Source organism: Lawsonibacter asaccharolyticus (genome assembly GCF_022453915.1).
GTDB lineage: Bacteria > Bacillota > Clostridia > Oscillospirales > Oscillospiraceae > Lawsonibacter > Lawsonibacter asaccharolyticus.
The window spans coordinates 1,424,384-1,480,811 of record NZ_CP091870.1 but is presented as its reverse complement, the minus strand read 5'-3'; the positions used below and the strand labels follow the sequence as shown (position 1 = coordinate 1,480,811).

Below are 56,428 nucleotides of genomic sequence, written 5' to 3'. Positions count from 1 at the left end.
CCTGCCGGTCCTCAGCAGTTCAGCCCTGCGAAATTGCGCAGGATGGTCAGCCCCACCTCGCCGCTCTTCTCCGGGTGGAACTGGGTCCCGTAGAAGTTCCCGCTGGACACCGCCGCTGTCACCGCCGGCCCGTAATCGGTGACAGCGATCACCTGAGCAGGATCGGTGTCTTGGGCGCTGAAGGAGTGGACGAAGTAGACATACGCCCCCTCGTCCAGCCCCCGGAACAGGGGCGAGTGGTGAAAAAACCGCAGGCTGTTCCATCCAATGTGGGGCAGCTTGCTTTGGGTGGGTATCCGGTCCACTGTGCCGCGGATCACCCCCAGACCGGGACAGGGGCGCACCTCCCGCCCCTGCTCCAGCAGCAGCTGCATCCCCAGGCAGATGCCCAGCACCGGCTTCTTCTGACCCTGGGCCAGCACATGCTGGTCCAGCCCTCCGCTCCGCAGCCGGTCCGCCGCGTCCGGGAAGGCCCCCACTCCAGGCAGGATAATGGCGTCAGCCCGTTCCAGCTCCGCCGGGTCGGCGGTGATGCAGCTGCTGCAGCCGAGATAGCTCAGGGCGTTGGCCACACTCTTCAGATTGCCCACCCCGTAGTCCACGATGGCAACTGTGCCCATCACAGCACCCCCTTGGTGGAAGTGACGCCGGTACCGGTGATTTGAACGGCCTCCTTCACCGCCGCTCCCAGGGACTTGAAGAGGGCCTCTGTGATGTGGTGGGCATTTTTTCCATAAAGGCACTTCATATGCAGAGTGAGGCCGCTGTTCACTGCAAGGGCCCGCAGAAACTCTTCGGTGAGGCAGGGATCATAAGTCCCGATCATAGGCTGAGGCATATCAGCGTCAAAGACCAGGAAGGGCCGGTTAGAAAAGTCCAGAACCGTGAAGCACAGGGCCTCGTCCATTGGGATACAGGCGGAGGCGAAGCGGCGGAGCCCCTTCCGATCCCCCAGGGCCCGGTTCAGAGCCTGGCCAAGGACGATGCCCGTGTCCTCCACCGTGTGGTGGCCGTCTACCTCCAGATCTCCCTCGGCCTCTATTTTCAGCCCCAGTCCGCCGTAAAAAGCGAAGGCTGTGAGCATGTGGTCAAAAAAGCCTATGCCGGTGGATATGCGGATCTCGCCGCCTTCCAGGCACAGGTCCACGCTGATCCGGGTCTCCTTGGTCCTGCGCTGGATGACATAGGCCCGGCAAGGGCTCTCCTCCGCCTCATATACTGGGATTTCCATTATTTTTCCTCCTCTTCCCGCCCCCCGTCGGGAGCATTGTCCTCCAAAAACGGGGTGTACATCATCATCGCGTGGTTCTCCACCACCAGCCGGTCCTCCAGCAGCTCTCCCTCCAGATCAAAGACCTGGAGATACAGCTCATTGTGGCGGCTGCATCCGCCCCACCACTCATGGCGCATCTCATGATGACGCTCCACGATCTGATACCGGAACTGGGGCGGCCGGTCGGAGCGCCACTCCCCCTCCAGGTCCGTCTCTCCCACCCGGAGGCACAGCTGGAAGGGCCGGTCCGTGGGATTATAGATCATCAGGTCTCCGTAGGGATAGAAGCAGGTGGCTCCGCTCCCAAAAGGTTGGGTCCGGTTGGAGTCGGGAAAGACGTCGTAGCCATGGCGGTGACGCTCCTTCACCTCCAGCGGGGTGTGCAGGGTTATCCAAAAGATGAGATTGGACAGCTGACACAGCCCTCCGCCGCATCCGTACTGCACGGTCCCGTTTTTCAGCAGCACGCCGTCCAGATACCCCTTCCGGTAGGTGGGGCGGCCGATAAGCTTCCAATAGCTCAGCGTCTCCCCCGGCTGGACCACGATCCCGTCCAGCCGGGCCACCGCCAGCTTCAAATTGGTGATCTTATTGTGCTGATACTGCATCTCCACATCCTTCAGCTTTCGGAGCAGAGGGGTGTGGTGGGCCATATGGACGCAGGGCAGCCTGTCCTTCTGCCGCTGGGAGGCGAACCGATACTTGCCGGACATCCACAGCAGGTACCGCCGCGCCGAGTAGTAGGCGGTCCCCAGGCACAGGCGCAGGGCGGAGCGGTGCTTGGACCGCAGGCCGTGGGGATCTGCCCGCTTGGACATTCTCATCCCGATCTCCTTTCCCGTTCCCCCTCCGGGGGCTGTCAGCCGTCCATCCGCACCCGGATGGAGTTGGCGTGGGCAGTCAGATGCTCGGTCTCTGCCAGTGTGATGATCTCCCCGGCAATGGGCGCCAGGGCGGCTCGGTCGAATTCCAGCACGCTCATGGTCTTCAAAAAGCTGTCCACGCTCAGGGGCGAGAAGAAGCGGGCGGTGCCGCTGGTGGGCAGCACATGGTCCGGGCCGGCCAGATAGTCCCCCAGGGGTTCCGGCGTATAGGCCCCCAGGAAGACCGCTCCGGCGTTCTTCACCAGAGGCAGCAGGGCCCTGGGCTCCTCCGTCATGATCTCAAGGTGCTCCGGGGCGATCTCGTTTGCCAGCTCCACACAGCGCTCCAGGCTGTCACAGACGATGGCGCACCCGAAGTCCCGCAGGGATTCCTCCATGATCTCCGAGCGCTCCAGATACCCGGTCTGCCGGACCACCTCCCGGTCCACCGCCTGGGCCAGCTCCCAGCTGTCGGTGAGCAGCACGGCGGAGGCCAGCCGGTCGTGCTCCGCCTGGCTGAGCAGGTCCGCGGCCACGTACTTCGGGTCCGCCGGCCTGTCGGCAATGACCAGCACCTCCGAGGGGCCGGCCACCATGTCGATGTCCAGACTGCCGTAGGCCAGGCGTTTGGCGGCGGCCACATAGGCGTTGCCAGGCCCCACCAGTTTGTCCACCCGGGGGATGAAGCCCGCCCCGTAGGTCAGAGCGGCCACCGCCTGGGCGCCGCCCACTGCAATGCACCGGTCCACGCCGGCGATGCGGGCCGCCGCCAGCACGGCGGCGTTCAGATTCTCGGTGGGCGGTGTCACCATGACGATCTCCTCCACCCCCGCCACCTTGGCGGGGACGGCGTTCATCAGCACGCTGCTGGGATAGGCGGCGGTCCCGCCTGGGACGTAGATGCCCACCCGGCTCAGCCCCCGGACGATCCGGCCCACCCGGCCTCCGTCCGGTGAGGTCCACTCCATGGTCCGGGAGAGCAGCTTCTCGTTGTAGTCCCGGATATTGGCCGCGGCGTGCTCCAGGGCGGCGATCAGCTCCGCCGGACAGCTGCGGTAGGCCTCCTCCAGCTGCGCCCTGGTGAGCTCATAGGGCTCCCTATGGTCGAACTGCCGGGAGTAGTCCCGGACAGCCGAAAGGCCATTTTCCTTTACATTCTGCATGACTGCTGAGACAGCCAGCTCGATATCTGCGTTTTTCTGTGCGGCGCGGGCGCGCATGGCCTCCAGCTGCCGCACCTCGGAAGTGCCATCCGCTTTGATGATGGAAATCATATGTCTCTCTCCAATTCCGCCTCACAGCGGTCGATAAAATCGTTGATCTGGCTCTTGTGCAGCTTCATGCTGGCGGTGTTGACGATCAGCCGTGCGGACACCGGGGCCACTGTCTCGATGGGCACCAGGCCGTTGGCCTTCAGGGTAGCCCCGGTCTCCACGATATCCACAATGGCATCCGTCAGAGAGAGGATGGGGGCCAGCTCCACGCTGCCCTCGATCTTGATGATGTCCACATCCATCCCCTTCTCCGCGAAAAAGGCCCGGGTCACCGCCGGATACTTGGAGGCCACTCGCCGGGTCTTATAAGTCCCATAGAAGTCGGTCCCCTCCTTCACTGCCAGAGCGAAGCGGCAGCGGCCGAAGCCCAGGTCCAGCACCTCATAGAAGGCGCCCCCCTTCTCCAGGATGGTATCCTTGCCCACCACCCCCAGGTCACATACCCCGTGCTCCACATAGGTGATGACGTCGGGCGCCTTGGCCAGCACAGCGTCCAGGGGATAGTTGGGGATGGCGTGGACCAGCCGCCGCCCCGGGTCCCGGACGGGGGTGCAGTCCAGCCCCATCCTCTCAAACAGCTCCACCGACTTGTCCTGGAGCCGCCCCTTGGTCAGGGCGATACGCAGACGGCCGCTCATACCTTCACCACCCTTTCTCCGGTCACATCAAAGACCAGCACAGTCTTGGCGCCCTTCTTCCTGGCCAGGCTGCAGCTGGATTCCAGCGTGCGGCAGGGGGAGAGCTCACAGGTCCCCGCCGGCCGGCTGTCCACCGCCTCCAGCGCCTTGGCCAAGTAGCCGGGGGCGTAGTGGACCACAGTGTCCAGCGCGGATGGGGCAGCCTCGGGCAGGGTGCGGGCCATAGCGTCCACATCTACGGCAAAGCCGGTGGCCTGGGCCTCCCGGCCGAATACCCCCACCAGCGAGTCGTAGCGTCCGCCAGACAGCACCGCGTCCCCTGCTCCCTCCACATAGCCCCGGAAGACCACGCCAGTATAGTAGTCGATCTGGTGGACCATCCCCAGGTCAAAGCGGACCAGCGCGCCGTATCCCGCCGCAGACAGTTCCCCGTAAAGGGCTCGGAGGTACTCCACCGCCTCCGTCTCCCCGGCCAGCGCCTCCGCCTCATCCAGCACCTCCGGCCCGCCGAACAGCCGGGAGAGGCGCAGCAGGGCCGCGCTGGCGGGGTTCTCCCGGAAGGGGGCGAGCATATCCCGCAGGGCGGCGAAGTTTTTGCCCTCGATCAGGGCCCGCATCCGCTCCATCTCCCCCTCCTCCAGCTCCATCCGGGCGGCCACATCCCGGAAGAAGCCGGCGTGGCCCAGCTCCACATGGAACCGTGAGGCCCCGCACACCCGCAGGGCGTCCACTGCTGTGGCCACCATCTCCAGATCCGCTTTCATCCCGGCGGCTCCGATCAGCTCCACCCCGCACTGGGGGAGCTCCCGGTTCCCGCCGCTGTGGGCCGGCCCGGCCCGGTACACGGTCTGGTCGTAGTACAGCCGCTGGGGCAGGGGCAGGGCCCGAAGCTTTGTGGCCGCCACCCGGGCGATGGGGGTGGTGGAATCCGGCCGCATGACGCAGAGCTTCCCACTTTGGTCGAACACCTGTACCATTTGTTCCTGGGGGATGGCACTGCCCGAGCGGGCAAATAGGTCGTAAAACTCCGTCTCCGGGGTGGAGACCTCCCGATAGCCCCGCTGGCGGAAGAGACGGATCAGCCGCTCCTGCACCTGTCGGCGGCCCATGCACTCGGCAAACAGACGGTCGCGGGTGCCCTCCGGGGTATTGACACTCAATTTCATGGCCTGGCTCCTTGTCAACTGCGGGACAGCGCGCTGTCTCCGCTTTCATTCTTTACTACGCTAATATACTACTACAAGAAAGTGCTGTCAAGAAAAATCTTGCGCCCCGGAAAAAGCGGCGCGGAGCAGGACCCGTTCCGGTCCTGCTCCGCGCAAAGCAAATTGGGGTCACAGCACGAGAGAGGGGGCGGTGTAGACCCGGGCGGCCATCTCGCTGTTGAGCATATACAGCCCCTTGGCGTCCTCGCCGTAGAGCTTCATCTTTTTGATCAGGTCCTCGGCGTTCTTCTCCTCCTCCCCCTGCTCCTTGACGAACCAGTCCAGGAACTGCATCGTCCGAAAGTCCTTGGCGCTGTAAGCGGCTTCATACAGCGTGTGGATCAGGCCGGTGACATACCGCTCGTGCTCCAGCCCCAGCTCCAGCACCCGCAGGCGGCTGGTCAGCTCCCTGTCGGGCTTGGCGATGGCCTCCAGCGTCACCTTTCCGCCGTTGTTCTGGAGATACTGCACCATCAGCATGGCGTGATCCCGCTCTTCCTGCGCCTGGATCTTGTACCAGTTGGCAAAGCCATCCAGGCCCTCCTCCTCATAGTAGATGGAGAAATCCAGGTACAGATAGGCGGAATAAAACTCCTTGTTGACCTGCTCGTTGAGCAGCTGCGCGACCTTTGCGTCCAGCATAAAAAACAACTCCTTTTTCTTTTTTCTGAAACTCTTTCTGAGTCAAGATCCTCCCCCTCTGTTCCCCGCTCTGGTGCGGGACAGACAGACGGATCAGGACCCCGACCTCTCCACGATCTGCCTCTATCCTAACACAGAACCGGGCATCCGGCAACCTCGATCCCATCCATCTGTGCAGACCGTTCCATCGGTCACCCCAGCATGGCGAACAGGTCCAGCTGGCTGGTGGCCGGCATATCTCCGAAAGCCCCCGCCTCCGTCAGCTTGTCGATGTGGGTCTTGGAGACCTTGGGGCAGGCAGCGGAGACCTCCTCTACAGAGATGAACCTCCGTCCCTTAGCCTGCTCCGCCAGAGACAGGGCCGCCGTTTCCCCCAGCCCCGCCACCGAGATGAAGGGCGGGATCAGCGCCTTGTGTTCCTCGTCCACCCGGAAGTGGAGGGCGTCCGACAGGTACAGGTCCATCCGCCGGAAGGTGAATCCACGCAGATAGAACTCATAGCACACCTCCAAGGTAGTGAGCATGTCCTGCTCCACCGCGGAGGCATCCTTGTCCTTGGCGATGATCTCCCTCATCTTCTTCTGGCACACATCCATCCCCTGGCACATGAACTCCTGGTCAAATGCCTTGGCCCGGATGGAGAAGTAGGCGGCGTAAAAGGCCAGAGGCCGGTGGACCTTGAACCAGGCGATGCGGAAGGCCATCATCACATAGGCCACCGCATGGGCCTTGGGGAACAGATAGGCGATCTTCTTGCAGGAGCCGATGTACCAGTCAGGCACCCCGTGCTCCTTCATCTCCTCCTCCGCCCCCTCCGGCAGGCCGCGGCCCTTCCGCACCGCCTCCATGATCTTGAAGGAGCGCTTGGGGTCCATCCCCTTGGAGATCAGGAACAGCATGATGTCGTCCCGGCAGCCGATGGCCTCGCTGACCTTGGCGGTGCCCGAGGTGATCAGGTCCTTGGCGTTGCCCAGCCACACGTCGGTTCCGTGGGAGAAGCCGGACAGGCGGACCAGGATATCGAACTGGTTGGGCTGGGTGTCCTCCAGCATCCCCCGGACGAAGGAGGTGCCGAACTCCGGGATGGCAGTGCCGCCGGTGGGCCCCAGGATCTTGTCGTTCTCATAGCCCAGCACCTTGGAGGACTGGAAGATAGACATGGTCCCCGGGTCATCCAGTGGGATCTTCTGGGGGTCCACCCCAGTCAGGTCCTGAAGCATTCGGATCATAGTGGGGTCATCGTGTCCCAGCATGTCCAGCTTCAGCAGGTTGGACTCCATGGAGTGATATTCGAAGTGGGTGGTGACGATATCGGTATTGGGGTCGTCCGCCGGGTGCTGTACGGGACAGAAGTCATAGATCTCCTTGTCCTGGGGGATGACCACCATGCCGCCGGGGTGCTGGCCGGTGGTGCGCTTGACGCCGGTGCAGCCGATAGCCAGGCGGTTCTCCTCCGCCTTGGAGGCCGTCCTCCCCCGCTCCTCCAGGTACTTCTTCACATAGCCGAAAGCCGTCTTTTCCGCCACCGTACCAATGGTCCCGGCTCGGAACACGTGGGTCTGTCCAAACAGCTCAAAGGTGTACCGGTGGGCGCTGGACTGGTACTCGCCGGAGAAGTTCAGGTCGATATCGGGCACCTTGTCTCCCCCGAAGCCCAGAAAGGTCTCGAAGGGGATGTTGAAGCCGTCCTTCACATAGGGCGTGCCGCAGACGGGACAGTTCATATCGGGCATATCCGCCCCGCACCCGTAGGGGTGGGCGGGGTCCTGGGCGTAGTCAAAGTCCGAGTGCTTGCACTTGGGGCAGCGGTAGTGGGCGGGCAGGGAGTTGACCTCAGTGATGCCCGACATGAATGCCACCAGAGAGGAGCCCACCGATCCACGGGAGCCCACCAGATAACCGTGCTCCAGGGAGTTCTGCACCAGCTTCTGGGCGGACATGTAGATCACGTCGTACTTGCAGCGGATGATATCCCCCAGCTCCACGTTGATGCGGTCCACCACGATCTGGGGCGGCTCCTCGCCGTAGAGCTCATGGGCCTTGCCCCATACCAGCCGCTTCAGCTCCCCGTCGGAGTCCTCAAGCTTGGGGGCAAACAGTCCTTTGGGCAGGGGCTCAATGGGCTCGCACCAGTCCGCGATGAGATTGGTATTCCTCACCACCACGTCGTAGGCGGTCTCCTTCCCCAGATAGGAAAATTCCTCCAGCATCTCGGTGGTGGTCTTGAAGTAGATGGGCAGGGGCTCGTCCGCGTCCTCAAAGCCCTTGGAGGCCAGAAGGATGTGGCGGTAGATCTCGTCCTCCGGGTCCAGGAAGTGGACGTCGCCGGTGGCGCACACCGGCTTGCCCAGCTCCTTCCCCAGGGCCACGATGGCCCGGTTGAAGTCCCGCAGCTCCTCCTCTGTGCGGACCATCCCCTTGCGGAGCATGAACATATTGTTGCACAGGGGCTGGATCTCCAGATAATCGTACCAGGAGGCGATGCGCTTGAGCTCCTCCCAGTCCTTGCCGTCCGCCACCGCCCGGAAGAGCTCGCCCGCCTCGCAGGCGGAGCCCAGGATCAGCCCCTCCCGGTTCTCGTTGATGACGCTTTTGAGCATGATGGGGTAACGCTTGAAGTAGTCCAGATGTCCCAGGGAGATGAGCTTGTACAGGTTACGCAGACCGGTCTGGTTCCGCGCCAGCACGATCAGGTGCTTGGGCTGGCGCTTGGCCTTTCCTCCCTTGCGCAGGTGGACCATGGCCCCGTTGATCTCCCCCAGGTGGCGCAGGCCCATCTCCTCCAGCATCTTAAAGAACGGGGGCAGCATGTAGCCCACCGTGGCCGCGTCGTCGCTGGCCCGGTGGTGATTGAAGGCGGGCAGGTGCAGGTGCTCCGCCACGATGTCCAGCTTGTACTTGCCCAGGTCAGGCAGCAGGTTCTGGGCCAGGATCAGGCTGTCGATGGAGGGATTGTGGAAGGGAATGCCGTATTTCCGGCAGCCGGCGGCGATAAAGCCCATGTCGAAGTCGGCGTTGTGGGCCGCCAGGGGCCGGTCCCCGGCAAAAGCCAGGAAAGCCCGCAGGGCCTCCTCCTGGGAGGGGGCCCCCACCAGCATCTCATCGGTGATACCGGTCAGGCGGATGATCTCCGGACTCAGGATGCGGCCGGGGGAGACAAAGGTGTTGAACCGGTCGGTGATCTCCCCGTTTTTCAGCACTACGGCGCCGATCTCGATGATGACCTCGTACTTCCGGTTCAGCCCTGTGGTCTCGATGTCGAAGCAGACGATCTCCTGGTCAAAGGGCTGTTCTGTTTCCCCGTGGACCACTACTCTGTCATCCACGTCGTTGATGTAGTACGCCTCCACGCCGTACAGGATCTTGATATTTTTGGCGGAGTGCCACGCATCCGGGAAGGACTGGGCCACCCCGTGATCGGTGATGGCGATGGCCCGGTGGCCCCAGGCCTCCGCCCGCTTGACCACGTTTTTGTCCGGCCCCAGCTTGGGACCGACCGAGGTGAGGGCGTCCATAGCGGACATGGTGGTGTGCAGGTGGAGCTCCACCCGCTTTTCCGGCGCGTCATCCATCTTCATGGGCTTGGGCACCGCCATGATGGACATGGGCTCCAGCACCATGTCGCCGTAGAACCGGTCCATGTTCAGCCGGCCCTGGATCTGGAGGTGCATCCCCTTCTTGACCCCGTCCACGATGGGCTTGCCCTCGTCTCCGGGGAAGAATTTGTTCACCCGAATGGAGCCGGTGTAGTCAGTCAGATCGAAGGCCACCACCCAGGCGCCCCGCTTTTTCAGCTCCCGGTTGTCCACGGCAAAGACATCGCCCTCGATGACCACCATGCCCATGTCCAGCTCCAGCTCCCCGATGGGGGTGGGCCGCTTCTTGATGACATGCCCGAAAATCGTCTTGCCGGAGGGCTTGCCCTCCCCTTTTCCCTTGGGTCTGGCCGCCGGCGCGCTCCCCCGGGCCTTCCGCAGCGCCTCCCGCCGAATGGCCTCCGTCCGCGCGAAGGCGTCCATCTCCGGTGCCGTGCTCTCCCCCTGCCGAGGATGGGCCGGGCGGGTCTGGGGTGCGGAGGCAGGCACAGAAGGAGCCGCCGGTGCCGGCGCTTCGGCGGGGGTCTCCGGCTCCGGGGCCGCCATCTGAAACTTCACTGAGGCGAGCCCGTAGCACCGGGCCACGGCCTCCTCTGCCTGGCGGATCAGATTGGCCCCGGCTCCCCTGGCCCCATCCAGGGTCACCAGGGCGCTCCGGCTGGCCTTGTCAATGGCCGCGGCCACAATGACCCAGCCCTCTACGGCCTCCGCCAACTCCTGCCACTGGCACAGGGCAGCAAACATTTGTAAAAATGGGATCTTCTTGGACATGATGCAGATGCTCCTTGCGCTTGATTCTCAGTCAGTGGGATGGTGGAGCGCCCCCTGTGTTACAGTTCCTCGATCAGGGCAAACAGCTCGTCCACCAGCCGGTCCTGGGGGACCTTTTTCACGATCTCCCCTTTTCGGAACAGGAGGCCTTCGCCGATGCCGCCCGCGATCCCGCAGTCGGCGGCAGACGCCTCCCCCGGCCCGTTGACGGCACAGCCCATCACCGCCACCGTGATGGGCTTGTCCACCCCCTTCAGCCGCTCCTCCACCTGGGCAGCCAGGCCGATCAGATCGATGCGGGTCCGCCCGCAGGTGGGACAGGAGACCAGCTCTGCCCCCTCCCGCCGGACCCCGGCGGCCTTCAGGATGTCCCGGGCCGCGTAGACCTCCTCCACCGGGTCGGCGGAGAGGGAGACCCGTATGGTGTCCCCGATCCCCAGGGCCAGCAGGCCCCCGATGCCCACCGCAGACTTCAGGGTGCCCATCCGGACCGTCCCGGCCTCGGTAACGCCAATATGTAAAGGATAATTGCTTTTCTCTCTCATCAGCTGATAGGCCCGCATGGTCATGGGGACGCTGGAGGACTTCAGCGACACACAGATGTCGTCAAAATCGAATTTGTTCAGCAGACGGATGTGGCCGAAGGCTGACTCCACCATGGCCTCCGGACAGACGCCGCCGTATTTGGCCAGCAGTCCCTTCTCCAGAGAGCCGCCATTGACACCGATGCGGATTGGGATGCCCCGCAGACGGCAGGCGTCTGCCACCGCCTTGACCCGGTCCTCTCCACCGATATTGCCCGGATTGATGCGGACCTTGTCCGCTCCGGCCGCGATGGCCTCCAGGGCCAACTTATAGTCGAAGTGGATATCCACCACCACTGGGAGCGGACTGGCCTCCTTGATCTTGGCCACCGCCCGGGCGGCGGCCCGATCAGGGACCGCCACCCGCACGATCTGACATCCAGCCGCAGCCAGGGAACGGATCTGGGACAGGGTGGACTCCAAATCGTCGGTGCGGGTATTGGTCATGGACTGGATGGTGACCGGCGCCCCGCCGCCGATGGGGATGCCGCCCACATGGATCTGTCTGGTCATTGAAACCTCTTCCTTTCCCATATCTGGTCCGGCTAGACGCCGAACAGCTTGCCCACGTCGCTGAAAGTCACAGCCAGGGACAGGGTCAGCAGCAGGGCCAGCCCCGCCATATGGACGTACCCCTCATACTTGGGGTCGATCTTTCTGCGGAACAGCCCGAAGAGCAGGCCGTTCAGGAACAGAAAGAAAATGCGTCCCCCATCCAGCGCGGGGAGGGGCAGCAGATTCATCACCGCCAGGTTCACTGCGATCAGCGCAGACAGGTAGAGGATGTTATACACCGCGTCCCCCACCGTCTCAGACTGGGTCCCCACCTGGGAGATGGTGGTCACGATGCCCACCGGGCCTGACAGGTCCCGCAGTCCAACCACCCCGGAGACCAGATCTCCCAGGCTGATCCAGACCGTGCGCACAAAATCCAGGCTGTTGTACCAGCTGTACAGCAGCTTGCTGCCCAGGGTGGCGGGGATGATCTCCCGCCCCACGCTGATCCCCCGCAGGTATGTGGTCTTCCCCTCCTCATCCGTGCGGGCCTGGAGGGGCATCTCAACGCCGTCCAGGCGGACCTTCTCGCCGTCCCGGAGCACCACGAAATCCAGGGTATCCCCCGCCCGGCCGAGAAAGAAGGTCAGGTTATTATAATTGTAGATCCGGTGTCCGTCCAGGGAGTAGACCACGTCCCCGGGCTGGAGCCCGCTGTCCTCCACACCGTAGCCCTCCAGAAAGCCGTCGATGGTGGGCAGCACGAAACCGGTGGCCTGGGAAAAAAGGATCAGGATCAGCACAAAGCCGGTCAGAAAATTCATGAAAGCCCCGGCGCAGAGGATGACGATCTTTTTCCACCCGCTGGCCCGGCCGAAGGCCCGGGGGTTGTCGCTCTCCTCATCCTCCCCCTCCATGGCGCAGTATCCGCCGATGGGCAGGGCACGAATACTGTAAAGTGTCTCCCCCTTCTCCTTCTTCCAGAGAGCGGGCCCCATGCCCACCGCGAACTCATTCACCTGCACCCCCAGCAGCTTGGCGGTGGCAAAATGCCCCAGCTCATGGGTGGCGATCAGCACGCCGAAAATCAGTACCGCGATGACAACATAAAAAAGAACAGAACCGAGCATAGAACCTCCAAAAGAAAATCAGTCTGGACCTTGTCTCATACGGCGCGGGCCGCCCGGTCCGCCTCCAGAATGTCCTCCAGAGTGGGCCGCTGGACCACAGGGACCTGATCCATGGCCCGGGCGACCTGTTCTGCGATGTCCAGGAACCCGATCTTCCCCTCCAGGAACCGGGCCACCGCCGCCTCATTGGCCCCGTTTAAGATGGCCCCCGCTGTGCCGCCTGTCCGCGCTGCCTCCAGTGCCAGGGGAAGGCAGCGGAATGTATCCAGATCCGGCGTGCCGAAGGTGAGCGGCCCACAGTTCCACAGGTCCAGCGGTGATGCCGGTCCTGGGATGCGCTCAGGCCAGGTCAGGGCGTATTGGATGGGCAGACGCATGTCCGGCGTCCCCAGCTGGGCGATCATGGCATTATCACAGTATTCCACAAGGGAGTGGATAATACTCTCCCGGTGAATCACAATGGAAATTTTCTCCGGAGGCATGTGGTACAGGTGCATCGCCTCGATAAATTCCAGGCCCTTATTCATTAGAGTGGCGGAATCCACAGTGATCTTGGCCCCCATGGACCAGTTTGGATGCTGTAAGGCGTCCTCCCTTGTCATTCCTTTCAGCTCTGAGGTCGTACGCCCATAAAAGGGCCCCCCGGAGCAGGTCAGGATCAGCCTCTTCACACCTCCCCGGTCCCGGCAGCCCTCCAGGCTCTGGAAGAGGGCGGAGTGCTCCGAGTCCACCGGCAGGATCTCCGCGCCGGACGCCTCCGCTGCCGACATCACCAGCTCCCCCGCACATACCAGGGTCTCCTTGTTGGCCAGGGCGATGCGCTTTCCCTCCCGGATGGCGGCCAGGGTGGGGCGCAGCCCCACCATCCCCACCACTGCGGTGAGCACAGTGTCCGCACCGGGCAGGGATGCGGCCTCCAGCAGCCCCTCCATCCCGGCGGCCACCCGGACCCCCGTGTCCGCCAGGCGGACCTTCAGATCAGCTGCGGCGTCCTCCTCCATCAGGACGGCCAGCTCCGGCCGGAACCGGCGTGCCTGCTCCTCCAGCTCCCGGACGCTCCGGTTGGCAGTCAGCGCCGCCGCACGCATGCCACAGGCGGCAATCACATCCAATGATTGCCGCCCGATGGAACCGGTGGAGCCCAATATTGAAATACATCTGCTCATATGACAAAACTCCTCGCTGACCACCGTATCCGCCTAAAAGGCTGGAAACAGAGTCACCATCAGCCAGAGAGCCGGAGCCGCAAAGGTCATGCTGTCGAAGCGGTCCAGCATCCCGCCATGGCCGGGGATCACATTTCCATAGTCCTTGATCCCATACTGACGCTTGATGAGAGAGAAAGACAGATCCCCCAGCTCTGTAATGGCGCTTCCCACGAGCCCGTAGACCACCATCAGAGGGAAATTCACTTCTATCCCGCCGAACTGATGCAAAATGGCTCCGTAGAGCAGCATGAACAGCCCCCCGAACAGGATGCCGCCGGCATAGCCCTCCAGTGATTTGTTGGGGCTGACCCGAGTGATGCCTTTGTGCTTCCCAAAGAACACCCCCACGAAGTAGGCGCCCGCATCCGTGAGGAAAGCGGAGATCACCGGCAGCAGGACCAGATATCTGCCGCTCTCCATCCCCTTGAGCAGCACCAGCGTGGACAGGAACGCCGGGATCACGATCCCGCCGAACATACACACCAGCAGATCCTCCAGGGAGATCGCGCTGCCGCTGTCAAAGCGGCGGATGGCCCCCAGAAAAAGAGCGGCCATCAGTAGCAGGGACAGGGCAGCCAGGGACCAGTTCCCCCACCCCAGCCAGAAGGTCAGGGGGATCAGGCCGGCCGCCGCCGCCGTGTAGACATACATTCCATTGTGGTGGGCCACCTTGGTGGCCCTCAGCAGCTCAAAGGACGCCCGCGCGGTGATGCATGCCAGCAGTACCGCGAGAAAGACGGGCGGCAGAAAGAACAGGACAACAAAAAACAGCGGGGCCAATACTACAGCCGAGAGGATGCGCGTCACCATTTCTCAAATACCTCCAAATCGCCGGGCCCGGCTCTGATAGCTGGCGATGGCCCGCAGCAGCTCTGCTTTGCTGAAATCCGGCCACAGCACATCCGTAAAGTAGAACTCCGCATAGGCGGACTCCCACAGCAGGAAATTGGATAGGCGCAGCTCCCCGCTGGGGCGGATGATCAGGTCCGGGTCCGGCACCCCGCGGGAGAACAGGTAGCCGGAGAAGTTCTCCTGTGTCAGGTGGTTGGGGTCCGCCCTCCCCTCTACACAGTCCAGGGCATAGGCCCGGGCGGCCCGGAGGATCTCGTCCCGTCCGCCATAATTCAGGCAGATATTCACCTGACAGCCGTCGTACCTCTTGGAGATGCGTCGGGTCTGCTCACACAGGTCCCGGAGCTCCTGGGACAGCGGAGAGAGGTCCCCGAAAAACTCCATCTTCACCTTGTCCCGTTCCATCTGTCCGATGGCCTCCAGCAGGTACTTCTTCAGCAGGCCCATGATGGCGCCCACCTCATCCTCCGGCCGCTTCCAGTTTTCCGTGGAAAAGGCATAGACCGTCAGATACTCCAGGCCGATCTCCTTGCAGTAGGTGGCGATGGTGCGGAAAGTCTCCGCCCCGGCGGCATGTCCCGCCGAACGGGGCAGCCCCCGCTTTTTGGCCCACCGGCCATTTCCATCCATGATAATGGCGATATGCCGGGGCAGGTCCTGAAAGTCAACCTGTACCTCCGGCTGAGGCTTCTTTGTAAACAGCGGCATATCTGATCTTCCTTACCCAAACAAAATGCTGAGAGCGCACGTGCAGAATGAAGAATGAACGTCTTGAGAACATTCCGCATCCTGCATTGTGCAGCCCGCATCGCTCAGACCGCCATCAGCTCCTGCTCCTTTTTCGCGGTCAGCTCATCCACCTCTTTGCACCGCTTGTCGGTCAGGTCCTGAAGCTCCTTTTCCAGCTGCTTCTGGTCATCTTCGGTGATCTCGCTCTTCTTGACCTGTTTTTTGATCTCATCCATGGCCTCGCGCCGGATGTTCCGAAGGGCCACCTTGCCCTCCTCACCGTACTTGTGCACCTGCTTGGTCAGATCCCGGCGGCGCTCCTCTGTCAGCTGGGGGAAGCCCAGGCGGATCACCCGGCCGTCGTTCTGGGGATTGATGCCCAGGTCAGAGGTCTGGATGGCCTTCTCGATCGCCTTGAGCAGGGTGCCGTCCCAGGGCTGGATCATCAGGGTGCGGGGGTCGGGGGAGGAGATGGCCGCCACCTGGTTGAGCGGGGTGGGCGTGCCGTAGTACTCCACGAAAATACGGTCCAGCACGCCGGCATTGGCCCGTCCGGCACGGACAGAGGCGAAGTTGGCCTTGACCACTTCGATGGTCTTCTGCATCTTGGCATCGTAAACTTTTGTCTCAGGGCTCATCGTCGAATCTTCCTTTCTGTTGTCAGCTGGCGCCTTGGTTCAGCCTTTTACAATGGTTCCGATCTTCTCTCCCATGACCGCCCGGATGATGTTCTGAGGGTCCTTCAGAGCGAAGAGCAGCACCGGGATCTTGTTGTCCATGGAGAGCGAGGTGGCGGTGGAGTCCATCACCTGGAGATGCTGAGCCAGCACGTCGTCGTAGGTGATGGTGTCGTATTTGACCGCCTTGGGGTCCACCTTTGGGTCGGCTGAATAAACTCCGTCGATGTTCTTGGCCAGGAGGATCACATCGGCGTCGATCTCCGCCGCCCGCAGGACCGCAGCTGTGTCCGTGGAGAAGAAGGGGTTCCCCGTGCCGCAGCCGAAGATGACCACCCGGCCCTTGTCCAGGTGCCGGATGGCTCTGGAGCGGATATAGGGCTCCGCCACCGCCCGCATCTCGATGGCAGTCTGGACCCGGACGTCCACTCCCTTCTGCTCCAGCACGTCCGCCAGGGCCAGGGCGTTGATGCTGGTGGCCAGCATCCCCATGTGGTCGGCCCGGACCCGTTCCATCCGGTCGCCGCCGTCCTTCAGCCCGCGCCAGAAGTTTCCGCCGCCTACCACGACGCCCACCTGCACGCCCAGCTGGGTGCACTCCTTGATGACCTCGCACACCTGTCCGATCACGTTGAAGTCCAGTCCCCGGGAGGCATCCCCCGCCAGGGCCTCGCCGCTGATCTTCAGCAGCACGCGTTTATACTTTGGCTGTTCCATTGGAAACACTCCTCGCATCAAGATCAATGATTCATCCCTATTCTAATATAATTCTCCTCTTTTGCATAGGGGGTACGGCAAAGTTTTTCATTTTCCCTGGAGGAGCACCGGGACACCCCCTCCCGCATAGTGTGAAGCGGGGGGAGCCGTCAGTGCGCTCCCCGCCTATCACAGCGGCGCGTGACCCGCGCCGGGAAAGGAACAGTACATTGGCACAGGCACTGTTATGGGCCGCCGGCGGAACAGGGTTCACCGCTCTGCTCACCGCCCTGGGGGCGGCCACCGTATTTTTCTTCCGGAGCCGCCCTGACCCCACGGTCCACCGGATCTTCCTGGGGTTCGCCGCCGGCGTGATGATCGCCGCCAGCATGTGGAGCCTCCTGATCCCCGCCATCGAGGAGGCGGAGGCCATGGGCATGGTGGGATGGGTCCCGGCCGCTGGGGGGTCCGTCCTGGGCATCGCCTTCCTGCTGGCCATGGACGCCCTGCTCCCCCAGCTCACCCCTGAATCCTTCCGCCATCTGGGCCGCCGGACCCCCCTTCTGGTCCTGGCCGTCACTCTCCACAACATCCCGGAGGGGATGGCGGTGGGCATCTCCTTTGCGCTGGCCTCCCAGGGGGACACCCCCGCCCAGCTCACCGCCGCCGTCGCTCTGGCCCTGGGTATCGGCATCCAGAACTTCCCCGAGGGGGCTGCCATCGCCCTGCCTCTGCGCCAGGAAGGGCTCAGCCGGGCCAAATCCTTTTGGATGGGGGCCCTGTCCGGCGTCGTGGAGCCCATTTTCGCCCTGCTCACCGTCCTGATGGTGGGCAGCCTCCAGCCGCTGATGCCCTGGCTGCTCTCCTTTGCAGCCGGCGCCATGCTGTATGTGGTCGTGGAGGAGCTGATCCCGGGCGCCCACCTGGAGGACCACTCCTCCCGGGGCGGAACTCTGGGGGTAATGGCCGGGTTCCTGCTCATGATGATCCTGGACGTAGCCCTGGGCTGAGTCTACAAATATGTAAAGCCGCCCTGAGGCGGCTGTTCACAGGTCCTTTTTGATCTGGCGCAGGGCGTTCTTCTCCAGGCGGGACACCTGGGCCTGGGAGATCCCCACCTCGGTGGACACCTCCATCTGGGTCTTTCCCTGAAAAAAACGGAGGGACAGGATGCGCTTCTCCCGGTCCGACAGCTTGGCAATGGCTTCCCGCAGTGCGATCTGCTCCAGCCAGTTCTCGTCCGTGTTTTTGCTGTCCCGCACCTGATCCATGACACAGATGGTATCCCCGCTGTCGGAGTACACCGGCTCGTAGAGGGAGACCGGGTCCACGATGGCATCCAGGGCAAAGACCACTTCCTCCCGCTTGAGCTCCAGCATCCTGGCTATCTCGTCTACGGTTGGCTCTCGCTGGTGCTCGGCCATATAGGCCTCCTTGGCCTGGAGCACCTTGTACGCCGTGTCCCGCATGGCCCGGGACACCCGCATGGTGCTGTTATCCCGGAGGTACCGCCGGATCTCCCCCACGATCATGGGCACGCCATAGGTGGAGAAGCGCACGTCCAGATCCGTGTTGAAGTTGTCGATGGCCTTGATGAGGCCGATGCACCCCACCTGGAACAGGTCGTCCGCGTTCTCCCCCCGGTTGGCAAAGCGCTGGATCACCGAGAGGACCAGCCGCAGGTTGCCCGCGATCAGTTCCTCCCGGGCCTTCATGTCCCCCTGCTTGGCCCGGAGCAGGAGGGCCTGGGTCTCATCGTTTTTCAGGACCTTCAGCTTTGACGTGTTTACCCCGCAGATCTCCACCTTGTTTTGCATCTGTTGGAACCTCCTGCCATGATACTGTGCTTTCAGTATCTCCGGGACAGAGGGTTTCATACCGCGGGGAGCGGCTTAAAAATTTTAACGCTCGACAGGGTTCGATGGAATTTCAGGAACAGCCGGAAAGCGGGACAGCAGGCAGTACGCGCTCCGCCCCGGCCCCCATCTGGGGGCGGGGCGGAGCGCAGCCGTTCAGGCCGTCACAGTTCCTTGACCGCGCCGCTGCGGGACAGGGCCTCCGCCGCGGCCACCGAGACCGCCAGGCCGAAAACGCCCTGGATCAGGTTGCCCGGGATGGCGGCAGCCGCCCCCAAGCCGAATCCAAGGACCACTCCTTCATAGGCGAAGTAGCCCGCCGCCATCACCGCCTCCCCCGCCAGGGCGCCGCCGATGCGGGCGGCCAGCCCCCGCTTTTCTCCGGCTGCCGCCCGGAATACTGCCCAGGCGCAGACCGCCATGCATGCTTTGATCACAAAGGTACCAGGTGCATACAGAGGGTATCCGCTGACCAGGTCGGCCAGCATAGAGCCAAGCCCAGCCGCCGCGCCGCCGTACATTGGACCCAGCACCCACCCGGCCAGCAGCACCACGCAGTCCCCCAGGTTGACATAGCCCCCCGTGGCAGGCACTGGGATCTTGACGATCATGGTCATCACACAGGTCAGCGCCGCAAACAGCGCCGCGTACACCAGCTTTCTCGTTTTTTCTCCAATCATCTCGTTCTACGCTCCTTTTGTCCTGTTCACAGGAAAAATGTCCTTGCATTTTTCCGCTGTCTGTATTTTAATCTTATCTGGTCTGATGAAAAGGTCCAGTTTCGTTCTTTTTTATCAGGCCAGATAGGAGGGCGACCATGCTCACATATGATCTGGACCGGCGGGGGACCATCCCCCGCTATGACTACCTCTGCCGCTGCATCCGGGATGACATCCTCTGCGGCCGCCTGACCGCCGGGAGCCGGCTCCCCTCCCGGCGGAGCCTTGCGGAGCACCTGAAGGTCAGTGCCGTCACGGTGGAGAGCGCCTATGCTCAGCTGGCTGCGGAGGGATACATCGTTTCCCGGGAAAAGAGCGGCTATTTCGTCTCCCAGCTGGAGCCCGCCCTGCGTCCCCCGTCCCCGCCCCCCATCCGGACCGATGCTCCGCCCCCGGGGCAGCCCTGGATGATGGATCTGCGGGGAGGCGGCGGGAGCACAGAGCTCTTCCCCTTCTCTGTCTGGGCCAAGCTGATGCGGCAGGTACTGTCCCAGCGTGGTCCAGATCTCCTGCGTCCCGTGCCCCACAGCGGGGTCCCTGAGCTGCGGGAAGCCATCGCCGGCACCCTGTACCGCCTGCGGGGCCTCTCCGTCTCCCCGGAGCAGATCGTGGTGGGCTCGGGGTCCGAATATCTGTATAACCTCATCGTACAGCTCCTGGGCCGGAAGCTGGTCTATGGCGTGGAGGACCCGGGATACCCAAAGCCCGCCAGGATCTACGCCCTCAACGGGGCCCGCTGCATCTCCCTCCCGGTGGACGGACAGGGGATCTCCCCCCAGACCCTCGCCGCCTCCCCGGCTCAGGTGGTCCACCTCTCCCCCTCCCATCAGTTCCCCACCGGGGCCGTCACCCCGGCGGGGCGGCGTCAGGCCCTGCTCCGCTGGGCCGCCCAGGGCGGGGACCGCTATCTCATCGAGGATGACTACGACAGCGAATTTCGCTTTACAGGGCTTCCCATCCCTGCCCTCCAGAGCATCGACCAGGCGGACCGGGTCATCTATTTGAACACCTTCTCCCGGGCTCTGGCCCCCTCCCTGCGCATCAGTTATCTGGTGCTGCCTCCCACCCTGCTGGACCGCTATCACCAGCGCCTGGGGTTCTACTCCTCCACCGTCCCCGCCCTGGAGCAGTACACCCTGGCCTCCTTCCTCTCAGAGGGGCGCTTCGAGCAGCACCTCAGCCGGGCCCGGAACCGCTACCGGGCCCTCCGTGACCAGGTGCTGGAGGCCCTGGAGGCCAGCGGCCTGGCCGGCCGGGCCCAGATCTCCGGTGCGGACGCGGGGCTCCACTTCCTGGTCCGGCTGGAGACGGAGCGCGGCGACCAGGAGCTGACCCAGCTGGCCCGTGCGCGGGGCATCCGCCTCTCCTTCCTGTCGGAGTTCTGCGCCTCCCCCGGCCCGGAGCACCAGCACTTTCTGGTCATCAGCTACCCGGGCATCCAGATGGAGCGCCTGCCCCAGACCCTGAGGGAGCTGGCTGCGCTGCTCCACTGAGTCCGGGGCGTAAAAACTCTTTAGGAGGGGGCAAGCAAAAAATCTCACTCCGCCCAATCTCGATAAATGATAAAAAGCGCAGGAGCTGGCGCTCCTGCGTCCCGTTTCTTTTCCGCCCAGTGTGGGGCGGAAAAGTCCTCGCTTTGCTGGCCACAGCCCTTGTTGTACAAGGGCTGTGGCGGATGATATCCCATTCGAGGCGGGCTGCCGCCCCCTCGAGCTCCCCCTCCCGGCCTTGAAATATCCGTCCCTGAAAAAGGTCTTTTGACAGCCTGAGCGCAGGAGCTGGCGCTCCTGCGCTTTTTGCAGCGTCCCTTTTCCCGCCTCATCTGTTACAGCTTCTGCTATGCCGCCTTTCCTGTAAAAGAGAAAGCTGTTGGTCCCGGTCCCCTGCGGGGGACCGGGACCAACACGGGGATCAGTCCTCCCCGTTGATGATCCGCTGGTAATTTTCCTGGTCGGTGTCCCCCTCGGTGCTCACCAGGAGCACCCGGGAGGACTCGTTCAGGCCCAGCGCCTGCCGCACCTCTGACGGGGCGTCTCCCCGCATCAGGGCATCCAGCACCCCGGCTGTCACTGCGCCGGACTCCCCGGACACCACCGCCGGGTCGCCCTCCTCCGGCCGGGCCAGCAGACGCATTCCCCGGGCGGCGTATCCGTCCCCGCAGGACAGGAAGGCATCCGCGTAGGCATCGATGATCTTCCAGCTGATGGTGCAGGGCTCTCCGCAGCACAGACCCGCCATCATGCTGTCCATGTCCCCGGTGACGAAGTGCAGCGCCCCGTCGTCGGCCTGGGCGGTGCGGAACAGGCAGTCGGCCCGGTCTGGCTCCACGATGGCGGTGACCGGCCGCTCCTCCCCCCATACGGAGGTAAAGAAGCCCAGCGCCGCACCGGCGAAGCTGCCCACCCCCGCCTGGAGAAACAGATGGGTGGGCCTCTCCGCCCCCTGCTCCTCCAGCTGCTGGAGGGTCTCGGCGGCCAAAGTGGTATAGCCCTGCATGATATGAGCGGGGATCTCCTCATAGCCCGGCCAGGCTGTGTCCTGGATCAAGATCCAGCCGTGCTCCTCCGCCATCCGGTTCGCCAGGCGGACCGCGTCATCATAGTTATACTCGGTGATCTCCGCCTGGGCGCCCTGGGCGCGGATGTTCTCCAGCCGCTCCGCCGCGCTCCCCTTGGGCATGTAGACCACCGCCTTCTGGCCCAGCAGCCGGGCCGCCCAGGCCACTCCGCGGCCGTGGTTTCCGTCGGTGGCAGTGACGAAGGTGATGTCCCCCAGCGCCCGGCGGGCGGCGGGGGCGCACAGCTCCTCAAAGCTCATCTCCTCCAAGGGCTTCCCCAGCTTTTCCGACAGACACCGGGCCATGGCATAGCTCCCGCCCAGCGCCTTGAAGGCGTTGAGGCCGAACCGCTTGGACTCATCCTTGATCCAGATCTTGGACACGCCCAGACTGTGGGCCAGGCCGTCCAGGGATACCAGCGGAGTAGGGGCATAGCCCGGCAGGCCGCTGTGGAAGCGGCGGGCCTTCTCCGCCTCCCCGGGACTGGTCAGGGTCAGGTCGGCCCCGGGACGCTGCCCCCGCGGGCGCAGGACAGATGCAAAGTGTTCCATGCGATTCACTCCTGTTCGATCTCATTCCCGGCGTATCCTCAGGGCGCCGGTCTCCCCAGCTTTTTGCTGTATTCCGCCCGGAACGCCTCAAAGCGCCCCTCGTCCAGGGCCTGCCGGATGCGGGCCATCAGCTCGTTATAGAAATGCAGGTTGTGCATGACAGCCAGCCGCATGGCCAGCATCTCCCCCGCCGCCAGCAGATGGCGGACATAGGCCCGGGAGAAGGCGGCACAGGTGGGGCAGGTACAGGCGGGGTCGATGGGGCGGTCATCCAGCTTATACTTCTCATTCTTGATGTTGATGGTGCCCTCCCAGGTGAAGAGCTTGCCGTGGCGGGCGTTCCGGGCGGGCATGACGCAGTCGAAGAAGTCGATGCCCCGGGCCACGCCCTCGATGATGTTGGAGGGGGTCCCCACCCCCATGAGGTAGCGGGGCTTCTCCCGGGGCATATGGGGCTCCACCGCGTCGATGATGTCGTACATGGTCTGCGTGGGCTCCCCCACCGCCAGCCCCCCGATGGCGAAACCGTCACAGGGCAGCTGGGCGATCTGCTCCATGTGCCGCACCCGCAGCTCCGGGTAGGTCCCGCCCTGGTTGATGCCGAAGAGCATCTGCTGGGGATTGACACAGCCGGGCTGCCGGTTCAGCCGCTGGTGCTCCGCCACGCAGCGCTCCAGCCAGCGGTAGGTCCGGGCACAGGAGGCCTCCACATAGTCGAAGGGGGCGGGGTTCTCGATGCACTCGTCAAAGGCCATGGCGATGTCGCTGCCCAGATTGGACTGGATCTGCATGGACTCCTCCGGTCCCATGAAGATCCGACGTCCGTCGATATGGGAGGCGAAGGTGACGCCCTCCTCCGTTATCTTACGCAGGCCGGACAGAGAAAAGACCTGAAATCCGCCGCTGTCGGTGAGGATGGGGCCATCCCAGTCCATAAACCGGTGCAGTCCGCCCAGCTGCCGCACCACCCCGTCTCCCGGCCGCAGGTGGAGGTGGTAGGTGTTGGACAGCTCGATCTGACAGCCCAGCGTCTTCAGGTCGTGGGAGGAGACCGCCCCCTTGATGGCCCCCTGGGTCCCGACATTCATAAAAACAGGGGTCTGGGCAGTTCCATGGGCGCAGGTGAACACGCCACGCCTGGCCCTGCCCTCCGTCTTCAGGATCTGAAACACAAAAAAACTCCTTTACCGTATCTTGTTCCCCGCCGGGGCCTTTGATCCGCCGGAAAAAGCCCGCAGCTTTCTGTCAGCCCTTTTCCCTTTCCTGCTCTTTGAAGTCCGCGATCAGCATCGCGTCTCCGAAGGAGAAAAACCGGTATCGCTCCCGCACCGCCTCCCGGTAGGCGGCCAGCACGTGCTCCCGGCCTGCCAGGGCGGAGACCAGCATGATCAGCGTAGACTCCGGCAGGTGGAAATTGGTGATCAGCCCGTCCAGCACTTTGAAGCGGTAGCCGGGATAGATGAAAATGTTCGTCCAGCCGGCAGACTCCTCCATGGTCCCGTCCTCCGCTGCAAAGCTCTCCACCGTGCGGCAGGAGGTGGTGCCCACACAGATCACCCGCCCCCCGTTCTTCCGGGTCTCGTTGATGATCCGGGCGGTCTCCCCGGGGACCATGCAGTACTCGGAGTGCATCTCATGGTCGGTGATCTCCTCCTCCTTCACCGGGCGGAAGGTCCCCAGCCCCACATGGAGCGTCACATAGCACAGCCTGACCCCCATCTCCTCCACCTGGCGCAGCAGCTCCGGCGTGAAGTGCAGGCCGGCGGTGGGAGCGGCGGCGGACCCCAGCACTTTGGAGTAGACGGTCTGATACCGCTCGTTGTCCTGGAGCTCCGCCTTGATATAGGGGGGCAGAGGCATCCGGCCCAGCTCCTCCAGGATCTCCAGAAAGATCCCCTGGTAGTGGAAGCGGACCAGCCGGTTCCCGCCGGGCAGCTCCGCCTCCACCGTGGCGGTGAGCTTCCCCTCCCCGAAGGAGAGCTGAGCGCCGGGCTTCATCTTCCGCCCCGGCCGGACCAGACACTCCCACAGGCCCTCCCCCCTGTCGATGAGGAGCAGCACTTCGCAGGCGCCGCCGGTGGACCGGCGGCCGATCAGCCGGGCGGGCAGTACCCGGGAGTCGTTGAGCACCAGGCAGTCCCCTGGTCTCAAAAACCGGGGGAGCTCATAGAAATGGTGGTGGCCCGTTTCGCCCGTGTACTTGTCCAGCGTCAGCAGGCGGGAAGCATCCCTGCGCTCCAGTGGAGTCTGGGCGATCAGCTCCTCCGGCAGTTCAAAATCAAAATCAGATGTCTTCAATGTACTTCCTTGTCCTCTTTTCTCTTAGTCCAGGGCATCGACCTCGACCCCCGGGAAATAGAATTCCACGATCTCGTCGTAGTCGAATCCCCGCTCCGCCATGGCGTAGGCACCGTACTGACTCATGCCCAGCTGGTGGCCCCAGCCGGAGCCCTGGAATACATACTGGCTGCCGCTCACCGTGACCTCGGTGCCCGCCACAGCGCCTGTGTCTCCTCCGGAGCTCCCCGTCTGCTCTCCCATCCGGTCGATGGACCCCGCCCCGGAGATGACATACAGGTCATCCCGGTCCTCCCGGCTCAGGGCTCCTGTTCCGCTGATGGTGTAGAGGCGGCTCCTGCCGCTCAGCCCTTCCCCGCTCAGGCTCCCGCCGGAGGGGGAACCGGGCTCCGCCTCCGCCCCGTTGATGGTGAAGCGGATGGAGGGCAGGCCGAACAGATTGCGCAGGTCAGTGCTCCGCTGGCGGATGGTGCTGCTCTCCCCGTTGGTATAATTGACCTTCACCTGGATCACGTTGCCCAGGTCCGAGTAGGTCAGGGTCAGCGACTCCACCGAGGCGTTCACGCCCCCCCATTTCTGGAGCAGGCTGGTCAGCTCCGAGGCCGTATAGCGCACGGTCCAGGAGGAGTAGGAATTCAGGCTGGCCACATCCTGCTCATAGGGGTCCTCCACCCCGCACAGGTAGGGATATTTCTCCCGGGAGGAGCCCCAGACGTTGTACACGTCCTCGCTGGCCCCGCCGTGGCTGGAGGAGTAGAACGCCTCGATCACCGTGCCGTCATAGAGGGCGTACTCCCCCGCTGTCTCCTCCACCGCCCGGTCAGTGCGGTCTGTGGACTGATAGCTGCTGACGTTGGAGCCGGCCCCCCGGTAGACCTGGCAGTCCGTGGAACTGCACACGTCGAAGTGGTGGGCGCTGTGCTTGTTCTGAGAGATGTTGTTGTAGGCATAGCTCCTGGCGCAGATGGCCTGGGCCTTCAGCGCCTCCAGGGGCCAGTCGTTGCTCATCTCAAAGGGGATCACCCCCTTGATGTAGGTCTCCATGTCCACCACGCTGACCACCGTCAGGTCTCCGCCGCCGATGCGCTCATAGCGGAAGCCGCCGTGGTACTTGTACCCCTGGAACCAGGTCCGGACCTCATCCTCGCCGGTCACGTCCGGCATGATGCCCAGGGCCAGGTCCTCTCCCCCGTCAAACTGGAACAGGACCCGGTCGGTCCCCGTCTGAATCACTGTGACGGCATAGGCGCTGGTCCCCACGACCTCCCCTTCGCCCAGCTCATCGGCGGCGTCCAGGGCGTCCTCCTTGGAGAGGTAGGCTCCCACCCGGACCTGATATTCCCCGTCGATCCAGGCCACGAAGCCGCCGTCGTACTCCTCTGCCTCCTCCGCCGCGTCGTCAAAGCGCCGGAAGGAGTCGATGAGCAGGTGGAAGCAGCCCACCACAGTGCCCCCGTTGTCCGAGTTGGAGTAGATATATTTTCCGCTGCTCCTGTCATAGTAGAACCAGGTGTTCTGGGCTTTCAGCACGGTGATCTGGGTCTCTTTCTCGTCGGTCTCCCCCAGCTCCTCGAACCGCAGGTCTTCGTCAAAGTAGCCGAAGCGGTAGCCGGAGCCGTAGCCCGTGTTGTTCTCCAGGTTGGCCCCCACCAGGGCGCCGCTGCCGTAGGCCAGGCCCACCCGGACCATCTCCTCCCCCCGCCGGGCCGCCCCGGCCGTGGGGACGCACAAGACAAATGCAAGAGACAGCGCTAAAAATTCCAACAGTTTTTTTCTCATACTGGGCTCCATTTCTCACAAAAGCGTCAACACGCAATTTGTTGACACTGATTTCTCATCATGCTATCATAGATACTAATTAAAAATAGGAGGGAAACAGGCCGGCCCCGTCAGATCCCTGTACTTCTTGTCGTCTATTATACTGACTCCGGCCCTGATTGGCAACCTCTGTTTTTTCCCTTTTCCGCAAAGTCCAAATCTGCGGCACGAGCCGCCATGAAAGGAACCTGAACATGAAAAAGTACAAAGTAGGCATCATCGGCGGCACCGGCATGGTGGGGCAGCGCTTCGTCACCCTGATGGAGGACCACCCCTGGTTCCAGCTCACCGCCATCGCCGCCAGCCCCCGTTCCGCCGGCAAGACCTATGAGCAGGCCGTCTCCGGCCGCTGGGCCATGAAGACTCCCATCCCCCAGCAGGCCAAGGACCTGGTGGTGCTGGACGCCTCCGCCGACGTGGAAAAGATCGCCGGCATGGTAGACTTCGTCTTCTGTGCCGTGGATATGAAGAAGGAGGAGATCCGCGCCCTGGAGGAGGCCTACGCCAAGGCCGAGGTGCCGGTGGTCTCCAACAACTCCGCCCACCGCTGGACCGACGACGTGCCCATGGTGGTGCCCGAGATGAACCCGGAGCATCTGGCGGTCATCCCCGCACAGCGCGCCCGCCTGGGCACCCGGCGCGGCTTCATCGCCGTCAAATCCAACTGCTCCATCCAGTCCTATGCCCCTGCCCTGCATCCCCTGATGCAGTTCGGCATCGAGAAGGTCCTGGTTTGCACCTATCAGGCCATCTCCGGTGCGGGCAAGACCTTTGAGCGCTGGCCCGAGATGGTGGATAATCTAATCCCCTACATCGGCGGCGAGGAGGAGAAGAGCGAGCAGGAGCCCCTGAAGGTCTGGGGCAAGGTGGAGGACGGCAAGATCGTCAAGGCCGCCGGACCCGCCATCACTGCCCAGTGCCTGCGGGTCCCCGTCTCCGACGGCCACACCGCCGCCGTGTTCGTCACCTTCCGCAATAAGCCCTCTATGGAGGAGATCAGGGAGACCTGGAAGAACTTCAAGGGCCGGGCCCAGGAGCTGGAGCTCCCCTCCGCCCCCAAGCAGTTCCTCCACTATTTTGAGGAGCCCGACCGTCCCCAGGCCAGACTGGACCGGGATCTGGAGGGCGGCATGGCCATCTCCCTGGGCCGTCTGCGCCCCGATACCCAGTACGACTACAAGTTCGTGGGCCTGTCCCACAACACCCTGCGCGGCGCCGCCGGCGGCGCGGTCCTGCTGGCCGAGCTGCTGTGCGCGGAAGGGTATATTTAACGGATAACTGAGAAAAACATGACGCAGGAAGGGCCCCGCCTCTGCGGTCCCTTTCGCTGTCTCTCCATCCGAAGCGCTTTTACGGCCGTCAATTCCTCTGAGTGAAGGGGCGCAGAGACGTCCCCTGCATGGGCCGCCTCCGTGTTCCACGCTTCACTCTTCCACTCTCAATCAGAAGGGATGCTGTTTTATGAGAACACCCGTATTTACCGGCTCCTGCCCCGCCCTGGCTACACCCTTTGACCAGAACGGCAATATCAACTACGACGCCTTTGGCAAGCTGATCGACGCCCAGATCGCCGCCGGCGTGGATGCGGTCTGCGTGTGCGGTACCACCGGCGAGTCAGCCACCATGTCCATCCGGGAGCACATCGCCGCGGTGGAATTCTGCGTCAAGCGGGTGGACCACCGGGTCAAAGTCATCGCCGGCACGGGCAGCAACGACACCTCCGCCGCCGTCTACCTGTCCCAGCACGCCCAGGACTCCGGCGCCGACGCCTGCCTGCTGGTGACCCCCTACTACAACAAGGCCAGCCAGACCGGCCTCATCAAGCACTATGAGTACATTGCGGAGCGCATCGAGCTGCCCATGATCCTCTACAACGTGCCCAGCCGCACCGGAGTCTCCTTTACCGCCGAGTCCTACAAGGTGCTGGCTCAGAATCCCAAGATCAACGGCGTGAAGGAGGCCTCCGGCAACTTCTCCCTGCTGGCCCACACCCGGTTCCTCTGCCCCGATGACTTCTACATCTGGTCCGGCAACGACGACCAGGTGGTCCCTATGATGTCCCTGGGTGCCAAGGGGGTCATCTCGGTGGCCAGCAACATCATCCCCGAGGTCATGGTCAAGATGTCCCACCTGTGCCTGGAGGGACAGTTTGAGGATGCCTCCAAGCTTCAGATCGCCTATATGGACCTGATCGACGCCCTGTTCATCGAGGTCAACCCCATCCCCATCAAGGCAGCCATGAACCTGATGGGCATGGAGGCTGGTTCCCTGCGTCTGCCCCTGTGCGACATCTCCCACAAGAATCTGGAGACGCTGCGCCAGGCCATGGGCCGCATGGGCCTGCTGTAAGGAGCCGCCATGCAAAAGATCATCATCTCCGGATGCAGCGGCCACATGGGCCGGGTGGTGGAGTCCCTGTGCGCCGCCGACCCCCAGGTGCAGGTGGCGGCCGGCTTCGATATCCTGGGCTCCTCCGACCGGGACTTTCCCGTCTTCTCCTCCCCTGCCCAGTTCAGCGGGGAGGCGGACGCGGTCATCGACTTCTCCTCCCCCGCCGCCCTGGAGGGCCTGCTGGACTTCGCCCGGGCCACCGGGACCCCTCTGGTGCTGGCCACCACCGGCTACACCCCTGAGCAGGTGGCCCAAATCGGCGCCGCTGCCCTGGAGGTGCCCATTTTCCGCTCCGCCAACATGTCCCTGGGGATCAATGTACTGCTGGAGCTGGTGAAAAAGGCGGCCTCTGTGCTGGGGGACAGCTATGACATCGAGATCGTGGAGCGCCATCACCGCCGGAAGGTGGACGCTCCCAGCGGCACTGCCCTGATGATCGCCGACGCGGCGGCGGGGGCCTGCGGCCACGAGACGGAGTACGTCTTCGAGCGCCACAGCGTCCGCCATCCCCGTGACAAGAAGGAGATCGGCATCTCCGCGGTCCGGGGCGGCACCATCGTGGGGGAGCACGAGATCATCTTTGCCGGCCACGACGAGGTCATGGAGATCCGCCACACTGCCCTCTCCCGGGAGATCTTCGCCCAGGGCGCCGTGGAGGCGGCCAAGTTTATGGCCGGTGTGAAGGCGCCCGGCCTGTACGATATGAGCAGCCTCATCCGGTAAGTCAGAAAAAACAGCCTTCCACTCCGGTGGAAGGTTGTTTTTTTCGCTTTTTTCTGTTATGCTGGTCTTGTACCTCGGGCCTTTGGAGGAAGGAGGCAGGATATGGCTGTCGCTGCGGCAATACTGGCCGCCCTGTGCATCAGTTTGATCATCTTCCGTCTGCACAACCTTCAGGACTCCTCCAGAGGGGAGCCTGTCCGGGCCGAAGAGGCCCGGGTCCACGCCAAGGAGAACTGCCACTCCCGCGCTGGCTCCTCCTACTACCTCTATTTCCATGTCCCCTGCCGGGACACTGTGGTGACCTGCCAGGTCCCGCCGGACATCTGGTACTATCTCTCCAAGGGGGACCGGGGCACCCTGTGCCATCAGGGCGGGCGGTTCATCTCCTTCACCCGGGACGGGGAGCTGATCGCCGTGGACCCGGTGGCGGAGCGGCATCAGCTGTGGCGGATACACGGCTCGTAACACTAAGATCCTGTTGCTATTTCCCTGTATTTTGGGTATAATAGGGCTGAGCTCTTCCGGCACATCCCGGCCGGAAAATCACGGGCTCCCCATTGCAAAGGAGGCAGCATCCTATGAAGTTCTACATCTGTGAGCACTGCGGGAATATCGTCACCTTTCTCCAGTCCAGCGGCGTGCCCGTCATGTGCTGCGGGCAGAAGATGACCGAACTCGTCCCCGATTCCACCGACGCGGCTCAGGAGAAGCATGTCCCTGTGGTCACCGTAGAGGGCAGCATGGTGGATGTCAAGGTGGGCTCCGCCCCCCATCCCATGATCCCCGAGCACTATATCCAGTGGGTGGCCCTGGAGACCACCGAGGGCTGTCAAATCAAATACCTGGAGCCAGGTCAGGCCCCGGAGGTCAAATTTGCCCTCGCCCCCGGCGACCGGGTCAAGGCCGCTTACGCCTATTGCAATCTTCACGGGCTCTGGAGAGCCTGAGCGACACCATGACCAGAAGCCCCCTCTGCCGGCTCTTCCGGCGGAGGGGGCTCTTTCTCCGTTATGGCTTCCCTTCCGTCACCTGCTGGTAGCGGTAAAGGAACTGGATGGTCTCCTCCCGGGTGGTGAAGTCCCGATAGCGCATCCCAGCGCTGTCCCCGGAGACCAGTCCGGCCTCCTCCGCCCAGCGGCGGGCGTTCTCAGACCAGTCAGAGGGCTTCTCTCGGCCTCTGCGGGCCAGATAATCCGCCATCATGGCATCAAACTGTTCCTGTGTCACCGTCTCCTCTCCTCCTCTCATCGCATCCCTCACGGCCCGCCTGAAGTCATCCATGGTCTTCCTGTGCAGCGGCCACCACTGGCCCACATCGCTGTGGTTGCTGGCGATCCCCAGGGCGTGGCCGCCGGCGTGGTCCAGGATCACGCCCGGCTCCATGGGGTCCAGGCGGTACTGGCGGCACAGCATGGCGGACAGCTCCACGGCGTTGCGGTAGATGTCCTGAAAATATGCCTCGTTCTTCTCCACATCATAGCCCACCATCTTTCCGTTCTGATAGGTGTGCCCGGCTGGCTCACAGCACTCAAAGGAGATGTGGGTATTGTTGGCGCTGCCGTTTTTTCCCGAGCCTGCGTGCCAGCCCCGCCAGTTCCAGGGCAGGGTCTGGATGACCTCATCCCGGGCCACGAAGGCGTGGACGCACACCTCCACCCCGGGCTTGTTCCAGCGGCGGATGAACACCTGCGGGTCCGGCTGCGCCACGCCGGTGGAGTGGACCATGATCCCCTTGGGTACGATCTTCCGCCCGGCCTGGTAACAGTCATTCTCTGTCAGGAACTCCTGACTCAGCTTCAGTTCCATGGCTCCCTCCTCTGTCCATACAAAGGCTGTTCCATCCTATGCCGCCTCCTTTTCTATTGACACCCTCTCCCAACTCCTCTAAAATAGAAAGGTCAAAAGAGAAAGAAAAAGGGGGTCCCTTCCTATGGGAGAACTCAATCCGGCGCAGAAGCGGGGCAATGCCGCCGCCCTGCTCCCCATCCTGGTGTTCCTGGTCCTCTATTTGGGCTGCGGCCTGCTGTTCGAGTATGGGCTCAAGATCGAGATGGGCTTCTATCAGACCCCGGCCATCGTGGCCTTCCTCATCGCCCTGTTCGTAGCCTGCGTCCAGAACCGGGCCCTGGACTTCAACGCCAAGCTGAAGGTAATGGCCAACGGGGTGGCGGATGAGAACATCCTCACCATGTGCCTGGTCTTTCTGGCCGCAGGCGCCTTTTCCGGCGCGGTCCAGGCCGCCGGCGGCGCCGACAGCACGGTCTATCTGTTCCTGGACTACCTGCCCAGCCAGTTCGCGGTGGCGGGCCTGTTCTTGATCTCCTGCTTCGTGTCCATCTCCATGGGCACCTCGGTGGGCACCATCTCCGCCCTGGCCCCCTTCGCCGTCTCCATGAGCGAAGCCACCGGCTTCGAGGTGGTCCTGTGCATCGCGGCGGTGGCCTCGGGCGCCATGTTCGGTGATAACCTCTCCATGATCTCCGACACCACCATCGCCGCGGTCCGCACCCAGGGCTGTGAAATGAAGGACAAGTTCCGCATGAACTTCTTCATCGTCCTGCCTGCGGCCATCCTCACCCTGGTGATCTTCATTGCCCTCACCTGGGGCGGCAGCGGCCAGCCGGAGATCGGCACATACAGCGTCTGGAAGGTCCTGCCCTATCTGGTGGTCCTGGTGGGGGCCGTGGCCGGCGTCAACGTGTTCCTGATCCTGACCATCGGCGCTGTGCTGAGCCTGATCGTGGGCGTGGCCTCCGGCGCCTTTCCCTGGACCCAGATCTTCTCTGTGATGGGGACGGGCATCACCGCCATGTATGACATCACTGTCATCTCCATCGTCGTGGCCTGTATCGGCGCCCTGGTGCGGGAATATGGCGGCATCCAGTGGCTCATCGACTTCGTCCACCGCCGCGCCAACTCCAAGCGGGGTGCCCAGCTGGGCATCGCCGGACTGGTGGCCGCGGTGGATGTAGCCACCGCCAATAACACAGTTGCCATCGTGATGACCGGCTCCATCGCCAAGGACATCAGCCAGGAGTACCACATCGACCCCCGGCGGTCCGCCTCCCTCCTGGATATCTTTGCCTCGGTGATGCAGGGCATCCTGCCCTATGGTGCGCAGCTGCTCTACGCCTCCGCAGGGACGGGGGTCTCTGCCGTCAAGATCATGCCCTACATGTTCTACTGCTATCTTATGGCGGTGTGTGCCCTGGTCTTCATCCTCTTCTGGCCAGACCGGAAGCGGAAGTGATCCCTAAAAAAGAAAGGCCGGCGGCTCTGGGTCTCCTCCCAGAGCCGCCGGTTTTTTACTTGCTGCATGGCCGCTCCTTCTGTCCGGACTCCCACCGCTCCCCGGTGTAGAGATATTTCTTGATGGCAAAGATCCCGGCCACCGCCCCCACGCTCATCAGCGTCTGCATGGGTTCCTCATGGCTGATGATCATCTGCCGGGCGATGGCGAACAGCAGCACATCGATCACCGCCCCGTAGGTATGCAGCATCAGCATCTTTACAAACTCGATCCCCATGACGATGAGGAACGCATTTGCCATAAATGCGTCAATGGAGAAGGACTCCCACTGGCAGCAGAACTTCTCCACCGAGCCGCAGATCAGCAGTGCAATGCTGGCCAGGATCGCCCCCAGGATGGTGATCGCCATCACGATCTCCATCGCCATGGTAAACTTCAGCAGTCTTGTCCTTACTTTTGTTCTCATACGGCCCTCCCGCAGCACGATTTTATGTAAGACCAGTATATGGGATAGCCACCTGGTCCGTCAATCATTTCCCCATCTTTTTTACAGTAAAAAGGACGGGCGGAGAGGTGGGAGATGACTCCCCCTCTCCGCCCGCTTCCGGATCTATTTTCCGTGGATCACCGCTGCGTACAGTGTGTTCTTCATCAGCATGGCCCGGGTCAGCGGCCCAACGCCCCCCGGAACCGGGGTGATGTACGACGCCCGTCCGGCCGCCTCCTCAAATACCACGTCGCCGCACAGGGTCCCGTCCGCCCGGCGGTTCACTGCCACATCCACCACCACGGCCCCCTCCTTCACCATGTCTCCAGTGATGAGGCCGGCCTGTCCGGCGGCGGAAATCAGGATGTCCGCCCGGCTGCACTCCTTTTTCAGGTACTCCGTCTTGGTGTGGCAGATGGTGACCGTGGCGTTCTCCCGCAGCATCAGCATAGCCAGCGGCTTGCCCACGATATTGGAGCGCCCCACGATCACGCAGCTTTTCCCCGACAGCTCCACGCCGTATTCCGCGAGCAGACGCATCACGCTGGCCGGGGTGCAGGGATAAAAGCCCTTCTCCCCGATCATCAGCTCCCCCACGTTGAAGGGGTGGAAGCAGTCCACATCCTTGTCGGGCCTGACCACAGACAGGACCGCCCGCTCATTCAAATGGGCCGGCAGGGGCAGCTGGATCAGGATGCCGTCGATGTCGCTGCGTCCGTTCAGCGTTTCAATGAGCAGCATCAGCTCCTCCTGTCCTGTCTCCGCCGGCAGGATGTATTCCTCACTGTATATCCCGCACTGGGCACAGTCCCGCTTCTTTCCATCCGCGTAGACCTGGCTGGCGGGGTCGTCCCCTACCAGGATCACGGCCAGGCCGGGGCGGCGCTCCATCCGCGCCGCCGCCGCCCGGACCTCCTCCTTCACCTTTTTTGCCAGTGCCTTTCCGTCCATTATGACCGCCGACACAAATCAGTCCTCCTTTTTCTCCGGTCCGCCCGGGCCCTCTCCAGCGTCCGCCCTGTGGGCGGCCAGCCGGTTCACATAAAGCTCAGACGGATCGTGCCGACGGAACTTCAGCTCATAGATCAATACAACAGCCGCCACGGCGGCAGAGACGATGGCCAGCACCTGGGAGGTGCGGATGGGGGCGCCGAACAGCTCCAGTCCGAAGAAATACAGGCTGTCCGTCCGCAGGCCCTCGATCCAGAACCGGCCCAGGCCGTACCACAGCACATAGCTCCAGAACACCTGGCCATCAAATTTCTTCCAGTGCTTTCCGATCCAGTAGATCAGAAAGATGCCCACAAAATTCCACAGGGACTCGTAGAAAAACGTAGGGTGCACCCCCAGGGTGCCGTCCAGGATGGCCTGATAGCCGTCCGTGTCCACCAGTCCCTGGGACAGCAGGGAGCTGGCGATGCTCTCCGAACACATCCGCCAGGGAAGTCCGGTGACGCCGCCGTAGGCCTCCACATTCATAAAGTTTCCCCACCGGCCGATGCACTGGCCGATCAGAAGGCCGTGGACCCCCAGGTCTGCAAAGGAGAAGAAGCTGATCTTCCGGATACGGCAGAACACGATCAAGGTCAGGGCGGCGGCAATGATGCCGCCGTAGATGGCCAGGCCGCCGTCTGTAATGCGGAAGATGGCCCCCCAGTTCAGGGAACCGTCCGCCTCCCGGTACAGGTCCAGATAGAAGAGTACGTAATAGACCCGCAGCCCCACCACGGAGAGGGGCACCGCGAAGATCAGCAGGTCCATGATCTGGTCGCTGTTCACGCCGAATCTGGGCGCCCACCGGCAGCACAGCAGGACGGCCAGCAGAAATCCGCAGCCGATGATGACCCCGTACCAGTATACCGGGTGGCCAAACAACGAGAAGGCCACCCGGTCAAGGTGGAACTCCAGCCCCAGTCCGGGAAATGTCACGATGTTGGTCATTCCACCGCTTCCTCTCTGGGCCGGACCACGGACAGGGCGGTGCGCTCCGGCGTGACCCAGCGGGCGATCATGGCCTGGGCGTCCTCCCTGGTCAGGCTGTCGTACACCTCCGGGAAGCGCAGGAAATCGCAGCCCTGGAAAAACGACTGGGCCTGACTGATGCAGATGTGCTCAAAGGAGTTCAGCGCCCGCACCCGGTTTCCGTAGGAGGATTTTTTCAGCCGCTCCCACAGCTCGGGGTCGATCCCCTCCCGTGCGATCCGCTCCGCCTCGGCGGCCACCGCCGCCCGCACTCCCTCCGGGTCCTTGCTCTCCCCCCCGGCACACAGGAAAGCGCAGCCGGGGTAGCTCTCATACCCGTAGGAGAAATTCCGGTTGACCAGCCCCTCCCGGTAGAGTCTGGCATACAGCGGGCCGGAGTTGCCCAGAAGTGCCTCACAGGCCAGCTCGCCCAGCAGCTGCTGGCGCAGGGCCCCCTCTCCCTCCGGGGCCGCCTCCCCCTTGAATCCCAGCTGGAACAGGGGGACCGAGACCTCCATCTCCCGCTGGATCATGGGCTGGCACACCTCCGCGGGCTCCTGGGCGCCGTAGTCCCCCCGGGCAACCGGTGCTCCAGGCCGCTCCGGCAGGATCTCCCGGGCCGCCTGGCAGATCTTCTCCGGGTCCACGTCCCCTGCCACGCACAGCACCATATTGGAGGGGTCGTAGAATGCCTTGTGGCAGGCGTAGAGGGTCTCAGCGGTGATGTGGGAGATGGACTCCGCCGAGCCCGCCACCGACACCCGCACCGGGTGCTTCTCGTAGAGGGCCTGCATCAGATCCATAAAGACCACCCAGTCCGGGTCGTCCTCGATCATGCCGATCTCCTGACCGATGATCCCCTGCTCCTTGTCCACGCTCTCCTTGGTGAAATAGGGAATGGAGACGAAGGAGAGCAGGATGCGCAGGTTCTCCTCGAATTTCTCTGTGCTCTCGAAATAGTAGCCTGTGATGGCGTTGCTGGTGAAGGCATTGGGGGAGGCGCCGTTGGCCGCCAGCTCCTGGAGGGCGTTGCCCTCCTTGGTGTCGAACATCTTGTGCTCCAGATAGTGGGCCACCCCCGCCGGAGTGTCCATATCCTGGCCATCCAGCTTGAACTTCATATCCATGCCTCCGTAATTGGTGGCAAAAAAGGCGTAGCTCTTCTGAAAGCCGGGCTTGGGCACCACAAAGATATGCAGCCCGTTGTCCAGCACCTGGTGGTACATCTGCTCCCCCACCCGGGGAAATTCCAGTTTCTCCATGGTTCAGCCCTCCGTTCCCTTCAGGAAGTAAATGGTGTCCAGTTCCAGCTTCTGAGCCGCCTGGGCCACCTGCTCCCGGGTGACCTGCTCCAGCTGGGCCACCAGCTCCTCGATGCCGGTCTCCAGACCGGCGGCCGTCTGGCCCAGCCAGAAGTCCTCCTGCCGGTCCTGGACATCCAGGGTGGCCAGATGGGCGCCGATCATGGTGCGGCGGGTCCCCTCCAGCTCCCAGTCCTCCATGTTCCCCTGCCGGATCTCCTCCAGCTGATGGAGGATCTCGTCCCTGGCCTGCTGGAACTTGTCAAATTCGATCCCGGAGGAGACCAGGATCAGCCCCTTCATCTTCTCCAGGGTGGAGCTGGCGTAGTAGCACAGAGACAGCTTCTCCCGCACGTTCATAAAGAGCTTGGACAGGGTAGTGCCGCCGAATACGGCGTTGCACATGGCCATGGCGGGGTATTCCTCCTCCCAGCAGGTGACGCCGCCGGTGCGGAAGCCCATGGCCAGCTTGCCCTGGGTCACGTCCATGGACTCCTCCACCATGCTGGGCTCCGGTCCGGCGTGGAGCCGGACCTCGCAGTCCGGGCAGATCCGCCCCTCATTCACGGGGAGGGCGGACAGTGCCTCCTTCAGGGCGCGGGCCACCCGCTCCTCCTCCGCGGAACCGCAGTAGTACAGCTCGATCTGGGCGGTGGAGAGCAGCTGCTGATACCGCTCCCACAGAGAGCCCGGCGTGACGGCCGCGGCATGCTCCACATCCCCCAGCTTGTCCACCCCGAAGGCCTCCTCCCCGCACATCAGCTGTCCCAGGCGCAGGGTGGCGTAGGAGCGCTTGTCGTTGATCTGGCCCCGGATGCGGTCCACCAGATTGGCCCGTTCCCCGGACACATATTCCTCCGCAAAAATGCCGTCCTGAAGGCGGGGGCGGAGCAGCAGCTCCCCCAGCAGCCCCGCCGCGGGCTCCAGGATGGGCTCGCCCCCGGGCGCAAAGGCATCATCCAGAAAGCTGGCCACAAAGCCCAGGCACTGGGTCTCCCCCTTTTTCCGCACGATGGGCTCGATGGCGCCTCCGTACAGCTCGTCCAGGGCGGCGGAGAGGGACTCCATATCCGGGTGCTCCCGGGTCCCCCGGCGCAGCACCGGGAAGAGCAGGGCATTGGCCGCCGCCCGCTCCCGCTCCAGGGGGACCAGCATGGTCAGGCTGAGATAGCTGCTTTTGAATTTGTCGGTGTGGACTGTCCGCAGCCACACCCCGGGAAAGAGCTCCCGGCGCGTTACTTGAGTCATAGATCAGATTCCTTTCTCTGCACGAAAGGGGGCGTCCCCCTTTTCCTGTGGCCTTTCAGAAGGGAATTTCCTTCCTGGAAGCAGAACAGAGTTATCATACCACATCTTTCGCCGAAAAGCAAAGCTTTCCATTCCCGGGTACCGCTGTCACTTCCAGCCGGTGGTCCCCTGTCAGTTCCCGGAGGGGGACGCCGTCCCGGATCTCCCGGCCGTCCAGCCGGACGGAGAGCTCTCTCCCCCGGCTCACCTGGATGCTCAGCCGCCCCCGGTCCAGTTCCCACTCCCCGGTCCAGCCCGGCCAGTCCTCCGGCAGGTGGGGCTCCACAAACAAGCGGCCTTCCCGGACCTTCAGGCCCAGCAGCTCCTCCACCGCGGTGCGGTAGTACCACCCCGCCGCCCCGGTGTACCAGCTCCAGCCGCCCCGGCCCAGGTGCCCCGGGGCCGCATAGACATCGGCGGCCAGCACATAGGGCTCCGCCTGATAGATCTGCGTCCGGCGGCGCTCCGGCAGGAGGGCCCGCAGCAGCTCCAGCCCATCCTCCGTCCGGCCCAGGCGGAGGCAGGCCAGAGCCAGCCACACAGCCCCATGGGTGTACTGTCCCCCGTTCTCCCGCACGCCGGGCAGATAGCCCTTGATATAGCCCGGGTCCGGGCCCCTGTCCTGGAAGGGCGGATCGAACAGCTTCACTACCCCGGCCTGGGGCAGATAGAGCCGCTCCAGCGCGGCAGACACTGCTTGGCAGGCCCGCTCCCGGTCCGAGTCCTCCACCAGCGCGGCGAAGGACTGGGCAATGGAGTCGATCTCGCAGCTCTCCGCCCCCCGGGTCCCCAGGGGGGCCCCGCTGTCAAAATAGCCCCGGCGGTACCAGCTCCCGTCCCAAGCCGCCTCCGCGGCCTTCCGGTATCCCTCCGCCCGGCCCAGCAGCTCCTCCGCCAGCTGCGGCTCCTCCATATGCCGGCACACCGGCGCGAACTTCCGAAGAACCAGGGCGAGGAACCAAGTCAGCCACACAGACTCCCCCCGGCCTCCCGCCCCCACGCGGTTCATGCCGTCGTTCCAGTCTCCGCCTCCTATCAGGGCCAGGCCGTGGCTGCCCACACCGCGCTCCATGGCGCACCGGATGGCCGCCAGGGCATGGCGGTAGACCGTGTCCTCTCGCTCCGAACACCGGGGCGTCTCATACCGCTCCCGCTCCCCCTCCCGCAGGGGCGGGGATTCCAGATAGCAGGTCTTCTCCCCGCACACGGACCAGTCTCCCGTCACCTCCAGATATTCCGCCAGCACATAAGGCAGCCACAGCAGGTCGTCGGTGATCCGGGTCCGGACCCCCGCCCCATGGGGCGGATGCCACCAGTGCTGCACGTCTCCCTCCGGAAATTGGCGGGAGGAGGCCAGCACCAGCTGTTCCCGGGCCCGCTCCGGCACAGTGAGCAGCAGGGCCCGCACGTCTTGGAGCTGGTCCCGGAAGCCGTAGGCTCCGCCATTCTGATACTGAGACGTGCGGGCCATCAGCCGGCAGGCCAGCACCTGATAGAGCGCCCAGCCGTTGAGATACCGGTCCAGCGCCGGCTCCGGGGTGGAGAAGCGCAGGGCGGACACCTTTTTCCGCCAGTCCAGCACGACCTGCTCCCCCTCTGCCTCCGCCCGTTCCGGCGGGAGGGCGTCCCAGCGGTGGACCAGCCCGCCCCGTTCCCCCGGCGCGCTCACCAGGACGGCCGGCAGTCCCTCTGCCACCGGGCAGGCGGACGCCTCCCCATCTCTCCTTTGGATGGACAGCGTCCCAGCACCTCCGGAGAGCGCGAAACGGAGCACCCGCTCCGGCCGGTCCGGGGGCACATGTCCCTCCGTCACCAGCAGGGTCTCCCCAAACCGCTTCTCCCAGCGGGCAAAGCCGGGGCCGTAGGTCACTGTACAGGGCAGGCCATCCCCGTCCGCGAAGACGGAGGCGCAGATGCCCCCTGTCTCCAGCAGCAGCCGCTCCTCCCCGCCCACGGCCAGCGGGTCGTTTTTCCAGCGGGTGAGGCGGCCCTCGTGGGCATTCTCCCTCCAGAGCAGGCCGTTGCCTGTCTCGTCGGTCAGCCATCCGAAGCTCTCTCCGCACAGGATCTGACTCCAGCCCACAGGGGGCAGGCGCTCCCCGGCGCGGATGACCACGCTGCCCGCCTGGTCAAAGTGCCAGGGGGCGGGCTCCGGGCGGACCGACACCGCCGGCGGAGGCGTCCAGTGCTCCGGCTCTTCCTCCATCAGTTCCAGGGGCAGGCGGGCGGAGGCCCAGGCCAGCACGGTGGGAAATCCCTCCCCGTGGTCCACCAGGTGGACCCCGCCCCGGGCCCCAAGGGCGGATTCCGCCCCCAGCGCCCGCAGCGCCTCCCTGACCGCAGTAAGCAGGGGACGGCGGTAGTCGCCCCCCTCCTCCGCCAGAAACACCAAGTCAAACGGCCAGCCGGCCCGGGTGAGGAACCGATGCTGGGCACACCACAGCCCGATCTTATCCTCTCCCACTCCTCCCTCCAGCGGCGCAGCCGCGATGGGCAGATCCCCGGAGATCCCGAACTGCCACAGCTCACACTGGGGCGGACGCCCCTCCGCTCCGGGCCGGACGGAGGCCAGATGGCGCAGCAAAGCAAAGGCTCCCAGGGCCTGGACCTGGTCCAGCCCCAGCCGCTGGGCAATGGGGGCCAGCATCCCGCCCGGCTCCTCCCGCCCCTCCAGCAGCCGCTGGGCGGTGTCGGCGGCGGCATCCAGCCGGTCCGAGACCCCCAATGCCAGGCGCAGGGCGCAGCTCTCCCCCGGCCGCAGGCGCACCGGCAGGCGCACCATCAGGCACGGGTCCAGCACCGCTCCCGTCTCCCCCTTCAGGGGTCCGGGCCCCCCGCCAGCCAGTGCCCGCAGGCCGCCCCGCCCCAGGGCCGCCTGCCGTGAGGTGGTGAATGTGCTCCCCTCCCCGTCCCACAGGGCCGCCAGCACCGGGTGCTCCTCCGCTCCCCTGGGGCGGCGGCGGAAGGAGACGCCGCCGGGGATGGCGCGGCTCTCCACAAACAGCTTGGAGAAGGCGGGGTGGGCCAGGTGATCCCGCTCCCCGCACAGCACGGGTTCCAGATAACACAGAAGCTCTCCCTCCAGCACGCCCTCTCCGTCCCAGTGCAGCTCCGCCCGGCGCAGCTCCCCGCTGCCCAGCCGGGCCAGGGCGAGGCCGGTGCGGGCGGTCAGGCCGCCCCGCTGACAGGTCCAGACGGCCCCGCCGTCATAGAACTCCCAGCTGTACCGGCAGTCTCCGCGGTACAGGGGGGCGGCGGTCAGGCCGATCATCCCCTCCGCCCCGGAGAAGAACCAGGACACCCCGGCAGGGGCCTGGTACTCCCCCGGCTCCGCCAGGGTGATGACATCCCGCCCCAGGCTGGAGCGGGTCTGTCCGTTATCGGCGGCAAAGACGCAGTATCCCCCCTCGGACACCAAGTGGCACCGTGGTGAGAGACGCCCCGCCCCCTCCCCGGTCCGCAGCAGATCGGGCCCCTGGCGGCGGCGGGGGCGCTCCGGCGCCGCCCCGTCCCGGCGGCGCATGACAGGCGCTCCCACCGGGACCCGCTCCTGGAGCAGCTCCCGGTAGGCGGCCATGGTCCGGTCGGACAGGAAGCGCCGCTGCATCACGTCCTCCGTCAGGGCGTTGTCGATGGCCACCAGACTCATGCCCAGGTGGTGGGCCATATAGGATCGGACGATCTCAAAGCTGCTGCCCCCTGACAGGCGGGAGGGGGTGAAGTCGGCCGCCTCATAGAGGCCGAACCGCCCCTCCAGCCCCAGGGCGCACAGCCGGCGCAGGTTGCGCACCGCGCTTTTGGGGGCCATGGGGAGGGCGAGGAAGGAGGCATAGGGCGCCACCACCAGCTCCTGGTCCAGCCCCCGCTTCAGACCCAGGGCCTGAACGCCGTGGGCCTTGTACTGATAAGTCATCCCCGGGTCAAAGGCAAAAAATCCCGATTCCGAGATCCCCCAGGGGGTGTGGGTCCTGGCCCCCCGGCGCTTCTGGGCATAGACGCAGAAGGCCAGCGACTCGTACATCAAGGAATTCTCCTCACAGGGCAGCAGCAGATTGGGCATGAAATATTCAAACATGGTCCCGGTCCAGGAGGCCATGCCGCTGTAATCGTTGTCCCCCAGCAGCATCCGGCTCAGCCGGCGCCAGTGCCGGGGCGGGACCTCTCCCCGGGCCACGGTCACGTAGCTGGTCTGCCGGGCCTCGCTGGCCATCAGGTCATAGTGGCCGGGGGTGGGACGGTCCCGCTCCGCCTCCCAGCCGATGAAAAACAGCCTGCCGTCGGGGTCGTACAGGGGGCGGAATTCCATGGCGCCGGACAGCGCCCGGGCCCGGGCGGCCAGCTCCCCCTCTCCCCACTCCTCCAGTCCCGCCGCCAGGGCGATCAGACTGCCGCACAGGTTCCCGCTGTCCACGGTGGAGATATACCGGGGGGCCATGGGCCTGGCAGAGACAGTGTCATACCAGTTGTAGAGGTGGCCCCGCCACTTCTCCAGCCCCTCCACGGTGTCCAGGACATGGCGGATCAGCCCCGCCCCCTGGTCCTGGGGCAGCAGGTCCAGATCCACCGCCGCCATCACGGAGAGCAGGGCCAGCCCGATGTTGGTGGGGGAGGTCCGGCGGGCCAGCCCCGCCGCCGGCTTCTCCTGCCAGTTGTCCGGCGGGAGCCAGTGGTCCTCCTCCCGGAGGAAGCTGGCAAAGTAGCGCCAGATCAGGGTGGCCTGGTGGAGCAGGAAGGCCCGGTCCCCCGGGGCCAGTCCCGCCCGCTTTCCACTGGGCCGGCTGATCCACCAGGCGGCGGCGGGAGCCGCCATCCACAGCAGCCCCGCCAGGCTGCCGATCCGCAGCTCCGCCAGCAGAAAGGTGGCCAGCCCTACGGCGGGGGAAAACCACTCCCGCCGGTAATAGGACCACAGACCGTTGCCGCCGCCCCGCTCCGACTGGTCTGCCGTCACCCAGGCCAGCAGGTCCCGGCCTGTCACCCCCATCCGCCACAGCGCGGTGCACACGGCGCAGGCGGACACCCAGGCGTGGTAGGGCAGGAACAGCAGCTGGAGGGCGGTCTGGAGCAGGGCTCCGGGCAGGCCGGCCACCACCGTGGAGTGGTAGCGTCCCCGGGCCCGCCCGCCCCGCCGGGCGGCCAGGTCCATCCCGGACAGGAGCAGATTGGAGGCGGCAGAGAGGATAGCGGCGCCGCCAGCGGCAGCCAGAGCTGCCCCGCTCCCGCAGATCCCCAGCACCAGGGCTGCCAGGGTAAAGATGGGGGAGAGAGAGCGGCGCAGGTTGTCCAGCAGCTTCCACCGTGCCAGCGGGGGCAGGGGATTTTTCTCACGCCCTCCCCTGCCGTCCGGCACCCGGGGGAGCAGCCACGGCAGCAGCTGCCAGTCCCCCCTGATCCAGCGGTTCAGGCGGGCGTAGTAGGAACGCACCTGATAGGGAAATCCGTCTGTGAGCTCCACCTCCCCCAGCAGTCCGGCCCGGAGGTAGGAGCCCTCCAGCAGGTCATGGGACAGTACCCGCCCCTCCGGCACCCGGCGGTCCAGACAGGCATAGAAGGCGTCCACCTGGAAGATGCCCTTTCCCGTATAGGTCCCCTGGTCAAACAGGTCGTGGTACACGTCACTGGCCGCGCTGCCATAGGGGTCCACTCCCCCCAGCCCGGCAAACACCCGGGAGAACAGGGAGCGGTTGGCGGCGGCCAGCTCCACCGCCACTCTGGGCTGGAGCAGGGCGTACCCCTCCGTGACCACCCGGCGCTCCCGGTCCACCTCCGGCTGATTCAGGGGATGGAGCATTGCCCCCACCAGCTCCCGGGCCGCGCCCACGTTCAGGCTGGTATCGCTGTCCAGAGTGATGACATAGCGGGTGTCCGCCAGGGCCCCCCGGTCTCCGGAGAGCACCTCCAGCCCGCTGGGGCGGTCCTTCAACAGCCGCACCAGCTCCACCAGCGCGCCCCGCTTCCGTTCCCAGCCCATCCAGCGCCCATCCCGGGCACTGTAACGGGGTTCCCGGAAAAAGAGGTAGAAGCCGCCCCCGTACTTCCGGTTCAGGCGGTCCACCTCCTTCCGGGCCTCCCGGACCCAGCTCCGCCCCTCCGCCCCCATGGGGGCATCCCGGTCGGGCAGATCGGCCAGCATCCCCAGCCGCAGCTCTCCGCCGCTGTCCCGGTTGGCCAGATGGTAGCGCTCCAGCTTTTCTGCCAGCTCACGGCCGCTCTCCTTTCCGGTCAGCAGGGCCGCGATGACGCAGAGGGTCCTCCCCTCCGGCGGGATGCCGGACTCCAGCGCCATGCGGTGGACCGGGCGCGGGGGCACCAGACGGACCAGAAGAAAGTCCGCGCTGTTTTTCACCAGATCGGACAGGGGGAAAAAGAGCAGCAGCCCCCCCACCCAGCTGTTCAGCAGCAGAGCCAGAGCGGCGGAGAGCAGGGCGGCAGAGAGCAGGACCAGCGGGCCGTAGCACGCCCCGGACCGTGTCTTTTTCTCCGCCCCCAGCGGGCGGCGGAAGAGGAACCAGCCCACGTGGCGCTCCGCCCCCGCCCCCTGCCGGGACAGCTCCAGGACCCGCCGGGCCGTCTCCTCCTCCCCCATGCCGCTCTTTCTCGCCAGACGGCACACCTGTCCCCGGTATCTCCGGCGTGTGGCGTCCTCCATGGCGCCATAACACCCCGCCGGGTCCTGGCGCAGGACAGCCTCCACCCGGCTCTCCGACTCCAGCAGCGCCCCCCAGTCCCCATCGGACAGGGCCCGCAGCCCGGCAAAGACAGACTCAAAGGGGGCGGGCCCTGTCTGCTCCTCCTGCAGCGCCGCCAGGTCCCCGCACAGACCACGCAGCTGACACAGCAGCGCCCAGGTCAGGGCGGGGACCAGCAGGGACAGCTCCCGTTCGGTGAGGGGCAGTACGGACTGGAACGCGGAGAGAAAGACCGTCAGGCGGCGGCGGTCCAGGTCGGGGACCGCCCAAAGCGCCGTCCGGGCGGCACACTGGAGGACAGACTGGCCGTTCCGGCAGCGCCGCAGGGGCCTGCCCCTGCGGAAGGCCCGCTCCGCCATCCGCCCCTCCCGCGCCGCCAGATAGGCGTTGTCCAGCAGCCACTCCACCGCTCCCGGCGTGCGCCTGCTCTCCTCGGCCCAGCGGGCCAGCTCCTGCCGGGCGCGCTCCACCTCGGCCAGCGCGCGCCGCATCTCCCGGGCCACAGTCCCCGGGCGGACCGCTCCCTCCAGCTCCAGTGCCCGGGCGGCGTTGGCCCCGTATCGGGACAGATGGGGTTCATCCATGGGAACATGGGCGGTGTTCGAAGCAGACATGGCGGCTCCTCCTGAATCATCATACCGTTTTTTGGGCGATCATTATGGATTTTGCCCCGGTGCCGTGGGAATATACCCCCGCCAAGTGTACAGATTTTTTACTTGACAAGGGGGCTCTGTTATGGTATGATTCCGAATGTAAAGTTTTTGAGCTTTACGACATCTCAACAGGAGGTGGAACAGTTTGAAAAGTCAGGCCTATCGCATGGCCCTGCTGTACGATTTTTACGGCGACGTGCTCACCGAGCGGCAGAAGGAGTTTTACGACCTCTACTATAACGAGGATCTTTCACTCTCCGAGATCGCGGAGAACAGCGGCATCACCCGCCAGGGCGTCCGGGACGTGATCGTCCGGGCCGAGGCCATCCTCACCGATCTGGAGGATAAGACCGGCCTGATCAAGCGGTTCCACGCCATGCACAAGCAGCTCCAGCAGATCGCCGAGGACGCGGAAAAGATCCTGGAGCGCAACGGCAGCTATGACGACCCAGACATCGAGGCGGCGGCCCGGGAGATCCGGGAGCTGGCCCAGGTGCTTCAAAAGGAGTAACCATGGCGTTTGAAGGACTTTCTGAAAAGCTCTCCGCCGCATTCAAAAAGCTGCGGGGCAAGGGCCGTCTCTCCGAGGCCGACGTCAAGGAGGCTATGCGGGAGATCCGCCTGGCCCTGCTGGAGGCGGACGTCAGCTACAAGGTGGTCAAGCAGTTCATCGCTCAGGTGACCGAGCGGGCCGTGGGCTCCGACGTGCTGGAGGCCCTCTCCCCCGCCCAGACGATCATCAAGATCGTCAACGAGGAGCTTACCGCCCTGATGGGCGGCACCAGCACCAAGCTGGAGATCTCCTCCAAGCCCCCCACGGTGGTGATGCTGGTGGGCCTTCAGGGTGCGGGCAAGACCACCAACGGCGCCAAGCTGGCCGGCCTGATGAAGCGTCAGAACGGCAAGCGGCCCCTGCTGGCCGCCTGCGATATCTACCGCCCCGCCGCCATCAAGCAGCTGGAGGTGGTGGGCGGACAGCTGGACATCCCGGTGTTCCAGATGGGTCAGACCGACCCGGTGGACATCGCCAGAGCCGCCATCGAGCACGCCAGGCAGCACGGCAACGACATGGTGTTCCTGGACACCGCCGGCCGGCTCCATGTGGACGAGGAGCTGATGGACGAGCTCAAGCGCATCAAGGCCGCCGTGGAGCCCACGGAGATCCTGCTGGTGGTGGACGCCATGATCGGCCAGGACGCAGTGAACGCGGCCAAGGCCTTTGACGACGCACTGGACATCGACGGCGTCATGCTCACCAAGCTGGACGGAGACGCCCGGGGCGGCGCGGCCCTCTCCATTAAGGCAGTCACCGGCAAGCCCATCAAGTTCGTGGGTGTGGGGGAAAAGCTGGACCAGATCGAGGTCTTCCACCCTGACCGGATGGCCAGCCGTATCCTGGGCATGGGCGACATGCTCTCCCTCATCGAGAAGGCGGAGCAGAACTTCGACAGGCAGAAGGCCCTGGAGTTCCAGGAGAAGCTGCGGAAAAACAAATTTACGCTGACCGATTTCTATGAGCAGATGGCTCAGCTGAAGAATATGGGCTCCCTGTCCGAGATCGCCGGGATGCTCCCCGGCGTCAAGGCCTCCGATCTGGAGGGGGCCTCCATGGACGAGTCCCTGCTGGGGCGGATGGAGGCCATCATCCTTTCCATGACCCCCTATGAGCGGGAAAATCCCAATGTGCTCAACTCCAGCCGCAAGCGGCGCATCGCCGCCGGGTCCGGCACCCAGGTGGTGGACATCAACCGGCTGCTGAAGCAGTTCGAGATGATGCAGGCCATGACCAAGCAGTTCGCCGGCGGCAAGATGCCCAAGTCCATGCGCCGCCTGATGGGCAAAAAGGGCGGCAAGGGCATGCTGGGCGGCAAGATGCCCGGCCTCCCCTTCTGACTCCCCGACGGCGGAAAGGAGCACGGACCATGAAAAAGTGGACCTTTTTCGATCAGATGCTTGCCAGCTTCCTGGTCATCGTTATCTCGTCCATCCTGTCAGCCCTGCTCCATCTCCCCATTGTGGGCCGTCTGGCCTTTCTTCTGGTGGGGGCCGGCTTCGTTCTCCACCCGGTGGTCCCGGTAAACATCTCCATCCAGTGGGGAGCGCGGGCCCTATGGTTCCCCCGCCTGCTGGGGGCATCCTTTCTCCTGTTCGGGCTGCTGGCCCAATTTTGAACGCTGGCAAACACTTCGGTGTTTTCCATATACGCAAGAAATTTTTGGAGGTGAATATAAATGGTTAAAATCAGACTGCGCCGCATGGGCGCGAAGAAGGCTCCCTTCTACCGTATCGTGGTGGCGGATTCCCGCTATCCCCGTGACGGCCGTTTCATCGAGGAGATCGGCACCTACAACCCTCTGACCACCCCCGCCGAGCTGAAGGTGGACGCCGAGCGGGCTCAGGCCTGGATCAAGACCGGTGCTCAGCCCACCGACACCGTCCGCTCCCTTCTGAAAAAGGCCGGCGCGCTGTAAGGCTGGAGGTCTGTCAGGCAAATGAAAGAGCTTTTGACCTATGTCGCCCAGAATCTGGTGGACCACCCCGATCAGGTGTCTGTCACCCAGCATGAGAGCGACGGCGAGACCGTGCTGGAGCTCCGTGTGGCTCCGGAGGATATGGGGAAGGTGATCGGCCGTCAGGGCCGCATCGCCAAGGAAATCCGCACCCTGATCCGCTCCGTGGCCCAGCGCACCGGTCAGCGTGTCTCCGTCGAGATCGTCGACTAGACAGTTATGGCGCAGGGAGATCCTGCGCCATTGTCTTACCCCGGAGGAAAGGAGAATCCCCATGAAAGAACAGTATCTGGAGGTCGGAAAGATCACCAACGTCCACGGCATTATGGGCGAGGTGCGGGTACAGCCCTGGGCGGACTCCCCGGACTTTCTCTGCCAGTTCAAGACCCTCTATGTGGACAGCTCCCACTGGCCCATCCAGGTGGAGCGGGCCCGGGTCCACAAAAACATGGTCATCCTGAAGCTGCAGGGCGTCACCGATGTCAACAGTGCTCTGGCCATGCGCAACGCCGTGCTGTACATCGACCGGAAGGATGTCCAGCTCCCGGAGGGCAGCTTTTTCCTGGCTGACCTGATGGGAATGGAGGTCCGGGACGCCGCCAGCGGCGCGGTGCTGGGACAGATCGCGGACATCCTCACCCTGCCCGCCAACAATGTGTATGTAGTCCGCGGCGGCGCCCGGGAGCTGATGATCCCCGCGGTGGACCAGTTCATCGCGGAGGTCAACGTGGATGAGGGATACCTCCGGGTCAACATGATGGAGGGCCTGTGATGCGCCGCACCGTCCTCTACATCTCCATGAGCCTGGACGGCTGCCTGGCCCGCCCGGACGGGGATGTCTCCTGGCTGGCCGGCCAGGACCCTGATGACCCGGACCCGGGGACCTACCCCGCCTTTCTCTCCACAGTGGACACCGTGGTCATGGGCTGGACCACCTACCACCAGGTGGTCACCCAGCTCTCTCCCGGCAGCTGGCCCTACCGGGGATTGGACTGCTATGTGCTCACCCACCGCCCCCTCCCTCCCCAGACGGAGAAGATCCAGGCTTTCAGCGGTCCGGCCCACCAGTTGGTGGAACAGCTGAAGCGGGAGCCCGCCGGGCGGGACATCTGGATCTGCGGCGGCGCCGACACGGCCGCCCAGCTGATCCGGAAAAACGCCATCGACCGGTATGTGGTCTCTGTGATCCCCGTGATCCTGGGGGAGGGCATCCCCCTCTTTTCCCGCGGGCTGCCCCAGCAGGACCTGCGTCTGGTCTCCGCCGCCCACAGCAACGGGATCGCCGAGCTGACCTATGAACCCCGCTGACCCGCCGCTAGCCCCGCCTGTATGAAACGCAGGCGGGGTTTTCCGTTTCCTGTACAGGGGCGGGGAGCCGCCCCGCCCCTGATCGGACTCAGCGGAGTGTTGATTGGACCGGCAGGGGACACCCCCCTCATCCGTCACGGCATCCGCCGTGACACCTTCCCCACCCAGGGGGGGAAGGCTTTGAGGGCAGCTCCGGGGGCTGCCCCTGCGAGATATCTTCAGCTTTTGCGCAGGGGCGCACATCGTGCGCCCGCCGTCCGGCTCGATGGGGGCATCAGGCCCTGTCCGCTCCCGCGGAGCCGCTCTCTTTCCCGGCCGGGAATTGACCCCGGCCGGCCCCGGTGCTATAATAAACCATCACACATGCAGGGGGACTTGCCCCCGGAACAGGAGATACCTATGGGAATGAAGACCAGCGCCGTCTGGGCAGACGGCACCTTTGAGAGCAACACCGCCCCCCTGATGGGGCCTTTGGAGGACTGCGCCCGCCGGGCGGCGGAACTGGGCTATGACGCCCTCTCCCTGACGGTCAACCGCCCCGGCGAGCTGGATGCCGCCTATGTCCGCCGCGTGCTGGGAGAGTACGGCCTGACCGCATCGGGACTGGCTACGGGACGGATCTACACCGTAGACGGCCTGGGCCTGGGCCTGGCGGACCAGGAGCGGCGCCAGGCCGCGGTGGACCGGATGCTGTCCCACGCGGAGCTGTGTGCCCAGCTGGGGGGCGCCAAGCTGATCGTAGGCGCCATCCGGGGCTGGACCCGGGATGCCGGCGGCCGCGAGGCCTATGAGCCCCTGTTCCGCTCCAGCATGGAGTCCATCCTGGCCCGCGCGGAACAGCTGGGCATCCAGGTGGCCTTCGAGGCCATCAGCCGCATCGACTCCGACGCCTACTGCTCCCTGTCCGAGACCGCGGAGTTCATCCGCTCCTTCCGCTCCCCTGCCCTCCGGCTCCAGGTGGACTCCATCCATCTCCACACCAACGGGGAGACGGATTTCTACCAAGGGCTGCTGAAGGCGGGCGACCTCATCGGACAGGTGGACATCTCCGATGTGGACCGCATGGCCCCAGACGGCAGGCACTTTGATTTTCCGCTGTTGATCCAGGCCCTGAAGGAGACCGGATTCCAGGACTATCTGGTCTTTGAGTACCGTGCCAATCCCCCTGCCGACGCGGCCAAGGCCGGGCTGGACTACATCCGCGCCCTGCTGTGAACGGGCCCAGTTTGTTCCGCTGCCCCCTGTGCGGCAGCCCTCTGACGCAGGAGGAGAGGGGCTGCATCTGCCCCGCCCGCCACAGCTTTGATCGGGCGGCGGCGGGTTACGTCCACCTCCTGCCCCCCAACCGGATGCACTCCAAGGCGCCGGGGGACGACCGGGAGATGGTGGCCGCCCGGGCCGCTTTTCTGGAGCGCGGCTACTACGCCCCGCTGCGCCAGGCCCTGGAGGAGCTGGTCCTGGAGGCTTCCGCCCACCTGGAGGGCCCCGTCCTGCTGGACAGCGGCTGTGGGGAGGGCTACTACACAGCGGGGATGTTCCGGGCGCTGGAGCGGGCCGGACACCGGCCCCGGGCAGCGGGGATCGATATCTCCAAATACGCCCTGCGCCGGGCCGCCAAGCGGCTTCCGGAGGGGGAATTCGCAGTGGCCTCCGCCTACCGCCTGCCCCTGGCGGACGCCTCGGCGGACCTGCTGACCAATGTGTTCTCCCCCCTGTCCGCGGAGGAGTTCGCCAGGGTCCTGCGGCCGGGCGGCACCTTCCTCTATGTGGTCCCCTCCGCCCGGCACCTCTGGGAGATGAAGCAGGTCCTCTATTCCCAGCCCTACGAAAACCCCGTCAAGGAAACCCCCTATACAGGCTTTTCCTATCAGCGCATCGTCCCGGTGCGGTATGAGATCACTCTGGACTGCCCGGAGGACATCCGGGCCCTGTTCCAGATGACCCCCTACTGCTGGAAGACTCCCCGGGAGGGGGTGGAGGCCCTGTCCGCTCTGAAGCGGCTCACCACCCAGGTGGGCTTTGACCTCCACGTGTTCCGCCGCAGCCCCGCCTGATCTCTCCCGCCGCCCCATAAAATATGCCCGGAGGCACGTGTGCCTCCGGGCATCCTGCATTTATGCCGCCTGCTCCGGCTGCTCCAGCCCCAGGTTCTCCCGCACCTGGCGGCGGAACTCCGTCAGCTCCGGGTAGTCCAGGAAAAACCGCAGCTTCTCCGCCCACACCGCCTCCGACTCCGGCACGTCCCACAGCACGAAGAAGGCGAAGCTCTCGCTGATGTCCTCCGACGGGTCGGTGGAGGCGTAGCTGCTGACGAAATCCTCCTCATGCCGCAGGAAGAAGTTATAGCTGTCCAGATCCGCCAGCCGGTCATCCAGGTAGCCGGTCCAGAACCGCTGGCAGAAGTCGTCCAGATAGGACCCCTCCCGGCTGACCATTCCGGCCTCGCAGTAGGTCTCCACTGTGGGCTCCCCCCGATAGTCCGCCTGACGGTGGTTCAGGGTGAGGTAGTGGCAGTACTCATGGAGCACGGTCTCCAGAAAATAGTCCCGGTCCCCCATGTCCGCCGGGTCCAGGCAGATCTCCCACTGGCTCCCCCCGGGGTCGGCGGGCAGCACATAGGCCACCGTCTCCCCCTCGCCGTCCGTAAAGGGCACATAGCTCCGAAAGTCCCGAAAGGCGTCCTTGGGGAGGACGGCCTGCATCGACTCCCACATCTCCTCCAGGTCCTCCCTGGTCCAGGGCCCGTGGGTCAGGTCCAGGGAGTTGGGCATGAGGGTGAGCTCCCCCGCCCCGCCGATCCGGTAGCGGGCCAGGACGTGTTCCTCCGGGTCCGTGTAGCCCCAGCCCAGGTCGTCTCCCCCCAGATACCGGATGGTGTATGCCTCATAGAGCCCGTTCAGTTCCTCCAGCAGCTCCTGCTCCCGGTCCCCCCGCCGATACTCGCCCCGGTCCAGCCGGGCCTGGCGCACCGGTCGGAGCCGCATCCACAGGTCCATGGCCGCGCTCCGCTCCTCCTGGGTGATGACCTCCGCCAGCAGGCCCAGCTGCACGTCCAGCTCCCGGTCCAACGTCTCCTGGTCCGCTCCCGGGGCCGGGGAACACCCCGCCCCAAAGAGCAGGAGCAGGCAGAGGGCGGCCCCGATGAGCCGGTCCTTTCCTCGTCTCATAATTTCTCCCGTCCTCCCGACTGATACAGCAGGGCGTTGCACAGGGCGGCGGCCACCGTGCTCCCCCCCTTCCGGCCCAGAGCCGCGATGGCGGGTATCCCCCGCTCCCGGGCCAGGGCCAGGATCTCCTCCTTGCTCTCCACCACATTGACGAATCCCACCGGCACCGCCAGGATCAGGGCCGGGGACATCGCTCCGGCACGGATCAGCTGGGCCATGCGGATCAGCGCGGTGGGGGCGTTGCCCACGGCATAGATCCCCTCGGGCCAGAGGGCCGCCCCCTGGTCCACCGCCGCCGCCGCCCGGGTGGTCCCGGCCTCTGCCGCCCGGCGGGCCACCTCCGGGTCCGCCATGAAGCAGTGGACGCTGATGCCCAGCCGCTCCAGCGCCCCCCGGTTGATGCCGGACCGGGCCATGTTGGTGTCCGTCAGGATGGGGGTGCCGGCCCGGAGGGCCCGGACCCCGGCCTCCACCGCCCCGGGGGTGAACACCAGATTACGGGCGTAGTCAAAGTCCGCCGTGGTGTGGATGGCCCGCTTCACCAGCGGCGCCTGATCCGCAGGCAGGACGATCCCCCGCTCCGCCAGCTCCGCCCCGATGATGCGGAAGCTCTCCGCCTCAATGTCAGCGGGGCGGCTGTGTTCCAGCTCTCTCATGCCTCCTCCTCCCTCCGGCGGCCTGAGATGAGCCACACCGGATTCTGCCCCATCATCAGGTTCAGCCCACCGGCCCCCTTGGACCGGGCCGCCCAGATCTGGGTCACCTGGGCCTCCAGCCCCCGGGCGGCAAAGGCCGCCGCAGCAGCGGACAGGGTCTCCAGGGCGATGGCGCTGACGCATAGGCGGACCCGGGGATTTTTTCCCAGGGCCGCGGCCAGGATGGCGTCCAGCTCCCCGCCGCTGCCCCCCACAAAGACGCCGTCCGGGGCGGGCAGGTCCTCCAGCGCGGCGGGCGCGGTCCCCCGGACCGGCACCAGGTTCCAGGCGCCGAAGCGCGTCCGGTTGGCGCAGATCAGGGAGAGGGCCTCTCCCCTCCGCTCCACGGCGTACACCCGCCCCCGCCGGGCCAGGAGGGCCAGCTCCACCGAGACCGAGCCCGTGCCCGCCCCCACGTCCCAGAGCACGTCGTCCTCCTCCACCTCCAGCAGGGAGAGGGCCGCGACCCGGACCTCCCGCTTGGTCATGGGGACCTCATCCCGCAGGAAGTCCTCGTCCGGGATCCCGGAGGAGACCGCCGCCCTGGGGCGCTCCGCCCCCTCCACCAGCAGGACGCTGAGGGGGGCGAAGGTCCCCTGGGCAAACTCCGCCGCCGTCCCCCGGGTGATCCGCTCCGCCGGGTAGGACAGCTCCTCACCCACCACTGCCCGGAGGTGGCCCAGCCCGGCATCCCGCAGGGCCTGGCACAGCTCCCCCGGCCCCAGCTCGCCGCCGGTGAGGAAAAACGCCTCCCGCCCCTCCAGCACGGCGGCCACCGGGTCGCACCGGGTCCCGTGGGCGGAGACCAGCTTCCAGTCCTGCCAGGGCCGCCCCAGCCTGGCGGCCAGATACTGGACGCTGGACAGGCCGGGCAGCACCCGGAAGGGGATGCCTTTCTTCTCCAGCAGGGCGGTCAGGGAGCGGGCCCCGGAGTAGAACCCGGTATCCCCGCTGTACAGCACGCAGGGGCGCTCCAGGCCGCTCCGGCACAGGATCTCCAGGATCTCCGTCCCCTTGGTGGCGGGATACCGGGGCACCTCACGTCCCAGATTCAGCCCCTCCACCAGACGGCGGGCCCCGATCAGGCCGTCCGCCCCCTCCAGAGCCCTGACTGCCTGGGCGGTGAGGGTCGTGGGGTCGCCCAGTCCCATCCCGATCAGCGTCACTTCCATTCTGCTTCCTCCTTATCGGCCTGGAACCAGGCCAGAATGTCCTCCAGGCCCTCGCCCCGGTCCCGGGGGCGGCGGATGACCACCAGCTCCACCCCCGCGGCCAGGGCGGCGGCGGCCTTCTCCCGGAAGCCGCCCGCCTCTCCCCCGTCCTTGGTCACCAGGAAGCGGATGTGATACTGCTCCATCAGCGCCTCATTCAGGCGCTGGGTGAAGGGTCCGTAGAGGGCGATGATGTTCCGGGAGGGGATGCCCGCCCGGCGGCAGGCGGCCACGCTCTCCTCCGAGGGCAGCACCCTGGGAAAGAGGCGGGCGGGCTCCAGGGCGGCAAAGGCCGGGAGCTCCTTGGCCCCAGTGGCCAGCAGGATGTTCCCCTCCCGCCCCGCCAGCAGCCGGGCGGCCTCCTCCGGGCTGTCCACCCGCAGCCCCTCCTCCCCGCCTTCGGGCCGGAGCAGGCGGCGCAGGGGGACGCCGGCCCGGGCACAGGCCGCCCCGATCTCCCGGGTGGCCTGGACAGCATAGGGGTGGGTGGCGTCCACACAGCGGTGGAAGCCCCGGGAGAGCAGAGCATCCATCTCCCCCCCGGATCTGCGCCCCACCAGGACGGACACATCCTCCAGGCCGGCCAGCTCCTCCGCCCCCAGGGGGGTGGCCACGCTGACCCAGACCTGGTGGCCCATGGCCGACAGGGCCCGGGCCAGCCGGCGCCCCTCAGTGGTGCCGCCGAAGATCAGCACCCTCACAGCTCATACCCCCGGGGGGTCACCATCCGGTCTCCGATCCGGCGGGTGGCAGCGGAGCCGATGAATACGGTGGTGAACATATCCACCTGGGCCTCCCGCAGCTCCCCCAGGGTGAGCACCTGGTGCTCCTCCTGGGCACGTCCCGCGTTCCGGACCCAGCCGCACACCGTCTCCGGCCCCCGGTGGGCCAGCACGATGTCACAGGCCATGCGCAAATGGTCCCGCCGCCGCCGGCTGGAGGGGTTGTAGAGGCAGAGGACAAAGTCCCCCTGAGCCGCCAGCTCCAGGCGGCGGCGGATGACCTCCCAGGGGGTGAGCAGGTCGGACAGAGAGAGCACCGCGAAGTCGTGCATCAAAGGGGCCCCCAGCACCGCCGCCCCCGCCAGGGCAGCCGTCACACCGGGCACCACCTGGATCTCCACCTCCGGGAACTGGGGGGCCAGCTCCAGCACCGGCCCCGCCATGCCGTACACCCCCGCGTCTCCGCTGCACACCAGGGCGGTGGTCCGGCCGGACCGGGCCCGCTCCAGCGCCGCCCGACAGCGCTCAATTTCTTGGGTCATGGGGGTGGAGAAGTACTCCTTATCCGGGAACTCCCCCCGGATCAGATCCAGATAGACTGTGTAGCCGCACAGCACCTCGGCCTGCTCCAGGGCAGCCCTGGCCTCCCAGGTCATCCACCTGGAGCCGCCCGGCCCCAGGCCCACCACATACAGCACATTCATGGCGCTTCCTCCCATCCCGGGGCAAAGGGGGCGGCGGCCAGCGCCGCCGTCACCCCCTCCCCCGCTGTCTTTTTCAGCAGCAGCGGGCCGCCGCTGGCCAGCACCGCCGCCCGCTCGCATACGTTGTCCGTCCCGGTGACCTGACGGACGAAGGGGGAGGTGGTAAACTCCCCCTCCGCCCGGCTCAGCTCCTCCGGAGAATAGGTGAGCAGGGGCAGCCGGCGCCGGCGGCACAGCTCCAGCAGGCCGGGCTCCTCCCCCTTGCGGTCGATGGTGCACACCCCCGCCAGAGCGGCTGGATGGAGCCCCGCCGCCTCCAGCCCGGAGCAGAGGGCCGCCTCCAGCCGTTCCGCCGGGACGCCCCGCCGGCACCCTATCCCGGCCCAGACGATCCTGGGCACCAGCTTCAGGGCGGGCTCCGGCGTGTCCCGGATGGTGAGCTGGACCTGGGCCGCCTCCTGCCCCGCCGGGACCACTCCCGAGGGGCACTCCCCTGCCACCGGCCACTGGGACCAGAAGGCCGCCGTCCCCCCCGCCAGCATCCGGGAGGCCACGGGGCGGATCTTCTCCGGGTCGGGGATGGCGCAGCCCAGGCGGCGGGCCCACTGGTCAAAGGCAAAGATCCCCCGCGCATCGGTAGCGGTAGTGAGGACCGCCTGCCCGTCCAGCAGCCCGGCGATCTCCCGGGCCAGGTCGTTGGCGCCCCCCAGGTGGCCGGAGAGGATGGGGACAGCGAACCGCCCCAGCTCGTCCACCACCACCACGGCGGGGTCCCGGGCCTTACTCACCAGATGGGGGGCCACCGACCGGACCGCGATCCCTGCTGCCCCCACAAAGATCAGGGCCTCCGCGCGGCGGAAGGCGGCGGCGGTCCACTCCTCCGCCCGCTCGCCCTTCCGGGTACAGGCGGCGCGGTGCCCGCTCCGCTCCAGGCCG

The 56,428-nt window shown here is 65.1% G+C and carries 51 protein-coding genes (1 of these 51 only partly in view); 17 read left to right on the top strand and 34 right to left on the bottom strand.

All coding sequences use genetic code 11. The features are described from left to right. Window positions 1–11 precede the first annotated feature (11 nt). The 15 genes from hisH to pyrH all read right to left on the bottom strand — a co-directional run bounded on the left by hisH (window position 12) and on the right by pyrH (window position 16,654). Window positions 12–620, bottom strand: a complete 609-nt coding sequence (hisH, locus tag L9O85_RS07010) for an imidazole glycerol phosphate synthase subunit HisH (RefSeq protein ID WP_108981261.1) — start codon at window positions 618–620, stop codon at window positions 12–14. Continuing rightward, a complete protein-coding gene (hisB, locus tag L9O85_RS07005; protein ID WP_050624742.1) occupies window positions 620–1,231 on the bottom strand; it encodes an imidazoleglycerol-phosphate dehydratase HisB in 612 nt (203 codons plus the stop codon). Before hisB ends, hisH begins: the two co-directional genes overlap by 1 nt. Further along, window positions 1,231–2,091 (bottom strand): VanW family protein, encoded by an 861-nt coding sequence (locus L9O85_RS07000; protein WP_430688787.1) that lies wholly within the window; start codon window positions 2,089–2,091, stop codon window positions 1,231–1,233. Before L9O85_RS07000 ends, hisB begins: the two co-directional genes overlap by 1 nt. A 41-nt stretch (window positions 2,092–2,132) precedes the next feature. Continuing rightward, window positions 2,133–3,410 (bottom strand): histidinol dehydrogenase, encoded by a 1,278-nt coding sequence (hisD, locus tag L9O85_RS06995; RefSeq protein WP_050624740.1) that lies wholly within the window; start codon window positions 3,408–3,410, stop codon window positions 2,133–2,135. Then, window positions 3,407–4,048, bottom strand: a complete 642-nt coding sequence (gene hisG / locus L9O85_RS06990) for an ATP phosphoribosyltransferase (protein WP_050624739.1) — start codon at window positions 4,046–4,048, stop codon at window positions 3,407–3,409. Before hisG ends, hisD begins: the two co-directional genes overlap by 4 nt. After that, window positions 4,045–5,214: an ATP phosphoribosyltransferase regulatory subunit gene (gene hisZ, locus L9O85_RS06985; RefSeq protein ID WP_301580016.1), complete on the bottom strand. Its 1,170-nt coding sequence runs from the start codon at window positions 5,212–5,214 to the stop codon at window positions 4,045–4,047. Before hisZ ends, hisG begins: the two co-directional genes overlap by 4 nt. A 168-nt stretch (window positions 5,215–5,382) precedes the next feature. Continuing rightward, window positions 5,383–5,895 (bottom strand): ferritin, encoded by a 513-nt coding sequence (locus L9O85_RS06980; protein WP_050624737.1) that lies wholly within the window; start codon window positions 5,893–5,895, stop codon window positions 5,383–5,385. Between the two features lie 191 nt (window positions 5,896–6,086). Then, entirely contained in the window at window positions 6,087–10,262 is a 4,176-nt protein-coding gene (locus tag L9O85_RS06975) for a PolC-type DNA polymerase III (RefSeq protein WP_301580013.1), read from the bottom strand. 59 nt (window positions 10,263–10,321) lie between these two features. Continuing rightward, window positions 10,322–11,359, bottom strand: a complete 1,038-nt coding sequence (ispG, locus tag L9O85_RS06970) for a flavodoxin-dependent (E)-4-hydroxy-3-methylbut-2-enyl-diphosphate synthase (RefSeq protein ID WP_276755834.1) — start codon at window positions 11,357–11,359, stop codon at window positions 10,322–10,324. A gap of 32 nt (window positions 11,360–11,391) precedes the next feature. Then, a complete protein-coding gene (locus L9O85_RS06965) occupies window positions 11,392–12,471 on the bottom strand; it encodes a M50 family metallopeptidase (protein WP_050624734.1) in 1,080 nt (359 codons plus the stop codon). A 35-nt stretch (window positions 12,472–12,506) separates the two neighbouring features. After that, the gene (locus L9O85_RS06960) at window positions 12,507–13,637 is read right to left on the bottom strand and encodes a 1-deoxy-D-xylulose-5-phosphate reductoisomerase (RefSeq protein ID WP_301580011.1); all 1,131 of its coding nucleotides are present in this window, start codon (window positions 13,635–13,637) and stop codon (window positions 12,507–12,509) included. 33 nt (window positions 13,638–13,670) lie between these two features. Beyond that, a complete protein-coding gene (locus L9O85_RS06955; protein ID WP_050624732.1) occupies window positions 13,671–14,489 on the bottom strand; it encodes a phosphatidate cytidylyltransferase in 819 nt (272 codons plus the stop codon). Window positions 14,490–14,492: 3 nt separating this feature from the next. Continuing rightward, window positions 14,493–15,239 carry an isoprenyl transferase gene (locus L9O85_RS06950; protein WP_050624731.1) on the bottom strand — a complete coding sequence of 249 codons (747 nt, stop codon included), beginning with the start codon at window positions 15,237–15,239 and terminating at the stop codon, window positions 14,493–14,495. Window positions 15,240–15,343: 104 nt separating this feature from the next. Next, window positions 15,344–15,898 (bottom strand): ribosome recycling factor, encoded by a 555-nt coding sequence (gene frr / locus L9O85_RS06945; RefSeq protein WP_050624730.1) that lies wholly within the window; start codon window positions 15,896–15,898, stop codon window positions 15,344–15,346. Between the two features lie 39 nt (window positions 15,899–15,937). Beyond that, window positions 15,938–16,654 (bottom strand): UMP kinase, encoded by a 717-nt coding sequence (pyrH, locus tag L9O85_RS06940; protein ID WP_050624729.1) that lies wholly within the window; start codon window positions 16,652–16,654, stop codon window positions 15,938–15,940. 209 nt (window positions 16,655–16,863) lie between these two features. Between pyrH and L9O85_RS06935 the strand changes: the two genes are divergently transcribed. Beyond that, window positions 16,864–17,643, top strand: coding sequence for a ZIP family metal transporter (locus tag L9O85_RS06935; protein ID WP_050624728.1), 780 nt, complete (start codon window positions 16,864–16,866; stop codon window positions 17,641–17,643). 36 nt (window positions 17,644–17,679) lie between these two features. Here the strand turns inward: L9O85_RS06935 and sigG are convergent, their stop codons facing one another. Both sigG and L9O85_RS06925 read right to left on the bottom strand, forming a co-directional pair. Continuing rightward, window positions 17,680–18,450, bottom strand: coding sequence for an RNA polymerase sporulation sigma factor SigG (sigG, locus tag L9O85_RS06930; protein ID WP_256181192.1), 771 nt, complete (start codon window positions 18,448–18,450; stop codon window positions 17,680–17,682). A 203-nt stretch (window positions 18,451–18,653) separates the two neighbouring features. After that, window positions 18,654–19,169, bottom strand: a complete 516-nt coding sequence (locus tag L9O85_RS06925) for an ECF transporter S component (RefSeq protein ID WP_301580007.1) — start codon at window positions 19,167–19,169, stop codon at window positions 18,654–18,656. A 137-nt stretch (window positions 19,170–19,306) separates the two neighbouring features. Between L9O85_RS06925 and L9O85_RS06920 the strand changes: the two genes are divergently transcribed. Continuing rightward, the gene (locus tag L9O85_RS06920) at window positions 19,307–20,701 is read left to right on the top strand and encodes a PLP-dependent aminotransferase family protein (RefSeq protein ID WP_301580005.1); all 1,395 of its coding nucleotides are present in this window, start codon (window positions 19,307–19,309) and stop codon (window positions 20,699–20,701) included. A gap of 418 nt (window positions 20,702–21,119) precedes the next feature. Here L9O85_RS06920 and dpaL read toward each other — a convergent pair whose 3' ends face one another. The 4 genes from dpaL to L9O85_RS06900 all read right to left on the bottom strand — a co-directional run bounded on the left by dpaL (window position 21,120) and on the right by L9O85_RS06900 (window position 26,393). Next, window positions 21,120–22,316 carry a diaminopropionate ammonia-lyase gene (dpaL, locus tag L9O85_RS06915; RefSeq protein WP_050624724.1) on the bottom strand — a complete coding sequence of 399 codons (1,197 nt, stop codon included), beginning with the start codon at window positions 22,314–22,316 and terminating at the stop codon, window positions 21,120–21,122. A gap of 38 nt (window positions 22,317–22,354) precedes the next feature. After that, window positions 22,355–23,488, bottom strand: coding sequence for a tRNA guanosine(34) transglycosylase Tgt (tgt, locus tag L9O85_RS06910; RefSeq protein ID WP_301580003.1), 1,134 nt, complete (start codon window positions 23,486–23,488; stop codon window positions 22,355–22,357). 73 nt (window positions 23,489–23,561) lie between these two features. Then, entirely contained in the window at window positions 23,562–24,614 is a 1,053-nt protein-coding gene (gene queA / locus L9O85_RS06905; protein WP_277102609.1) for a tRNA preQ1(34) S-adenosylmethionine ribosyltransferase-isomerase QueA, read from the bottom strand. Between the two features lie 24 nt (window positions 24,615–24,638). Beyond that, window positions 24,639–26,393, bottom strand: coding sequence for a SpoIID/LytB domain-containing protein (locus L9O85_RS06900; RefSeq protein WP_301580001.1), 1,755 nt, complete (start codon window positions 26,391–26,393; stop codon window positions 24,639–24,641). A gap of 233 nt (window positions 26,394–26,626) precedes the next feature. On the opposite strand from L9O85_RS06900, the gene asd reads away from it, so the two are divergent. From asd to L9O85_RS06875, 5 genes are all read left to right on the top strand, one after another. Further along, window positions 26,627–27,703 (top strand): aspartate-semialdehyde dehydrogenase, encoded by a 1,077-nt coding sequence (asd, locus tag L9O85_RS06895; RefSeq protein ID WP_050624720.1) that lies wholly within the window; start codon window positions 26,627–26,629, stop codon window positions 27,701–27,703. A gap of 190 nt (window positions 27,704–27,893) precedes the next feature. Next, window positions 27,894–28,781: a 4-hydroxy-tetrahydrodipicolinate synthase gene (gene dapA, locus L9O85_RS06890; RefSeq protein ID WP_050624719.1), complete on the top strand. Its 888-nt coding sequence runs from the start codon at window positions 27,894–27,896 to the stop codon at window positions 28,779–28,781. 9 nt (window positions 28,782–28,790) lie between these two features. Then, the gene (gene dapB / locus L9O85_RS06885; RefSeq protein WP_050624718.1) at window positions 28,791–29,546 is read left to right on the top strand and encodes a 4-hydroxy-tetrahydrodipicolinate reductase; all 756 of its coding nucleotides are present in this window, start codon (window positions 28,791–28,793) and stop codon (window positions 29,544–29,546) included. 102 nt (window positions 29,547–29,648) lie between these two features. Continuing rightward, window positions 29,649–30,011: a DUF2500 family protein gene (locus L9O85_RS06880; protein ID WP_301579997.1), complete on the top strand. Its 363-nt coding sequence runs from the start codon at window positions 29,649–29,651 to the stop codon at window positions 30,009–30,011. Window positions 30,012–30,124: 113 nt separating this feature from the next. Further along, window positions 30,125–30,493 carry a desulfoferrodoxin family protein gene (locus L9O85_RS06875; RefSeq protein ID WP_050624716.1) on the top strand — a complete coding sequence of 123 codons (369 nt, stop codon included), beginning with the start codon at window positions 30,125–30,127 and terminating at the stop codon, window positions 30,491–30,493. A gap of 61 nt (window positions 30,494–30,554) precedes the next feature. On the opposite strand, the gene L9O85_RS06870 is transcribed toward L9O85_RS06875, so the two are convergent. Beyond that, window positions 30,555–31,352, bottom strand: coding sequence for a peptidoglycan recognition protein family protein (locus tag L9O85_RS06870; protein WP_301579996.1), 798 nt, complete (start codon window positions 31,350–31,352; stop codon window positions 30,555–30,557). Between the two features lie 124 nt (window positions 31,353–31,476). On the opposite strand from L9O85_RS06870, the gene L9O85_RS06865 reads away from it, so the two are divergent. After that, window positions 31,477–32,796, top strand: a complete 1,320-nt coding sequence (locus L9O85_RS06865) for a Na+/H+ antiporter NhaC family protein (protein WP_050624714.1) — start codon at window positions 31,477–31,479, stop codon at window positions 32,794–32,796. Between the two features lie 55 nt (window positions 32,797–32,851). Here the strand turns inward: L9O85_RS06865 and L9O85_RS06860 are convergent, their stop codons facing one another. The 6 genes from L9O85_RS06860 to L9O85_RS06835 form a co-directional block, all read right to left on the bottom strand. Then, window positions 32,852–33,262, bottom strand: a complete 411-nt coding sequence (locus L9O85_RS06860; protein WP_301579995.1) for a hypothetical protein — start codon at window positions 33,260–33,262, stop codon at window positions 32,852–32,854. 144 nt (window positions 33,263–33,406) lie between these two features. Continuing rightward, a complete protein-coding gene (gene folD / locus L9O85_RS06855; RefSeq protein ID WP_242850343.1) occupies window positions 33,407–34,249 on the bottom strand; it encodes a bifunctional methylenetetrahydrofolate dehydrogenase/methenyltetrahydrofolate cyclohydrolase FolD in 843 nt (280 codons plus the stop codon). 3 nt (window positions 34,250–34,252) lie between these two features. Then, window positions 34,253–35,224, bottom strand: coding sequence for a prolipoprotein diacylglyceryl transferase (gene lgt / locus L9O85_RS06850; protein ID WP_301579994.1), 972 nt, complete (start codon window positions 35,222–35,224; stop codon window positions 34,253–34,255). After that, window positions 35,221–36,507: an EF-P 5-aminopentanol modification-associated protein YfmH gene (gene yfmH / locus L9O85_RS06845; protein WP_050624711.1), complete on the bottom strand. Its 1,287-nt coding sequence runs from the start codon at window positions 36,505–36,507 to the stop codon at window positions 35,221–35,223. The genes lgt and yfmH overlap by 4 nt, the downstream gene beginning before the upstream one ends. A gap of 3 nt (window positions 36,508–36,510) precedes the next feature. Continuing rightward, window positions 36,511–37,794, bottom strand: coding sequence for an EF-P 5-aminopentanol modification-associated protein YfmF (gene yfmF, locus L9O85_RS06840; RefSeq protein WP_108981269.1), 1,284 nt, complete (start codon window positions 37,792–37,794; stop codon window positions 36,511–36,513). A 94-nt stretch (window positions 37,795–37,888) separates the two neighbouring features. Beyond that, on the bottom strand, window positions 37,889–45,136 hold the full coding sequence (locus L9O85_RS06835) for a GH36-type glycosyl hydrolase domain-containing protein (protein WP_301579993.1): 7,248 nt from the start codon (window positions 45,134–45,136) through the stop codon (window positions 37,889–37,891). Window positions 45,137–45,320: 184 nt separating this feature from the next. Here L9O85_RS06835 and ylxM point away from each other — a divergent pair, with 184 nt between their 5' ends. From ylxM to L9O85_RS06790, 9 genes are all read left to right on the top strand, one after another. Continuing rightward, entirely contained in the window at window positions 45,321–45,686 is a 366-nt protein-coding gene (gene ylxM, locus L9O85_RS06830) for a YlxM family DNA-binding protein (protein WP_050624707.1), read from the top strand. A 2-nt stretch (window positions 45,687–45,688) separates the two neighbouring features. Continuing rightward, window positions 45,689–47,068 carry a signal recognition particle protein gene (gene ffh, locus L9O85_RS06825; protein WP_050624706.1) on the top strand — a complete coding sequence of 460 codons (1,380 nt, stop codon included), beginning with the start codon at window positions 45,689–45,691 and terminating at the stop codon, window positions 47,066–47,068. Between the two features lie 29 nt (window positions 47,069–47,097). After that, window positions 47,098–47,346, top strand: coding sequence for a hypothetical protein (locus tag L9O85_RS06820; protein WP_256182938.1), 249 nt, complete (start codon window positions 47,098–47,100; stop codon window positions 47,344–47,346). A 60-nt stretch (window positions 47,347–47,406) separates the two neighbouring features. Next, entirely contained in the window at window positions 47,407–47,646 is a 240-nt protein-coding gene (rpsP, locus tag L9O85_RS06815) for a 30S ribosomal protein S16 (RefSeq protein WP_050624704.1), read from the top strand. 21 nt (window positions 47,647–47,667) lie between these two features. Beyond that, window positions 47,668–47,898: a KH domain-containing protein gene (locus L9O85_RS06810; RefSeq protein WP_050624703.1), complete on the top strand. Its 231-nt coding sequence runs from the start codon at window positions 47,668–47,670 to the stop codon at window positions 47,896–47,898. Between the two features lie 61 nt (window positions 47,899–47,959). Beyond that, window positions 47,960–48,457: a ribosome maturation factor RimM gene (gene rimM / locus L9O85_RS06805; RefSeq protein WP_050624702.1), complete on the top strand. Its 498-nt coding sequence runs from the start codon at window positions 47,960–47,962 to the stop codon at window positions 48,455–48,457. Further along, the gene (locus tag L9O85_RS06800; RefSeq protein ID WP_050624701.1) at window positions 48,457–48,993 is read left to right on the top strand and encodes a dihydrofolate reductase family protein; all 537 of its coding nucleotides are present in this window, start codon (window positions 48,457–48,459) and stop codon (window positions 48,991–48,993) included. The genes rimM and L9O85_RS06800 overlap by 1 nt, the downstream gene beginning before the upstream one ends. A 399-nt stretch (window positions 48,994–49,392) precedes the next feature. Beyond that, on the top strand, window positions 49,393–50,208 hold the full coding sequence (locus L9O85_RS06795) for a sugar phosphate isomerase/epimerase family protein (RefSeq protein ID WP_277102613.1): 816 nt from the start codon (window positions 49,393–49,395) through the stop codon (window positions 50,206–50,208). Between the two features lie 11 nt (window positions 50,209–50,219). Then, window positions 50,220–51,047: a putative RNA methyltransferase gene (locus L9O85_RS06790; protein WP_242850342.1), complete on the top strand. Its 828-nt coding sequence runs from the start codon at window positions 50,220–50,222 to the stop codon at window positions 51,045–51,047. Window positions 51,048–51,107: 60 nt separating this feature from the next. On the opposite strand, the gene L9O85_RS06785 is transcribed toward L9O85_RS06790, so the two are convergent. The 6 genes in view from L9O85_RS06785 to L9O85_RS06760 are tightly spaced (each overlapping or abutting the next) and all read right to left on the bottom strand, a layout consistent with a single transcriptional unit that may run on beyond the window. Next, a complete protein-coding gene (locus L9O85_RS06785) occupies window positions 51,108–52,160 on the bottom strand; it encodes a hypothetical protein (RefSeq protein WP_050624698.1) in 1,053 nt (350 codons plus the stop codon). Then, the gene (locus tag L9O85_RS06780) at window positions 52,157–52,816 is read right to left on the bottom strand and encodes a precorrin-8X methylmutase (protein WP_050624697.1); all 660 of its coding nucleotides are present in this window, start codon (window positions 52,814–52,816) and stop codon (window positions 52,157–52,159) included. The genes L9O85_RS06785 and L9O85_RS06780 overlap by 4 nt, the downstream gene beginning before the upstream one ends. Further along, complete coding sequence (gene cbiE, locus L9O85_RS06775) at window positions 52,813–54,027, bottom strand: precorrin-6y C5,15-methyltransferase (decarboxylating) subunit CbiE (RefSeq protein WP_301579991.1); 1,215 nt, start codon at window positions 54,025–54,027, stop codon at window positions 52,813–52,815. The genes L9O85_RS06780 and cbiE overlap by 4 nt, the downstream gene beginning before the upstream one ends. Beyond that, window positions 54,018–54,767, bottom strand: coding sequence for a precorrin-6A reductase (gene cobK, locus L9O85_RS06770; RefSeq protein ID WP_050624695.1), 750 nt, complete (start codon window positions 54,765–54,767; stop codon window positions 54,018–54,020). Before cobK ends, cbiE begins: the two co-directional genes overlap by 10 nt. After that, the gene (cobJ, locus tag L9O85_RS06765) at window positions 54,764–55,492 is read right to left on the bottom strand and encodes a precorrin-3B C(17)-methyltransferase (RefSeq protein WP_276852536.1); all 729 of its coding nucleotides are present in this window, start codon (window positions 55,490–55,492) and stop codon (window positions 54,764–54,766) included. The genes cobK and cobJ overlap by 4 nt, the downstream gene beginning before the upstream one ends. Beyond that, a protein-coding gene (locus L9O85_RS06760; protein WP_301579989.1) for a cobalt-precorrin 5A hydrolase crosses the window boundary here: on the bottom strand, window positions 55,489–56,428 show its 3' portion. It continues 62 nt past the right edge of the window; 940 of the gene's 1,002 nt are visible here — the last part of the coding sequence; its start codon lies off the right edge, out of view; the stop codon is at window positions 55,489–55,491. The genes cobJ and L9O85_RS06760 overlap by 4 nt, the downstream gene beginning before the upstream one ends.

Coding starts and splice junctions, on each gene's coding strand:
- hisH (WP_108981261.1), bottom strand. CDS start 620: ATGGGCACAGTTGCCATCGTGGACTACGGGGTGGGCAATCTGAAGAGT.
- hisB (WP_050624742.1), bottom strand. CDS start 1,231: ATGGAAATCCCAGTATATGAGGCGGAGGAGAGCCCTTGCCGGGCCTAT.
- L9O85_RS07000 (WP_430688787.1), bottom strand. CDS start 2,091: ATGTCCAAGCGGGCAGATCCCCACGGCCTGCGGTCCAAGCACCGCTCC.
- hisD (WP_050624740.1), bottom strand. CDS start 3,410: ATGATTTCCATCATCAAAGCGGATGGCACTTCCGAGGTGCGGCAGCTG.
- hisG (WP_050624739.1), bottom strand. CDS start 4,048: ATGAGCGGCCGTCTGCGTATCGCCCTGACCAAGGGGCGGCTCCAGGAC.
- hisZ (WP_301580016.1), bottom strand. CDS start 5,214: ATGAAATTGAGTGTCAATACCCCGGAGGGCACCCGCGACCGTCTGTTT.
- L9O85_RS06980 (WP_050624737.1), bottom strand. CDS start 5,895: ATGCTGGACGCAAAGGTCGCGCAGCTGCTCAACGAGCAGGTCAACAAG.
- L9O85_RS06975 (WP_301580013.1), bottom strand. CDS start 10,262: ATGTCCAAGAAGATCCCATTTTTACAAATGTTTGCTGCCCTGTGCCAG.
- ispG (WP_276755834.1), bottom strand. CDS start 11,359: ATGACCAGACAGATCCATGTGGGCGGCATCCCCATCGGCGGCGGGGCG.
- L9O85_RS06965 (WP_050624734.1), bottom strand. CDS start 12,471: ATGCTCGGTTCTGTTCTTTTTTATGTTGTCATCGCGGTACTGATTTTC.
- L9O85_RS06960 (WP_301580011.1), bottom strand. CDS start 13,637: ATGAGCAGATGTATTTCAATATTGGGCTCCACCGGTTCCATCGGGCGG.
- L9O85_RS06955 (WP_050624732.1), bottom strand. CDS start 14,489: ATGGTGACGCGCATCCTCTCGGCTGTAGTATTGGCCCCGCTGTTTTTT.
- L9O85_RS06950 (WP_050624731.1), bottom strand. CDS start 15,239: ATGCCGCTGTTTACAAAGAAGCCTCAGCCGGAGGTACAGGTTGACTTT.
- frr (WP_050624730.1), bottom strand. CDS start 15,898: ATGAGCCCTGAGACAAAAGTTTACGATGCCAAGATGCAGAAGACCATC.
- pyrH (WP_050624729.1), bottom strand. CDS start 16,654: ATGGAACAGCCAAAGTATAAACGCGTGCTGCTGAAGATCAGCGGCGAG.
- sigG (WP_256181192.1), bottom strand. CDS start 18,450: ATGCAAAACAAGGTGGAGATCTGCGGGGTAAACACGTCAAAGCTGAAG.
- L9O85_RS06925 (WP_301580007.1), bottom strand. CDS start 19,169: ATGATTGGAGAAAAAACGAGAAAGCTGGTGTACGCGGCGCTGTTTGCG.
- L9O85_RS06920 (WP_301580005.1), top strand. CDS start 19,307: ATGCTCACATATGATCTGGACCGGCGGGGGACCATCCCCCGCTATGAC.
- dpaL (WP_050624724.1), bottom strand. CDS start 22,316: ATGGAACACTTTGCATCTGTCCTGCGCCCGCGGGGGCAGCGTCCCGGG.
- L9O85_RS06900 (WP_301580001.1), bottom strand. CDS start 26,393: ATGAGAAAAAAACTGTTGGAATTTTTAGCGCTGTCTCTTGCATTTGTC.
- asd (WP_050624720.1), top strand. CDS start 26,627: ATGAAAAAGTACAAAGTAGGCATCATCGGCGGCACCGGCATGGTGGGG.
- dapA (WP_050624719.1), top strand. CDS start 27,894: ATGAGAACACCCGTATTTACCGGCTCCTGCCCCGCCCTGGCTACACCC.
- dapB (WP_050624718.1), top strand. CDS start 28,791: ATGCAAAAGATCATCATCTCCGGATGCAGCGGCCACATGGGCCGGGTG.
- L9O85_RS06880 (WP_301579997.1), top strand. CDS start 29,649: ATGGCTGTCGCTGCGGCAATACTGGCCGCCCTGTGCATCAGTTTGATC.
- L9O85_RS06875 (WP_050624716.1), top strand. CDS start 30,125: ATGAAGTTCTACATCTGTGAGCACTGCGGGAATATCGTCACCTTTCTC.
- L9O85_RS06870 (WP_301579996.1), bottom strand. CDS start 31,352: ATGGAACTGAAGCTGAGTCAGGAGTTCCTGACAGAGAATGACTGTTAC.
- L9O85_RS06865 (WP_050624714.1), top strand. CDS start 31,477: ATGGGAGAACTCAATCCGGCGCAGAAGCGGGGCAATGCCGCCGCCCTG.
- L9O85_RS06860 (WP_301579995.1), bottom strand. CDS start 33,262: ATGAGAACAAAAGTAAGGACAAGACTGCTGAAGTTTACCATGGCGATG.
- lgt (WP_301579994.1), bottom strand. CDS start 35,224: ATGACCAACATCGTGACATTTCCCGGACTGGGGCTGGAGTTCCACCTT.
- yfmH (WP_050624711.1), bottom strand. CDS start 36,507: ATGGAGAAACTGGAATTTCCCCGGGTGGGGGAGCAGATGTACCACCAG.
- yfmF (WP_108981269.1), bottom strand. CDS start 37,794: ATGACTCAAGTAACGCGCCGGGAGCTCTTTCCCGGGGTGTGGCTGCGG.
- L9O85_RS06835 (WP_301579993.1), bottom strand. CDS start 45,136: ATGTCTGCTTCGAACACCGCCCATGTTCCCATGGATGAACCCCATCTG.
- ffh (WP_050624706.1), top strand. CDS start 45,689: ATGGCGTTTGAAGGACTTTCTGAAAAGCTCTCCGCCGCATTCAAAAAG.
- L9O85_RS06820 (WP_256182938.1), top strand. CDS start 47,098: ATGAAAAAGTGGACCTTTTTCGATCAGATGCTTGCCAGCTTCCTGGTC.
- rpsP (WP_050624704.1), top strand. CDS start 47,407: ATGGTTAAAATCAGACTGCGCCGCATGGGCGCGAAGAAGGCTCCCTTC.
- L9O85_RS06810 (WP_050624703.1), top strand. CDS start 47,668: ATGAAAGAGCTTTTGACCTATGTCGCCCAGAATCTGGTGGACCACCCC.
- rimM (WP_050624702.1), top strand. CDS start 47,960: ATGAAAGAACAGTATCTGGAGGTCGGAAAGATCACCAACGTCCACGGC.
- L9O85_RS06800 (WP_050624701.1), top strand. CDS start 48,457: ATGCGCCGCACCGTCCTCTACATCTCCATGAGCCTGGACGGCTGCCTG.
- L9O85_RS06795 (WP_277102613.1), top strand. CDS start 49,393: ATGGGAATGAAGACCAGCGCCGTCTGGGCAGACGGCACCTTTGAGAGC.
- L9O85_RS06785 (WP_050624698.1), bottom strand. CDS start 52,160: ATGAGACGAGGAAAGGACCGGCTCATCGGGGCCGCCCTCTGCCTGCTC.
- L9O85_RS06780 (WP_050624697.1), bottom strand. CDS start 52,816: ATGAGAGAGCTGGAACACAGCCGCCCCGCTGACATTGAGGCGGAGAGC.
- cbiE (WP_301579991.1), bottom strand. CDS start 54,027: ATGGAAGTGACGCTGATCGGGATGGGACTGGGCGACCCCACGACCCTC.
- cobJ (WP_276852536.1), bottom strand. CDS start 55,492: ATGAATGTGCTGTATGTGGTGGGCCTGGGGCCGGGCGGCTCCAGGTGG.